Here is a 57671-nt window from a genome sequence, read left to right as displayed (position 1 = left end):
GCCGTCAGTACCGGTCTAAATGAAGAAGCGATGAACCAACCGCTTTCCCTGAAGACTTCATCACAGCCGATATGAACATCTTGCGAACTGTCATTTTTGGGTTGCTCTTTATTATGCCACCGGCGTTCAAGCCGATGATCTTACGCATTGCTTGCGGTGCCCGGATCGGGCGCGGGGTATCGATTGGCTGGTTCAGCACGGTGATGGGCCGTCACATCAGTATCGGTGATTACAGCGCCATTCGTCCGCTGACGGTTATTCATTGCGGTGGTGATCTCAGAATTGGACGCTACAGCATTATCAGCAGCTTCACCCTGGTCTACGGTGCGGCCGGGATATGGATTGGCGATCACTGCTACATCGGCCCGCAATCGCTCATTAACACCGAAGAAGAGGTGCGAATGGGTGATTGGAGTGCACTTGGGGCGCGTTGTACGGTCTACACGCACGGCTCATTCTTGCCCTACACGGAAGGTTACTGGGTACGGTTCGCACCGGTGGTCATTGGTCAGCGGGTTTGGTGTGCAGCCGGTGTCTTTCTCCATCCCGGCACAACGATTGGCGATAACAGTTTTGTAAACTCGCGTTCAGTCGTCAGTGGCGAAATCCCGGGCGACTCGATTGTCGAAGGCCATCCGGCGCGGGTTGTAAATACGATGAGTCGGATGCAGCGCACGATCACGCCACGCCGACTTGAGGCAATCGCTGCACAGATGCTGCGTCACTTTCTGACTATTGGTGTGCATCACGGCGACTTGCAACTGCTAACTGAGGAACCGCATCCACTGGTTCAAGTTGGTCGGCATACGTACCGCATTGTGCTAGTGCCGGCAAGTGGTGATATTCCCTATTCTGACCCTGATCAACCAACCCTCTGGATCATCTGTCGGCAGCATTGGCGTCCAGCGCAGTCAACCCTTTGGCTTGATTTAAAGACCAACCAACGTAGTGCTGATCGTAACGCAGTGCTCGACGCATTGTGCACGTTTTTGCAGCGCTATTACGGTGTTCAACTCGAATACGAAGAGAGGTAAACGATGGCTCGTGTTCTGACCGTTCTCGGCACTCGACCTGAGATTATTAAACTCTCACCACTTATTCCCCTGCTTGAAGAGCGTTTCGATCATATTCTGGTACATTCTGGCCAGCACTATTCGTATGAAGTTGATGCCATCTTTTTTGAAGAACTCAACCTCCCGCGTCCACGTTACATGCTCGGCGTCGGTTCAGCCCAACACGGAGAACAGACAGCCCGTATTCTTTCGCGCCTAGAGCCGATCTTGCTGCAAGAGCGGCCCGATCTTGTGCTTGTTCAGGGCGACACCAACACCACAATGGCCGGCGCGCTCTGTGCAGCGAAGCTAGGCTTTCCGGTGGTGCATCTGGAAGCGGGCGGGCGTTCGTTTAATCGGGCAATGCCCGAAGAACTGAACCGCGTGATTGTCGATCATATCGCTGAAATTCTGTTGGCTGCCGACGAAATAGCTGCGGCGAACTTGCGCGCTGAAGGGCTACCGGAAGAGCGGATCCACGTCATTGGCTCGACAGCAATCGATGCGGCACTCCGGCATCGCGAGCGCGCAGCGAAGAGCACAATTCTGCAACAACTGGAATTAACACCGGGTGAGTATCTGGTCTTAACGTTACATCGCGCCGAAAATACCGAGCCAAATACACTGCCGGGGATTGTTCGGGCCTTTAACGAGCTGGCTGAAACCTACCGGATAGTCTTTCCGGTGCATCCACGCACTGCGGCCGCCCTTGAACGACAGGGTTTGCAGCTCTCACCACGGATTCTGGCGATCCGTCCACTGGGTTATCTTGACACCCTCTGTCTGGTACAGTCGGCGCAGGCCCTGCTCACCGACTCAGGTGGTCTTCAGGAAGAGGCTGCCGTCTTAGGGACACCCATCCTGCTGGTACGCAACGAAACCGAATGGCGCTATTTGGTTGAGGCTGGTGTAGCTGTGCTCATCGGCAACACCTACGAGAGCATTCTCACCGGCACTGCAACCTGGCTCAGTCCTCCTGGTTTAAGTCGTCTTCGCACTGCTCGCTCCCCTATCGTTAGTGGGGCAGCCGAACGTGCCGTTGTGATTATGGAAGCATCTATTAGTAGATAATTATTTTTTTGTCACCAACATATCTACTAATCGTTAGTCAATATTCAGACCTATCAACTATTCTACAAACGCCCAGTGCTCGGATGAGCTTCAGGATACCTATGGAAGAGCGACTACGTCTCTACTTGAGTCGACAGGCAAGCTCACTAACCCGCTACATCAGCGAGCAGGTCGTGCAAAGTATTTGTGGTTGGATACCTGGCCTCGTTGGGATTGGCTTGCGAGCGTTAGTGTACCGGACGCTGATGCACATCGACGGGATCGTTGCTATCGAAGACGGCGTTCGGATCCGCTTTGCCGATAATGTTCGCTTAGGGAAAGGAGTGTACCTCGATCATGGGGTCTATCTGCACGCTTGCCCTGGCGGAATCACGATTGGCGACGAGAGTATGGTGATGAAAAACGCCATCCTGCATGTATACAACTTTCGCAATCTCCCGCACAGTCACATTACCATCGGCAGACGTTCGCTCATCGGTGAGAGCTGTATCTTGCGCGGGCAAGGCGGTATCACCATCGGCGATGATGTGTATCTGGGTACACTGGTGCAGATATTGGCCGTCAATCATGTTTTCTACGATACAACGCGCCCGATCAGTATGCAGGGGATCACGGCGCAAGGGATCAGCATTGGTGATGGATCGTGGATCGGGAGCGGCGCAATTATTCTCGATGGCGTGCGGATCGGTCGTAACGTCGTTGTGGGGGCTGGAGCTGTCGTAACCAGGGATGTTCCCGATTACTGCATTGCCGTGGGAAATCCCGCTCGGGTCATTCGTAATCTACGTACCCATCCATTTTCCCACGAACAACATCCCGTGCCGGTCTACTGAGGGGGTTATATCAGCAGGGGGAGGGGAACACATGACGACACTTTCCGTTGTGATACCGGCGTACAATGAAGAAGATGGCATTGCTGCTATTGTCGAGCGAGTCCTTGCTATCCGCCCGGCACTGAAAGAGGTTGGGATCGACGATCTGGAGTGCATTGTCGTTGACGATGGCTCGAAAGATCGAACTGCGGCAATTGTGCAAGGTTTCGGTGATCAGGTGCGGCTGATTCGGCAGCAGAATCGCGGTTACGGTGGCGCACTAAAGACCGGCTTCAGCCAAGCTCGCGGAGAGCTGATCGGATTTCTCGATGCCGATAGTACCTATCCTCCCGAATATTTTCCCGCTATGTGTAAAGTCGCTCTCGAGGGGGCAGATATTGTGATCGGTAGCCGGATGGCTGGCGAGCACAGCGAAATGCCATTGGTGCGTCGGATTGGTAATCTGATCTTTGCTACGATGCTCTCACTGGTAGCCGGTGTACGGATAAGCGACAGTGCAAGTGGTCAGCGCGTTTTACGACGATCGATTCTCCCTATTATCTACCCACTGCCAAACACCCTCGATTTTACACCGGCCATGAGTACCCGTGCCCTTCATGAAGGGCTGCGCATGGTCGAGATTCCCATTCCTTACAAAGAGCGTGCCGGACGGAGCAAACTGCATGTGATTCGCGACGGTCTCCGATTCACTAAATCGATTGTCTGGACGGCGCTAACATATAATCCGGTGCGCATCTTCGGCGGGATCGGTCTCTTGTTACTGCTGTTAGCCGGACTGATCATTGGGGGGCAGAGCCTTGGCATCGCCCTTGGCTTCCTGGGTGGTTGGTCATTCCCTCAGCTCTTTGGCGCACTGGTGTTGGCTGTCGCCGGAGTGACACTCTACACCACCGGTACTTCGTTTAGCTACCTGGTGACGCTATTCCATAAACGGGCCATTCGCCAGGGTTTGTTCGGTCGGCGCGGCAATGGACGACGGATCGAGCGCCACTACTGGTGGTTGGGATTACTGGCAATAGGTGGTGGATTCGCAACCTATGTGGCGGCGGTCGCTTTTGATCTGACCAACCCTACCTTAGCACACTCGTGGTTTGCACCGGTTGTCAGTGCCATGCTCGTCTTGACGGGCGTTCAACTGGTCAGTGCCTGGGGTCTGGTGCGAGTTTTGGCCGAGCTAAGCCGACGTGAGATCGAGCAGGAAGCCGATCTGAATTGGACTTACACACCACTCACGACACCGGTCGAAGCAGCAGCCCAGACAGCGTAATGAAGGAAGCATCCGTGGAACCATTCTTCAGATGGAGCGAACAACATCTTGGCCAGAGCCACTATGTTCTCGGTTATTTGATAGTCTTGGTTAGCCACAACTGGCCGATCATCTTCGCACTAGGGTCAGCATTATGGTTGAGTATTCGGCTCTACCGGACACCTACCCGTGCCAATGCTGTCTGGCTTTTTAGTGCATTGCTCTTTGGCTTAGGGTACGAATATGAGAAGCATATTGCCGGTGAATTTCATCAAGCGATCGATATGCTATTTGGCTACGAGATTGCCGGCTGGAATCGACCACTCCATATTCTGGTTGGACCAGTTGTAAATACCGGTTTTGTGATAATGACCTTCGCCATGATATGTCATGGCATACAACTTTCGTTTGGTGCAAGATTTATAGCGCAATTTCGCCGCTGGTATCCTGCCCGCATCACCAAGAGACGAAGCGGCGCGACACTATCAGAAAGGGAAAGACCATGAGCGAGCAGGAAACGAGTCCGGTTCAGCGCAAACAGGCACCCGGCGACAAACCAACAGGGATTAAGCTGGTTGCACCCGCCCGCCCAAACGAACGGGCCGGTGAAATCCGCTTTGTTGAGATGCCACGTGAAAAGACCCCACGGCTCGACGTGTTGGTGCTCAACCCACCATCACCTGACGGCGATCTCTTCTTACGAGACATTGCCCGTGTCGGTCGTCGCACTCGTGACGGCATTATCTGGCCACAAACCGCATTAGCTCAGATTGCCGCTGTAGTGAAAGAGGCTGGCTATACGGTCGAAGTTATCGATGCAATCGGGTTGATGATGGATTGGAAGTCGTTCGAGAAATATATGTGGGAAAAGAAGCCGCGCTATATGATTATCCACGCAACGGCTCCCACTTTAACGAACGACATGCGCACAACCTTCATCGGCAAAGCAGTGGGGACCATTACGATGGCGATCGGTACCCACGTCACGCCGATGACCCGTGAAACGCTTGAGTCGTACCCAACGCTCGACATTGTGGTACGTGGCGAGCCAGAGTTAACCATTGTTGACGTCATTCGCACGATTGATCGGGTGGTCGAACAAGAGCGCGCTGCTGAGACGGTAGCGGTTGGCAATCCCGATCTTACGCCGCCGTGGCGCAAATTGCCCTTTCCCGATGCTTCCTATCTGACAACGCGCGGTCGATTTTTAGGTGTGCATCCCAAAATTATTGCCAAAGCACTCCGCGAAACCCTAGGCGTTGGCTACCGCGACGAACACGGTGAAGTGCGGATCAACCCTGACCGACCATTTATCGAAGACCTCGACACGCTGCCCATTCCGCTTCACGATCAGTTGCCGTGGCAACGTTACAAAGTTCCTATTGTCGGTGGCCCTTACACGTTCGTTCTCACCAGTCGCGGTTGCCCGGCCGGTTGCCGTTACTGTATCAAGCATGTGACCTATCAGTCGAGTGTGCGTCATCGCAGCCCGCATCACGTCTTGCAAGAGATGGTGATGCTGAAAGAAATGGGGATGAAGCACATTCACTTTGAGGCCGACCTGTTTACCGTTAAAAAAGAGTTCGTCTACGATCTCTGTCATACGATCATCAAAGAGGGTTTAAAGCTGCGCTGGAGCTGCAATAGCCGGGTAGATTTTGTCGATGAAGACGAGCTGCGTTTGATGCGCAAGGCTGGTTGTTTTATGATCGCCTGGGGGCTAGAGAGCGGAAGCGAAGAGATTTTGAAGCGTGCCCGTAAAGGTACGACAGTAAAGCGGATCGAAGAAACGATTGCTGCCAGCCATCGTGCTGGAATTATGAACTGGGGGTACTTCATTATTGGTCTGCCCGGTGAGACGGTGGAAACGATTCAGCAGACCATTGCCCTCTCGAAGCGGCTGCCGCTCGATATTGCGCTTTTCCACATTGCCACACCCTACCCCGGTACGCCATTCTACTACGAAGCCGTCGCTAATGGCTGGATTCGAATGAATCAGTGGGAAGACTATGATATGTACTCCCACACCGTCTTGAACTATCCCCACCTCAGTTCGGCCGATCTTGAGTATTGGGCCAAACGTGCTGCGCGTGAGTGGTCGTTACGGCCACGACCGATTATGACCTTCCTTAAAGGCGCGGCAAATCCGGAAACCTGGGGACAACTCTGGCAAATTGGTATCAACCATCTGAAGTGGATCGGCGCCAGCCTGAGCGATGAAGGGCTACGGCGACTGAGCGGTAGCGGCACGATGTAAGGCATTAGTAGCGAATATCCAACACGCGGTGGCGCGGCAAAGTGATCGCCGCGCCACAGGATCGTTATTGACTTTGGGGAGCCTATGGACGGGCAACTTGCCACCAACCAGGTGAATCCTTTATCAGTACTGGCGCGTTCCGGTGAACGAGTCGCAGCACTGGTACTGATCGGTACGATTGTGTTGCTGGCATTCGTTAATCTTCCGTATGCGCCACGTACCTGGTTTGATGAAGGATCACATCTGCACGTCCCCGAGACGTTGATCCGCTATGGCGTCTATGCCGACATCAGCAGCGAGGGGTTCCGTTATTTTGGGCCGACAATTGGTGTAGGGCCGACGGTTATGATCCCGATTGCGCTGGTCTTTCGTCTTGTCGGTATTGATCTGCTGGCTGCGCGGCTGGTGATCGTGGTGTATTTGTTGGTTGCCCTCTGGATCTTTTACCGGCTCGCCCACCGCCTACACGGCAAGTCCCTCGCTTTATTGACTGTCTTGCTCTTAATCGCGTCACGTACCCGTGGATTTGAGGGCATGATCGAGTACGGACGTCAGGTATTAGGCGAGGTACCAGGACTGGCCTGGCTTGGAGTAGGGTTGCTGGCGTACACCAGTGCAGTGTTGCATCCAGATCATCGCCGTCGCAATGCACTACTTGCCGGAATCGGTTTTGGCCTGGCCTTGATCACGAAAAACCAGTTTGCCCTGATTGTTGCCCCATCGCTCTTGTTGTTAGCGTTTCTTGACTGGCGCTTCTTTCGGGTTGGAGACTGGTGGTTGCGTCTTGCGCCACCGGTCATAGCCAGCAGTATGTTTGCCGGTTGGTTGCTGATCATGCTGGCCTTTCTTGGCCCGGCTGATTTCAGTGCCAATCTGGCTAAAACGCGCCAGTCTGCGGGTGGGGCCATCTTTGTCTTTGACATTGACGCCAGTACACGAGCGATCCGCTATCTGGTGCAAGTGTACGGTGGTTTGCTCATGCCGGCACTATTGTACAGTCTCTGGCGTTGTCGTCAGCGCAATGCCAGGGCCTTCGCCGAACTAGTACCAACGTTGCTTGCCGTTCTCTGGCTGAGCTGGTACCTGGTTTCTCTTGGCTGGCCCCGTTATGCCTTTCCAGCCGTTGCGCTCGGTGCCCCAGCAGTAGCCCGCATGATTGGTGATCTGCTAAACTGGCTCTGGAATCGCCGTCAACCGCTGTTCGCTACGGCGATCGGCATGTATCTCATCCTGATCATTGGCTTCTCGCTCAGCTTAACCGCGCAGGTTGTCTTTCATCCAGATGATTCAGCCCAGCGCATGGCAGTTTTTCTCAATCAGCACGTGCCTACCACAGCCATTATTGAGACGTGGGAACCAGAGTTAGCTATCTTTACCGATCACAACTACCACTACGTTCCAACTGAACTGCTGGATGGAGCGGTTCGTCACGCCTGGTTAGGTGGGCCACCGGTTATCTACGACGGTTTAGCCAACAGGCCACCGTATGTTCTTACCGGCGCCTTTAGCACGTATACCGGAATCTACAATAACGAACACTTGCAACGTGATTATATCCCGCTTTACAGTGCCGGGCCTTACACTCTGTGGCAGCGAAGGGTGCCCTGAGCAGGAGAAGGAACGTCGATGTATCGGTTTTGGCTTATTGTAATGCTGCTCTTTTGTAGCTACGCTTACGTCTTACCACGTTGGTCTGACTGGAATCAAAATTCACGCTTGAATCTGGTGCTGGCCCTGGTTGACGATGGCAGCCCACGGATCGACCGTTATGTCGAAAATACGGGAGATTATGCGATCTACAACGGTCATGCCTACACTGATAAGCCTCCGGGTCTGTCATTTTTGGGTGTGCCGATCTACGTGATGATGCGGCCACTTCTCGATGCGCCACCGGTACGAACACAGTTAGAGCGAATCGGTGATCGGTTTGAGAAGACCCTGAATCCAGAGGGTAGTGGCTTACGGATTGATAAGATTCGTTTTGCCCTGATCCAGTATGCGCTAACGCTTGTTCTTGTCGCGTTACCAGCCGCTTTGTTTGGTGGTCTTTTCTTTCTCGTCTTGCGACGGCTCGGAGTTGCGCCAATTCCGGCCAGCATTGGCACTCTTGCCTATGGGTTGGCAACCAGTGCTGCCCCTTACGCCAGTAATTTCTACGCTCACCAACTGGTGGCAGTGCTACTCTTCACCGCCTTCGTCCTGTCCTGGTCGCCACACTCAGGTTGGTCCCCCGTTGTTAGCGGTGTCGTAGTGGGGTTGCTGCTGGGTTGGGCCGTGATCAGTGAATATCCGACTGCACTGGCAGCAGCAGTTATTGGGCTGTACGCAGTCTACCGACATGGATGGCACTGGCTGGTCTCGCTGACCCTGGGCGGATCGTTCCCTATTGCACTGCTGGTAATGTACGACCTTGCCGCTTTTGGCACACCGTGGCCAATAGGCTATGCCCACTCGGCGCTCTGGCAAGAGCAGCACCATACCGGCTTTATGAGTCTGGTCGGACCGCAGTGGGAAGCGATCTGGGGACTGACTTTCAGTGATTTTCGCGGTTTATTCTTTCGGGCACCGTGGCTATTACTGGCAATTCCAGCCTACTGGTTCGGATGGAAACAACGAACGCATCGCGCCGAATGGTGGGTGCTGGTCCTGGTACCGCTCAGCTTCCTGATCTTCTACGGTTCATCGATCATGTGGTGGGGGGGCTTTGCTGCCGGCCCGCGCTACATCGTCCCGATGATCCCGTTCCTTGCCCTACCGGCTATCCTTTTCAGCGCATCAGTCTGGTCTCGTCCTGGCTGGCGTAGTGGCGTTCTGTTCCTTATCGCTGGCTCGTTCGGATTAGTCTGGATGGAAGTAACCGCTACGCAGCTCTTTCCAACAGACGCAATTCGCTCGCCCTGGTCTGACTACATCGTTCCAGCATGGCGAAATGGCGAAATCGCCCGCAATCTGGGCATGGTTCTGCACCTGGAAGGGCCGCTGAGTCTGGTACCACTCCTGCTCCTGATCACAGTCGGCGTTATCTTCCTCTTCCGTTCGCTACCCGGCGATCAGCCTTCGGCAACGACGGTGCAACCAACGCTTGTATCGTTACCTGTCGTGCCGCCACAGGGGTGAATATATGCGCATTTTACTGTTAACCCTGATCGCACCCTATCCACCTGACAGTGGCCCCAAAATCAAGACCTACAACGTCTTACAATACCTTTGTGAACGACACGAGGTTACGCTGGTCTCGCTGGTACGTAGCGCTCAAGAACAGGCAAACGCCGAATCGCTACGTCGGATCTGTCGTGAGGTGTACACAGTTCCCTTCCGCCGCTCGCGCTGGAAAGATGCACGTTTTCTGGCGATCAGTGCGCTCACGGGCGCCTCGTTCATTCTCAGTCGTGATGCTTCACCTGCTCTACAACGGCTCCTCCAGAGGCTGACAACACGGGAACATTTCGACATTATCCACGCCGACCAGCTCAATATGGCTCCTTTCGCTGTCGATCTGTCCGGTGGTGCCCGCATCGTCGATCAACACAATGCCGTGTGGACTATCGTGGCCCGTATGGCTGCCCGCTCCCATCTGATCCAGCGAATTGGATTGCAAATCGAGGCACGTCGGTTGCGCCGTGCCGAGGCACGGCTATGTGCCCGTTTCGACGGGATGCTGACGGTGAGTGAACCAGATTACGCTTTTCTTAGATTGGCGGCGGACGAAGCTGGAGTGACTCTGCCACCAACAAGGATCGTTCCCATCGCAATTGATACTCGTGAAGAGGCATTCGTCCATCGTAATACGCAGCCGGACACCATTCTGAGCATGGCTACGATGTTCTGGCCGCCCAATGTCGATGGTGTGATCTGGTTTGTCCGCGAAGTGTGGCCGCTGGTCAAACAAGCGCTACCCAACGCCAGAGTAGCGCTGGTCGGCGCACGACCACCGGCAGCCGTGCAACGTCTAGCTGCCGATCCGGCCATTGAAGTACCGGGCTACGTTGCCGATCCGCGCCCGTACTTCGCCCGAACCGCAGCGTTGATCGTCCCTGTCCATGCTGGTGGTGGTATGCGGGTCAAAATCCTGGAGGCGCTGGCTCGTGGTTTACCGATTGTCTCGACCACCATTGGTTATGAGGGGATTGATGTCGTTCCCGGTCGGCACCTGCTGGTGGGTGATGACCCGGCCACATTTGCCGGCGCGTTGATCCAACTCTTCCGGAATCCCGAATTGGGCAGACAATTGGCCGACCAGGGACGACAACTGGCCGTCGAGCGTTACGACTGGCGGGTTGTGTGTCCGGCGATTGATCAGCTATACGCGACTGCATTGCAACGAGTGCATACGGTAACAAGTGGGTTATGACGATGAACATCCTTTTTATTGCCCCTTACACACCCTCACCCATTCGAGTACGACCGTACCAGTTTATTCGCCATCTGGCTCGACGTGGGCATACCATCACGCCGGTTTGTGTTGCCGATAATGGCCCGGCTATGAACGAGTTATGCTCACTCTGTCGGCGAGTAATTGCCGTGCCGATCCACGCCAGAGAGCACATGCTGGCATATATGCGGGCACTGCCCTCGTCATTACCGTTTCAGGCTGCCCATTGTTTAACCCCAGCGATGATTGCCGCAGTAGTTCACGAGCTACGGCGTACTGATTACGATCTGATCCACATCGAACATCTACGCGCCGCCGAAATTGGCTTAGCAGCGTTACGACAGTACGGTTTCGGCCCGCCTATCGTACTTGACGCCGTCGATAGTATCAGCCTGTTATTTGAACGCACATTTCGTCGGGGCAGCAGCCTGAGCGGTCGCTTGCGGGCACTGATTGATCTGGCCCGCACGCGCCATTACGAAGCGGCGTATCGCCATCGCTTTGCAGCAGTATTCGTCACCTCTCCAGAAGACGCCTGGGCGCTGAAAACGCTCAATCGGGTGTTAGCAGATACCGGACAGGCGCCGGTGATGGTCGTGCCGAACGGGGTCGATCTCAACTATTTTCAACCATATATCGGCCCACGTCAGCCGGCGAACCTGATTTTCACCGGTAAAATGAGCTATCACGCCAATGAAGCCGCTGCTCGCTATCTGGTTGAAGTGGTTATGCCGCGCGTCTGGGCGGTTCGGCCTGAGATTACCGTTACGCTGGCCGGTGCTGAACCAGGAGCGCGTATTCGCGCATATGCCACCGATCCACGGATCACCGTCACTGGGGCAGTGCCCGATTTACGGCCCTACCTGACTCAGGCTACCATCGCAGTGGCCCCCATTCGTTACGGTGTTGGTGTGCAGAACAAAGTGCTGGAAGCAATGGCAACCGCAACTCCGGTCATTGCGGCACGCCAGGCTACGGTGGCACTGCACGTGAAACCGGATCGTGACCTGATCGTAGCCGATGAAGCTGTCGACTTTGCCGACGCCATCTTAAACTTATTGGCCGATCCCGAACGAAGAGCCAGGCTTGGCTCCGCCGGAAGAGCGTATGTCGAACAATACCATGACTGGCAACAAAGTGTTGCTCAACTAGAAGCCAATTATTACGCAATGACAGTCGGCAGAAGCGCCATGAAGAAATTTTCATATAACGGTCACACATTTTTAGAGGAACTTTAGCTTGAACGTAGATAATCTAACCACCTAATCGTTCTCATCTTGCCATCACATCTCCAAAACGTTTACTCTTTTGTTTTGGTAGGAGCTACCTGTGGCACACTACGATATTTCCATTGTCATTCCCTGTTATAACGAAGCCGAAGGGTTATCTATCATGCGTGACCGGCTCGGGCAAGCACTGACAGGTTTGCGTGAGCGCGGAAACGTGCAGCTTGTACTGGTCAACGATGGTAGTCGCGACGGAACAGGCGAACTTCTCGAACAAACATTCGGTTCCTGGCCCGATACCGTGATCGTCCATCACGCGACAAACCGAGGTTTAGGTGCTGCCCTGCGTACCGGTTTCGCCCATGCCAGCGGTGAGATCATTGTCACCTGTGATAGCGATGGCACCTACCCGTTCAGCGAAATCCCTGCGCTCCTGGATCATCTCACACCTGATGTCGATCTGGTAACTGCTTCACCGTACCATCCTGGCGGCGGTATCGAGAATGTGCCTGCATACCGGATCTTCATCAGCAAATCGGCCTCGCTCTGTTATCGATTGCTGGTTGATGCGCGTATTCATACCTACACTGCCCTCTTCCGTGCCTGCCGCCGCCATGTCATCGATCACATTACCACCCACGCAGATGGCTTTCTGATGGTCACTGAGTGGCTGGTTGAAGCTCTGCTCAGCGGGTATCGTGTTGCTGAGTATCCAACTACGCTACGGGTTCGGCAATACGGACAATCGAAAGCGCGGGTCTGGCAAATTACGAAAACGCACATTCGTTATATGACCAGTATTCTTCAGCGTCGCTTAACGCAACCACGGACAAAGGCCATTTCACACGGTCGATAAACGTTGATGATGAACGAAGAGGGTTCAATGCAACAGACCGAAGAAAATGTTATCAGACACAGCCCGCCAACGGTTACCGCCGGTATCGAGCAGCCAACGCGACGAAAGGGTACACTGGCGATGAGCACAATTATGTTGATCTTGATCGCGACGGCCCTGGGTGTCATCGGTCAGATGATGCTCAAGCAGGGTATGGGCGCAATGGGGCCGCTGGCTCTAAGCTTAGAGACGACACCGGGTATTATTTGGCGCATTGTGACCTCGCCGATGGTCATCGGTGGCTTGTTGGTATACGGGATCGGTACCTTCTTCTGGCTGATTACACTCTCGCGAATCGATCTTAGCGTGGCGTACCCCTTTGTCAGCCTCAATCACATCATCATTTTTCTCCTGGCATGGCTGGTCCTTCACGAGCAGGTCAATCCATTACGAGCTGCGGGTGTCATCGTTATTTGTGCCGGTATGTTAATGGTTGCGCGTTCGTGAAACGCTGTTGAAGTTGAACGGGGGGAGGGGTTATGAACGATCTTCCATCGTATGTTGCACAGACATGCCAGACTCTCGAACAATTGCCACTCTTTGAATTGCAACAGGTAGCCGATGCTATCTGGGATGCTTATCAACGTGATTCAACCATTTTCATTTGCGGAAACGGTGGTAGTGCGGCAACTGCCTCGCATTTTGCCTGCGATCTGACCAAGTGGACGATAAAACCGCAAACGCGCCGGGTGCGAGCAATTGCGTTAACTGACAACATTCCCCTCATCACCGCCTGGTCCAACGATCAAAGCTATGCCGATGTGTTCGTTGAGCAATTGCAATCCCTCTACCGCGATGGCGACATCATCATCGCGATTTCCGGCAGCGGCAACTCGGCCAACGTCGTGCGGGCTATCGAATGGGGCAATAGCGTTGGCGCCATCACCATCGGTATTACCGGCTTTGATGGCGGCAAACTGTACCGCATTGCCCGCATTGGTCTGCACGTCAAAAATCACTTTATGCCTCTGGTTGAAGATATTCATAGCGTTATCTGTCACGCATTGGCAGTTAATCTGGGTCGCCAGATAGAAAACGCTCTACAATCAGCGACATTGCAGGCCAGAGAAGTAGGAGGTCGGCGATGATACCGGTTTCCCGACCACTCATCGGCCCCGAAGAAGAAGAAGCCGTCTTGGCAGTATTGCGATCAGGGATGATTGCACAAGGGCCGGAAGTTGAGCGTTTTGAAGCCGAATTCGCCGCTCTGTGCGGCACTCGTTACGCCGTGGCAGTGATGAATGGCACCACTGCGCTCTACCTGGCGCTGCTGGCACACAATATTGGTCCAGGCGACGAAGTGATTACGACGCCGTTTAGCTTTATTGCAACTGCTAACAGCATTCTCATGACGGGTGCGACACCGGTTTTTGTTGATATTGATCCCAAAACCTACAACATAAACCCCGATCTGATTGTAGCCGCGATTACTTCACGTACACGAGCGATTATGCCGGTACATCTATATGGACAACCGGCAGACATGGCGCCGATTGTCGAAATTGCCCGGCGTTATCACCTGGCAATTATCGAAGATGCTGCGCAGGCGGTTGGCGCAACCTACCGTCAGCAACCGGTCGGTAGTTTTGGGGTGGGGTGCTTCTCGCTCTACGCGACCAAGAATGTTACCAGTGGCGAGGGCGGTATGATTACGACGAATGATCCGACTATTGCCGACCGCTTGCGTCTCTTGCGCAGCCACGGTAGTCGCGTTCGCTACTATCACGAGATGCTCGGTTATAACTTCCGTATGACCGATCTGCAAGCGGCTATTGGCCGTGCCCAACTGGCGAAATGCGAACGGTTTACGGCGCAGCGGATTACCAACGCGACATTCCTCAATGAGCACATTCGCCATCCGGCGGTGATTACGCCGTATGTACGACCAGATGTGCGTCACGTCTTTCATCAATATACGATCCGGGTGATCGGCGACCGTGATGCTGCGATCAAACAGTTGAATGCAGCCGGTATCGGTACGGCAATCTTTTACCCTTTACCAATTCCGCAGCAACCCCTCTATCGGAAGTTGGGAATTGAGGCGGAAACACCCGTCGCAGACCGTATAGCTCGTGAAATTATCGCCTTGCCGGTACACCCGGCGCTCAATGCCGACGAGCTGCACCAGATCGCTGCCGCAGTGAATGTATTGAACGTGAATGATCCGGTGCTGGTTGCCTGAAATCCGATATTGGAGATGGGGGGAAAATGGTTGATATTATCGGCGGTGGCATTCTTGGCCTCAGCCTAGCCTACGAGTTGCTGAAACGCGACATACCGGTGCGAGTGTGGGAACGCGCATCAACGCTAGGTGGTCTGATGGGGCGTACCCGTTTCCCTGAACTTGGTGGGCTAGAGTGTGATCGCTACTATCACGCAATCTTGAGTAGCGATCGCACCTTGATGAGCCTGTTCGATGAATTAGGACTACGTCAGCGCCTGCACTACACAGCGACCAAGATGGGCTTCTACCACAACGGTCACATCTATCCAATGTCCACGCCGCTCGAATTTCTTCGTTTCCCGCCCCTGCGCTTCATCGACCGACTGCGACTCGCTTATACCATTCTTGTCTGCCGTCGTATCACAGACTGGCGGAGCCTCGAACAGATACCCGTTGCCGAATGGCTGACCCGTCTCAGCGGTGAGCGCACGGTACGCCAGGTCTGGGCGCCGCTCCTGCGGGCAAAATTTGATGGCGATTTCAGTCACGTACCGGCAACCTATATCTGGTCGCGATTAGTACGGACTACCGACACTCGCACCAAAGGCGGTAGTCGAGAGGTAATGTGTTACCTGCCTAACGGCTATCAGGAACTGATCGATGCCCTGGCAGTCGCCATTCGGCAGCGTGGCGGGCAGATCGAGTTAAACGCCGCCGTCGAAACGCTTCGAGTAGAAGACAATCGGATAACCGGCCTAGTTGTCAATGCTCAAGAGATTTCGGCCAGCAATATTGTGATCACCGCGCAAACCCCGATTGCCCGTCGCCTGTTGCCACCAGAAGCGGCGATGGTTTCTGAGCGTTGGGGTCAGCTCGATGGCTTTCTGGGTATTGTCTGCATGCTTCTGGTGATGCGGCGACGGTTGACGCCTTACTACACGCTCAATATCACCGACGAGCGCATTCCTTTTACAGGCGTCATCGAAACCACAAATCTGATCGATCCCCAGTATGTCGGCGGTTACCACCTTGTCTACCTGCCCAAATATGTCGCCGCAACCAGCCCGTTTGCCCGCATGCCCGATGATGAACTGCGCACGGTCTTTCTCAGCTACCTGCGCCACATGTTCCCCGACATTCGCGACGAAGACATTCTTGCCATCCGCATCGGTCGTGAACGGTACGTTGAACCAATCCATCCCATCGGTGCGACTGATCGTATTCCACCGATCACCAGTGACATTGAAGGTCTCTTACTGGCAAACACTGGTCAGATTTATCCGCAACTGACTAATGGCGAATCAGTATGTGCGTTTGCCCGTTCTGTGGCAACGCAAATACTTCCTCTGGTGAAGAATACGCCATCGGCAGCAATATCATTATGTTCTTGAGGTTGCTATGGGCATAACCGGCGTTGAACTAACTCCTGTCGCGTATGACCGTTCCCGTCATCAGACCATTGAGTATCAGAAGATAGCACTTCTCGCTGCGCTGATCCTGGGTGATGCCCTGGTGGTTGCGACAAGCTTTGTGCTCGCCTACATTGTTCGTTTCTTCACCAATCTCCCGATCTTTGTCGAAGGTGCTATGCAGCCAGAGTTCTACGCACCCTTCATCGCCATCCTCGTTCCGTCCTGGATTGCGCTGTTTGCTCTGCATGGTTTGTACCAACATACGGCCTTATTCAACGGAACCCAGGAATATCATCAAATCTTTGATGCGTCGAGTAAGGGGATGCTTCTAGTCGTTACTTTAACCTTCTTTATCCCCGACATTGTCATTGCCCGTGGCTGGCTAATCATGAGTTGGTTTCTGAGCTTCAGTCTGACCATGCTATGGCGGTTTAGCTTTCGGCGCATCGTGTATCGGTTTCGTGAACGTGGCTACCTGACTGAGCGTGTCTTGATTATTGGTGCAACCGAAGAAGGACAAGCCATTGCCGAGCAGTTGTGTACCGAACGACGGGCTGGGGCCCAGATCATCGGCTTTATTGACGATCGGCTACCGTTAGGTAGCGACGTAGGAGGAGCCGGGCTTCGCGTATTGGGCACAACCGGTGATTTTGTTCGCCTGGTCGAACAATGTGCTATTGAAGCAATCATTATCGCCGATACAAACCTGATTCGCGAGCGCCTGATCAATCTTGATGGTGCGATGGATGTGCTCAATCGCCTCGAAGTTCGGCTGGCCCCTGGGTTGTTCGACCTGCTCACCATTGGGGTTCAGGTTCGTGAACAGGGTGCAGTACCCCTGTTGAGTCTGAATAAAACGCGCATTACCGGTATTCACGCTGTTGGTAAATGGCTTATCGACAGATTGGGAGCATTGTGCGGTCTGATTCTGTTAGCCCCGCTCTTCCTGATTGTCGCGATAGCCATTCGGCTCGATAGTCCTGGCAGTATCTTTCACCGGCGGCGCGTGATGGGGGTTGGATACCGTCAGTTTGATGCGTTCAAATTCCGCACGATGTACGTTGATGGCGATCAGCGGTTAACTCCAGCCCAACGTGAAGAGCTGGCCCGCCATGGGAAGCTCAAAGATGATCCACGAGTGACCCGTGTTGGTAAGTTTCTGCGGCGCACCAGTATTGATGAATTACCGCAATTGATCAATGTTTTACTGGGGCAGATGAGTCTGGTTGGGCCGAGAATGATCACCGCCGCCGAAATGCACCATTTTGGCCGTTGGCAGCATAATCTCCTCACGGTACGGCCAGGCTTAACTGGATTGTGGCAAATCAGTGGGCGTAGCAACCTTGGCTATGCTGATCGCGTCCGACTTGACATGCACTATATCCGCAATTATTCGATCTGGCTTGATCTGTTGATTATCTATCGCACGATTCCGGCCCTCTTGAAGGGGGAAGGAGCATATTGAGACTGTTTTAACCATAGGGGGAGGGGAGCGATGTCACGCCACATTCTTCGTGCTGCGGTTATTGGCGTAGGCAGTATGGGCCGCAATCATGCCCGTGTCTATGCGAGCATGCCCGACGTTGAACTGGTTGCCGTCTGTGATACCGATTATGCTGCGGCCACCAGTCTGGCTAATATTTACCGTTGTCGCATCTATAGCGATTACCGTGATATGATGGCAAGCGAGGAGCTTGATCTGGTCTCGGTTGTAGTTCCCACCAAATATCACTTTGCCGTCGCCAGTGCTGCGATTGCGCACGGTATTCATGTGCTGGTGGAAAAACCCATTGCTGCTACCGTCGAACAGGGCTGGTTGCTGATTGAAGCGGCGCGTCGCCAGGGCGTGATTCTCACTGTCGGCCATATCGAACGCTTTAATCCGGCCATCATTGTCCTGAAAGAACAGCTCGATAAGCACGAGCTGGGGAACCTCTTCCAGATTATATCGCGTCGGGTCGGGCCATTTCCAGGAAGAATTAGAGATGTTGGCGTAGCTATGGATCTGGCAACGCATGAAGTAGACATTCTCAACTACCTGATCGGCTCGCCAATTGTTCGCATGCATGTTGAATTACACCGTCACCTTCACCAAAGCCACGAAGATATTATTTCCGTATTGCTCCGGTTTGAGAACGGTGTCATTGGCATCCTCGACATCAACTGGCTCACACCGACGAAGATTCGCGAGTTGAGTGTTATTGGTGAACGGGGCATGTTCGTTGCTAACTACTTAACTCAAGACCTGACCTTTTACGAGAACGATTCGTGTCAGGGGCAGGCCTGGCCGGAGCTGGCCCTGCTTGGTGTCAGTGAAGGGCGAAGCATTCGCTTGAAGATTGCACGCCGTGAACCTCTTTATGAAGAGCTACGTAGCTTTTGCGATGCAGTCCGTTACGGTATGGCGCCGGTTGTTAGTGGTGAAGCGGGTGTGGCAGCGCTTGAAATTGCGAATCAGATTGTCAAGGTTGGGTTGCGCGAACAACCGGCATCTGGACTGATCGAACGGGCACTGGCAGTCGGTGGGTGAAGGGGGCTTTTCAACGTTTTGCCCCTGCCCGGCCGTGCACGGTAGAGGCAGCTTCGGTCCTCTCACCTGCTCGCCAGGGCTTTTCAACGTTCGCACTCCACCCAACAGTGATAAGGAGGCGAGCGGAGAGGAAAGCGAAGTACGTCGCTCATAGCATGCGCGCAGCGCTGCTGCGCCCCGACCGATCTTCTCCTGGTGTCCCAGGTCCATCTGGCGGGCATTGCCGTCCGTCCAACCATTCTATCAGGCTTGCCATTGCACCGCGATGGTAACGATGAACCCAGTCCGGATCACTCCAATCAATTGGACCATCCCGGATGTCGAACAGCGTATGCTCGGCTCCTTCAGCGACGTAGAGACTGGCTCCGTATGACCAGTGAGCGTTATGGGCAGCCACTGCGCCTGGACCAATCCGCTGCAACTCCGGTTCACTGTCGGCAACGATCACATGCACGGGTGCTGCAATCGCAGGGATCTCTTCTGGTCCTAGCAAATTTGAAAGCAGGGCCACGCCGCAAGGTGGAGTTGCCGCAACATATTCGGCGAATAATTCAGCGACATACCGCGTACCGATACTCTGCGCAACGATGAATACTCGTTGGGGGTCAATGCCAGCCTGATCGACGGCAGTACGATAAGCGGCCAGCGCATCAGTCGCTTCACAACAACCATATGTACCGGTGCTAGCGCCGGTGCCACGTTTATCGAAACGGAAAACAGCATAGCCGTCGGCTACCAGCAATTCGGCCAGATAACCGTAGGCATCACGGTCGACCGGTCCTGAGTGATGAATGATCACAACCAGCGCCGGACGTTCCTGATTGCGCGGCAGGGTCAACTCACCGGCCAGGGTTGTACCATCATCAGCCGTAAAGCGCACTTCGCGTCGTTCGGCACTGATCGGATCGAGCGCCGGTGTAGGTCGTGCTTCCGGTTGGTGCGATACGGCACAACCCATAACCAGGAACATGATCAGGCTTATTGCCAGTCTATGGCAGGGTAGCCCGTTGCGGAGCAAGTGCAATAATTGCGCCATCAACACTCTTCCAATAGAGAACGCCGTTCTCATCAATCGCCGGTCCGAATACCGGTGGGGTGAAAAACAAGTCGTAAACTTGCGTCGTGTAGAAGTAGATGTAGAATCCTGGATCGAGCAGGTAGCCACGACCTGGGTCTTCGTGCCTTGTTCCACAATAATGTTGAGCGCTATTTAGTTGATCGCATGTGCCAGGCATAAGCGTATTGGTCACACCGACCAGTTTCGTGGTGAGAATTGGATTGCTCGCACTATCTCCACGACTCGGTGAACGATCGGTGATCTTCACTCCAGCCATAGCCATCCAGTGAGAGTAAAAAAGTGCATCACCTGCCATCGTCATTGAACCTAATTCGTCGACCGGCATCCGCCATTGCCAGCCATTTTTATCCACATCGATAAAGCGGATATTGCCCGTACTGAGGTCCATCTCGCCCACAGCGCCCTCTTCACGGCTGTCACAATTCGTTGGCGAGAGGCATGCCTGGCTACTCCGCCATGTTACATAGGCTACCTCGCTCCCGTCATCAAGCTGTCGAATGACGGCTTGCGGGGGTGTTGAGTAGTAATCATCATTGTTACCAATCCCGCCGCCAAGCACTGGCGCTACGTAGCGCGGTTGACCGGTTGCCAGATCGAGGACGAAAAACGATTGATATTCTGGTTGCTGGGTCAAGAAGGCGCGGATTTCTTCGAGCGTGTCAGTTTGATCGCGATCTGGCGCCCAGGTACGCTGCCACAGAAAGTACGAACGAATAATCACTACTCCCTGTGTCTCGGCAACTGCCGGGTACGTATCAGGAAATGCCGTCCATTGCCGTTGTGGGTCGCGTCCGGCATTGACTGATCTGCGCCAGACTTGGCTGCCATCACTGACACGAATAGCACGTACCGTCTTATCCTCGGTGGCAATGATGATCATTCCGCCATTCCGAGCCGTGTACGCTGGTGAGGCAAGAATGCCAGCGCCTGGGTTGAATGACCAGCGAAGACTTAGATCGGTTGCATTGAGGGAAACCAGCCGCCCACTGGTACCTTCGCCGTTATTGCGCCCCTTATCGATGATCGAGCCAACGTAGATGACATCATCGACCAGCAGGGGCGACATCTCGATCGGGCCGCCAATATCATACGAATTCATGATGGTACCGTCACTCGCCCTCAGACTGTAGATGCGACCATTGGTTGATCCAACAAAGATACGTCGTAAGCCGGGATGGTAGGCTACCGTTCCTAAAACCTTTCCCCCTACCGATCGACTCCAGGCCAGGGTGCCATTATCGACCCGAATAGCCCGAACAATACCATCGCTATGACCAACGAACACGAACCCTTCACCGATAACCGGTTGCACAGCTTTAGGTAAATCGAGGTGATCAACCGCGGGACCTGCATTACCACCACCCGCCGGACCATTCCAGATCCAACGAAACCGGAATGGTCCCTCAACCCGTATTGGTGTGTAACCAGTACGCTGCGGATTAGCGGCCAGTTGATACCAGCCAACTGTTCGTGGTGAGTTGACAATAAATGGTAAATAGACTTTCGATTGGTGTTGGACCGGTGAAATGGTCGAGGCTACGAGCGATGGTTGGGGTACGGAATGGCTCAGATTGAGCGGGTGAAGACTCGTTATGAACACTACTGTTAAAGTGAGCACACTAACGGTTGCAATGAAGACGACCATCGTTTTCATATTTGCTCCCTTCATTACAGAACCAGTCATCAGCGATCGCGGGGAGAACGGAGGGGTGGGAAGTGATCTTGCTCCTAATTATAGAGTGTCGTCGGTGTATAGTGGGATAGGACATTAGTACTTATTAGTCATAAGTGCTATCCCAAGAATATATTGAAAAGTATTATATATTACTATTGACAATCTATTATTTTGTGATATTTTCATGATCAATCGGTTGATTAAATAATAATAAATTAATTGTTCTAAATTATACAATTTATGGCTGTTAAATCTTTTTGTATCAATTTTTAAATATGAAACGATATTTTTATGCTCATATCTTCATAGAACTACTGCTCCTACTCCTGGGTGTTCTCCTGGTCGGATACAACATCGAGGGTTATCCGGCTTTTACCGCGCTTGATGAAGGGTTTCATCTCTATTTTGCGAAACAGGTTGCCGAACACGGCACGTGGGCGCTGGCAACGCAAGATGGCTACCGGGCATACTGGCGCGACTCGACCGGGTTACTTATCCTGGGACCAATCATTCTTGTGTTCAAGCTCTTTGGTCCTTCGCTAGGTTTGGCGCGCTGGGTGATTGGCATATTTCTCGTCCTGGGTATATTCATTATTTATCGAGCTATTAATGAGTGGTACGGAATGCTAGTAGCAATCCTAGCTGTCGCTTTATTTCTATTCTTTGGCCCGCCGTGGCTCAACAGTGTCACGATGGGGCGCTGGGTGTATGGTGAGCTGCCGGCGCTGGTGCTGTTCATTGCGGGATGTTGGCAGTGGGGGCACGCTGTGGAACAACGTTCGCAACGTTTGTCGGGTGCGAGTCTCATATTTGCCCTTGCGGTATTGGCCAAGGATCTCTTTGCACCGCTCATTATGACCACAATGATCGCCGTTTTCATATATGATCGTTGGCATGGCGGCGTTATTCGTGTGCGTCATATAGGATTGCCAGTTATAATGTGTCTGATAGCACTTGGTGGATGGTCATTATGGCAATATACGGTTAGTTTACCGTATGAATCTGGTCATCAGCATAATATTTTCCATTTGTCACTGAGCCGAATCGTTGTTCTTTCGCCAGATATTAGCGTAAACAATGTTAAGTTTCTCTATGATAGTGGTGTATTAATTGCAATTCCAGCCGCTTTATATGTCGCATTCCTTCGTCAACACGAGCCAAAACTAGCTCATTTAATGCTTCCCTTCTCCCTCTTCATCTGGTCAGTCTGGTATACGATATTTTCGATAGGATGGCCACGTTATGCGTATCCTATTTGGGCCATCGGTGGGGTGCTGTTGTCAGTTGTGCTCAGCGATATTGCGAAGCAATGGTATATCATGATCGATGCAAAGAGTGTATTTCAGCGTATTGTATACCTTATGTGCGTAGGAATGGTTCTATTTATTGTGGTGTTATGGCCGGCACAAAATACTGTTCGCCGGTTGGCCGAACAACTCAATAATGATGCGCCGAATATGGCTACTTATATCGATGACAATATTCCGCATCATACCAGAGTCGTATCCAGTCAATGGGAGGTATCGTTCTACAGCTCGCGAACATATATCCCGATTCCTGATGAGTATTATGAAGCGAAGATTGCTGAACAATCGAAGCGATTCTTGCCAATCACGCATTTTACAGATATGAATGACTTGAATGCTGCGTACTTTCTCGACGGCTCAGAAAATCGTAATGTTGAAATGATACCTGATCATGTCTTGCACCGTGACTATGAGCCTGTTTTTCAGAACGATTCATATTGTTTGTATCGCTTGAAAAATGTGAAATAGTGATTTAATCCTATGATGTTTCTTGTAATGCCTGAGAAATTGTTCGTAAAACGTCTTGCAGATGTCTTTCTCTCCACAACGATCCTCAACTTAACTCGTGCCATCCTCATCAGAGGTCAGAAAGCGAACCGATGTAGCCTATTTATCGTGACCTGAAACGGTAGATCGATACGGTTGCGTTTTCATATACCGGCTCTAAATCGCTAGCACTCTGCCTGCCAAACGCGACCCGATCACCATCGCGATCACGCATCACCACATACGAGACATGAAATTCTGCAAGCAATTGACGACGTTTATCAGCAGGGGTGCCCGGATCGAGCACAATTCGCGAGTTTTCGCGCTTGGTGAAGAAGTCAAGTGTCCCTGCCCAGTGGGCGACGTAAGCACGAGCATCACTCCAGACAGGTACAAACTGTCCAAACTCGATGTCGGCCAGTACTACGTCTTCGGCGGTTGCCTGCGATTGGAGCCATTGCAAAGCTGCTATTTCGTCATTGGTCAGGTACAGTGGTTGTTCGTAGCGTGACAGGTAGACGAAGCGCCATCCCTGGATGTAGATGCTGGTAATGATACTTAATCCGAAGACGGCAATGAGACCTGTGTACAGTGCCCAACGACCGCGTTGACGTAACGCCGGTATCAGACGTTCGTCAATGGCGATGGCTGCCAGGACCATCATCGGTACTTGCAGGCCGAGCAGCATGTGAATCTGAAATTTGAGTGGTAGATACATTAAGCCGAAGTGTATCACGAACCACGATACCAGAAAGATTTGTCGATCATCGGCACTACGAAACATCTCGCGCCGTAGCCCGGCTACCGCTAGCAAGAGGGGGACACCCAGCAAAATGAGGAGCAGGATCGGATTGGGTGTAAACACGCCGGCATTATCAAACTGTTCGAGCTTGCGCCCCCATGTTGGTTCATTTGTGACCAGAAAGGCCAGGTAGAGGGCACCGGGTGCTGAGAACAGTACCAGGATGACACCGTACCGAAACAGTAATGTCGGAAAACGCCGATCACGCCACCAGATGAGGAGTCCGAACAATCCTAGCGCACTATAGATGATGAGCAGATCGTAGGCGTGTTGAAGGGCCAGGATAGCGCCAACAAAGCCAGCAGCAACAGCGTACCGGGATTGTTTGTTCCGCCAGGCCATGAGCATCAAGCTGAAAATTGTGATGATCAATGCCAGTGCCATCGTAAAATGTGGAAAGGCTTGCATGATCATCAATGTGTTGGGTTCGGCAGTATAGATGCTGATCGGAAAGGGAGCCTCTGGTAAGCCGACCGCATATTTGACAAATATCCAGATCACGCCTAGCCCGCCACTCGTCACAATCAGCCAGAAGGCGATCTGACGTTGCCGAGGCCGATCATTGATCAGACTGAGGAAAAATAGCAGGCTGATGAGGAGAGTGAGGATGGCGATCATTCGGAGTATCGTATAAGCAGTAATGTATGATACGCCAGTTGTGACGCTAAAGCGCGCAGTTACCCACCAGAGCAGATTAAAGAAGGCCGGTTCGTTCGCTTCCGGTGTCAGTCGATTGGCGGCCAGGTTGCTGTGAGTGAAGCTCCGCATCCAGGCGAAATACTGATTGTGATCGGCTACTCCATCGACAACGCCCATAAATTGGCGGTCAGGTGGCGCGGTGACAAAAGCAAAGATGATGGGCGCCCAAATGATAAGCTGCAAGCCGAGGATGACCAGACCATAAAAGCGCCATTCAGCGGCTTGCAGACTCACCATTGGGTGCCGGATTGCAATCTGAGCAGTGCTGGTTGTATCTGCCGAGGGGATAGTTGCCATAGTATACTCCGTCATATCAATATTGTCGTGAGCGAATCCAGATGACCAATCCGCCAATGATGCCGATAAGACTGATGCTGACGGCAAGGGCAATACCGATGGTTGATAATCCACGTAATTCCCAGTTCATCGGTTCTTGCAGTACTGGTGAGTTCCGTATTTCTTCAGGTAACGCGACGGGTGTGGCCGTTGGTAATGGTGCCATCCCTGCTGCTACAGTTGGTATTGGGGGAAGCGGGGTTGGTGTAAAGAGTGGTATTCCTGGCCGTGCCGGCAGGTTGAGTCGGGCAGTGCTATACCAGATTTGATGAATTGGTCGGTCTTGTGGTCGATCACCTTCAAACAGCCGTGAACGGGTAAACCAGACTGCATGAAGCTGATTTCCGTTGTAGATTGCCAACCGAGGCAATTCGGGATAGAGTTGGTTTTGCATAATAATGCGTGGTGGTAGCCAGCGGGTGCCGTCAAATACGATGTGAATAAGCGCTGGTGGGGTGTCAGTCGTCGCTGTCGCCGTGAAGCCAACCATCAACAGGTGGATATTATTCGCGCCATCGGCAGCCAGGCTATAGTAGTCGAGATTGTTGTCGTTTATATCACGTGCCCGCACGTAAGGTAGCTCAACCGGTGGTGTCCAGGTATCACCACCATCGAGGGAGCGTTGGAAGTACAGCCGATTATTGTGCACACCACGATAGACTACAAACGGATTTCCCTCACTATCGACTGCCAATGCTGTTTGTTGGATCGCTTCGAGGGGTGGCACAGTTCCTTCGTTCGGGGTTCGTCGGCGTTGTTGCCGTAATACTTGCACAACGGCTGATGGTAAACTGAATCGAACCGGAGCTGTCCATGTTAGCCCTCCATCATCAGAACGTCGGTAGACACCGTAGTGCGGTTGACCCTGACCGATATACCAGTCTGCCCCTTCATCCCAGACGAGATGAATCCGATTGCGGTTATCCACCCATACTTGGGGGCGATTATCGCCTAAATCGCTTTGCGAAACAGCAACAACAGGTGACCATGTAACACCATTATCTGTTGAACGTCGGTAGAAAAGGTCTCCGCATTGGAAGCATTCCGGGTTGTTATTTTCCGTTACCCCGTCACTCCAGAACGCATGTAAGCCGCCGTTGAGATCGGCTGCTAACGCGACGTAATAGCCACTATCGCTGATAGTTCGTGGTTCTGACCATGTCGTTGGTTGTTGGGCCACGTTCCAGGGCGCATAAGCATAGACAATTCTGATCCCTGCCCGGTAAAGAAGATGGAGATTTCCATCACGTCCCAGGGTGATGCTGGTTCGCACCGTATACCCTCCGGTGCCTGGCGCCATTAATTCCCTGACCGGCTCCCAACTTCCATCCGCATTACGCCGTCGGTACATCAGCAGATCAATTGTGCCGCCTTCGCGCTGGTCAACAATGAGACCACCATACCAGACGACATGGACACTCCCGTCTGGGCCGAGGGTCATATCGGGCAACCATGACCAGCCATACCGACGGTCAAGCTGATCGAGTGGTACCTGGCCGTACTGTGGCGGGGAGAGTTCGATAGGTTGTGTCCAGAATCCTTGCCCACGTGCAGTATGATCAGCGCTAAAACTGCATGCAATTGCAATTACAACTGCAACGAGGGCGAATCGCGCCTTCATGTCTCTGTCTGCCTCTTTATCATTTGTCGGATACTGATTAGCAAACCAACAAAGATCCAACTGTACATGGTGTATCTATAGCCAGGCACCCCCTGGTTGTAGAGAAAAGGTAATACCCAGTCACCCAGCATCATCGAGAACTGTGCGGCTGCCCAGCCACTCGTTGCGACAATCGCCGTTGTGCGTAGGATACCGACCGGTGCCATCCAAATGGTTTGCCAGCCGTAATACAGACTTACTATCGCAAACCACAGCCAGATTCCCGAACCGACTACCCCAAATTGAGCCAGGATATCGAAGTAGTTGTTATGTGTCGAACGAGCATCATAGCGGAAGTAGGTCATGTTGTAGATTGCATACCCACCGACTCCTGTGCCAAAGAGCCAGTGATGGCGTACCACCCAAAGATTACGCGCCCAGATTTCGAGACGATCTAAACCACCTTCTTCTACATTATCGTTAATAACCTGTTCCACGTAATATCTACCCGGACCTACCGCTAGATTGAGAGCAAATGCGAGTAACAGGATGAAAAAGATACGACGTGAGGTAAGAAAAGCCATGATGAACAAGCCAACAATTGTTGGCAGCCAGCCCGAGATCCAGAGCGAGTTCCGCAAAGCTGCCAACCAGAGATGCCAGCAGAGGATTATGGTACCGATCAATTTCCAACGCCAGTGTATTCCTGGTTGCAAATAGGTGATTCCAGCCAGTGGCAGCGCAAACCAGAGACCCCATAACCCCATATCGACCAGGATAACGTGATCAATCCCAAAGGTTTGCGCTGCTGTCATGAGCAAGCCGCATACAATAAACATGCCCAGGTAGGCCTTGATCTGCCATTCATGCTGAATGAAACGCCCAACGAGCAAGGGGATGCTTAACAATCCCAAAAATGAGAGAAGTGAAGCAATCTGGGCAAGGCGAAAATTGCCCATAATCCACCAGTCAACAATCGGATCGGCCCAGAGCAGACCCCATGGCACGGAGAAAATACAGATCGCCATCATCGCCAATAGCGGCTTGTTGAGTGGAGATGGAGCCAGTTGCCATGTCCGTCGTGTGATCATGCTCAAAATCCAGCCCCCACTCAGGGCCAGCGTTAAGAGCATACTGATCGGTAATTCACTCCCATTACCGGCTGGAACTGCCAGTGGACGCATTGCCAGCCCGGTGAGGGGCAAGATCAGCACAAACCACTCAAACCGATACAGGAGGAGGGTGAACCCGACGATTAACACTGGCAAGGCAAGGAGTGCCAATCCGATCAGTTGGCGATTGGTGCCAAACATGATCCCGATCAGCGTGCTGTAGACGAGCAATCCGCTAAGGAAGCCCCCTAACACAAGTGGTCGTGGCAGGCGCTCGATCCAATGAGGTGTCTCGATATGGCGCAAGAACGATTGCATCGCCGTATCCTAAAATGTTTCGGCTAACACTGGCTGTTTCAGTTTGCGGCCAATGGCCGCCCAGAGCAAGCCGCCATCACGCACAAATTGTTCCCCAACCGGATGGTGTCCACCGTTCCAGGCAATCACGATACTCCCGATGGCCGCTTTAATCAGAAAAATCGTCTGGAGTCCGTATCCGAGCAAGCGTGCAGTTCCCTGGCCGTAGTGTTTGGCGAAGAAACGCAATTTACTAAAGTAAAGCTCTGCCTTCATACGGGTTGCAGCCTGTTTACTGCTTTGCCCGCCAAAGTGGATAATGCTGGCAGCAGGCAGATAGCAGATCGGCCAGCCGGCGCGCTTGATCCGGTAGCACCAGTCAACTTCTTCAGTATACATAAAATATGCTTCGTCAAGTAGTCCAACGTGCGTCAATACTTCACGCCGCAAGAGTAGCGCTGCGCCATCTAACCAGTCGGTTTCATAAGCCGGTGAACCGTCAAGGGTTGGATACCGACGCCGCCAGCGTATCTTTTTCCCGGTTAGTTCGGTCAGCAGGTTTGGGAAACAGGCCCACGATGGTTGCAATGAGCCATCGGCGTTGAGGAGTTTTGGCCCAACAACACCAACTATGGGGTGGGTGTCGAGGAAATGAACCAGACGACTGATCGATTCGGGTTGGGCAATCGTATCACTGTTTAGCAACATAACGTAGCGTCCACTACTGGCCCGGATAGCCTGGTTGTTGGCAGTGGCAAAGCCTCGATTATCAGGGTTGGCAATGATGAATACATCCGGGAAGTATCGTTGGACAGCATCCACGCTGCCATCGCGTGAACCGTTATCGACAACCCAGATTTCGGTTTCCAGACCTTTGGTCGCTGCCGGTAGCGCTGCGAGGCAGTTAAGCAGCAGTTGACGTGTGTTCCAATTGACAATAATGATACTAACGTCAGGCTTCGGCCAGGTCATAGCGTCTCGTCCTTTGTTTGGTAACCTCTGTCAAAACTTCCTCTAAACGAGGGATGATCACCCGCCAGTCGTAACGGGCCAGCACGGCTTGTCGTCCAGCTTCGCCAAGGCGGCGAGCGAGAGGTGGATCACTGAGCAGGCGGCTGGTAGCAAGGGCAAAATCCATCGGAGTGTTCGCCAGCAGTAAATGCTCACCGTTGTTGAGGATAAGGCCTTCCGCACCCTTGCTCGTACTGACGACCGGTACGCCCAGAGCCAGGGCCTCCAGAATCTTGAGCCGGGTTCCTCCGCCTTCCCGAATGGGGCAAACCTCAACGGCATGGCGTGAGATCACAGCTCGAATATCATCAACATAACCGGTAAATTCAACACCATTTGCTGCTGGAAGTAATGCCTGCTGTTCGGCAGTTACCTTACCGGTGATTCGGAAACGTGCCATTGGATGGTGTGCGCGGATCAGGGGCCAGATACGATAGAGAAAGTAGCTAACCGCATCAAGATTGGCGCTATACGAGAGTGCACCAGGGTAGATGAGGGTGTCGGGTTCGGGATGATAGCTGTAGGCAGCACAGGCCTTGCCATCGATCCCGTTGGGAATAACGACCAGGGGTGGAGTACGTGTACCGGTAATCTGTTGCACCAGGTCTGCTTCTTTTTCGGAGACGGTGGAAATGGCGGCAAAAGACGGGAGGATTGTCGCGATGTAGCGCCGATGCTGTATCGCAGTCAAGAGGCTGCGTAATCGGTGGAACCCGTGCTTGTTGCGGTAATCCTCTAAGATAGCAGCCAGTTCTAGCTCTTCAAGTACTCGTGGTATCTGGGGAACAAGACAGGCATAAGGGGCGACATCAATCTGTAGGGCCAGGACAACATCGGGTTGCCATCGGTTTGCAGCATCCAGCACGGCCTGGGCAAAGGCGGTACTCCACCGCACCCGTACCGAAGCCGGTTTGCTGCTCGTCAGGCTGCCGAGTCGATCACGGAGGGAGAGCGGTCGATCAGGCCGCTCAAATACCTGCCACGAACGACACAGACGACTGATCTCGGTTGTTCGTATGGTTGTGGTCGGCTCCTGGCTAAATGCGATGAGATGGAGCTGATGTCGTTCGGCTAATCCACGGAGAATCGCCATCGCCCGTAATCGTGAACCGTTGTCGTCAGGTTCAGGCCACCAGGTTGAAAGAACGAGGATGCGCATAGGTCTTGCTTTTCCAGGTACACATTTGCCAATCATAGACTCATCTGATCAACCTGCATCACCCCTCGGCGCTCGCGCACGTTAATCTGCCAGTACCGGCGCTGATCCAAATCGACCACGCCAGAAGTCAATCCATGCTAGCCGCATACCGACACGTCCTTTGCGGGTACGCCACTTTGGACGTAGACAGAGACTCAGGTAGGTACGCAGGTCTTGCACAATAAGCACATGCAACCAGGTACGCCAACTGGCCCCAGTCACCCGCAGAAAGAGGAGTCGGTTGCGGGTCATGTAGTAAGCGAGATATTCCCGGTCAAAGCGGGCATTGAGCGGAATTTTGTGCCAGACTTTGGCTAATGGCGTGAAGTAGCACGTATAGCCTGCCCGGCTGGCTCTGACACACCATTCCGTCTCTTCAAAGTACATAAAAAATCGCTCATCGAATAGACCAATTCGTTGCAGCACATCGACACGTATCAGCATAGCGCAGCCGGTGATGAAATCGACCGTGCGGGCTTCGTATTGCCCGCAGTCCTCTTCTTCACCCGCCATTCGACAAATTCCATGCCGCCAGTCAATGTTACCCCCCGCCGACCAGACCCGCCTGGGTGCAGCGTGATAGTAGATGATCGGTCCGACCGCCGCGATTCGCCGGTCTGTTTCAGCAGCACTCACCAGATGGTCGAGCATATCAGGGGCCACTTCAGTGTCATTGTTGAGCAAGAGCACGTAGTTATAACCGTGTGCCTGAGCGTAGCGCAAGCCTACATTGTTGCCTGCGGCAAAGCCCAGATTCGTATTATTTTCAATCACAATTGTGCGTGGAAATGCTGTCCGTACTTTTGCCGGTGTCTCATCCTGTGAGGCATTATCAACAACGACTACATCGTAGCGCTCGACCGGATAGACCAATCGGTCAAGTGATTGCAAACATGCGAGGGTGTCATGAATACCGTTGTAGGTCAGGACAACAATCGCAACCCGTGGTTTCATCCAATTCCTCGTGATGCGGTACGACGCTCGACCAGGGCAGTGTAGTGTTGGAAGATGATCTGCATTTCCTCATCAAGCAATGGTGGTGGTTGAATACCATCACGCAGTCGTTCCAATAAACCGGCTTCAGTCCGCAGTCGTTGTAATTGGCGCGCCAGATCACGGCTGTCGCCTGTGGTGAACAGTAGCCCGTCTACCTCATCCTGCACGAGTTCGACCAATCCACCTGATCGTGAGGCAATCACCGGACGACCGGCAGCACGTGCTTCAAGAACGACGATTGGGCTGTTCTCGTACCAGATCGATGGCACCACTAAGACATCTATCTGTTCTAACACATTGGGCAACTGATCGTGACTAAACTTGCCGGCCAGATGGATACGGGGATCCCCGCCGATCAGATGGTGCAAGCTGCGGGTATATGCCGGATGCTGATCGAGATTCCCGAATATTCTCAATTCGATGGGTTTCCCATTGGGTGGCAAACGTTTGAGTGCCCTGATCAGAAGATGGATACCTTTATGAGGCGCAATTTGGCCAATATACCCCAACCGTATCGTTGATCCTGCCTGCACTGGTGGGATGCTGGCGAATGATTCGTGCGGTAGGCCCAGGCGAATGGTCTGAACCGGTATATGCCATTCCTTAAACAGATTGGCTAAAAACTGTGAGGGTGAAATAACGAGATCGGCCTGGGCCAATGCTGCGCGTAATGTGTCGCGTCGTGCCTGTTGCCTAGTACGCTCTGTCTGCCCCGCAAGAGCGATCCAGACCTTTCCTGCCAGACCGGCGCTGAACCGGGCCGGCCAACGGTAACGCCGTTGATCTAAGTGGAGACACCAGGCACATTCTGCGGGATCAGCAGGTGGCTGCGGGCATAGTGAACCATCTCCGCGCAGCAAGGTAATCCGTGGGCAGAGAAACCAGTAGTCGTGGAGGGTAACAACCGTAGGGATGCCCTGAGCGTAAGCTGCCCTGAGTGCACCAATCCCGATCAAATAACCGCTATGCAAATGCACAATGTCGGGTTGAAAGATCTGTACCCGCTGTGCGAACCAGGCGGCAATAGCCAGATTATCGTAACTCCACTGCGCTGGTGCATCTTGCAAGCCGAGATGTAAGCGCCAGACTGGTATCCCTGCATATTGATCAGACTCGACATCAACACGAAATGGTTCCGTTGCCTCGATTGTCTCAACACAAACAACTTCGGCTTGATGACCGTGCCGCAAGAGTGCACGTGCCAGCCGCATCACATACAATTCAGCACCAGCGCTATATCGCGGCGGAAAATGATGAACTGCCAGCAGGATTCTCATTACAAGCTCTCCTTAGCGCCGCGTCAAGATCAGATTGCGCACAAACGATACTTCTTCTGCCCCAATGATTCGCAGACCAACCAATAGCCCGCCGTAGAGGATACCGCCACTCCCAATGACTAGCCATACCGGCCATTCACGTACCAAATACACAACGCTCGCCATCACACCCACAGCGATGGCGGTACGATACAGCGCCTGCCAGCGCATACGACGCAATTGATCACGCAAGAGCCAGATATATTGCACCGCCAGGACTGCTTCGGTGATAACGGTAATGATTGCTGCGGCGACTGCGCCATAACGCGAAGTAAAGATAAGGTTTGCGATAACATTAACTCCGCTGCTGATCATGACCGAACGTGCCACCAGTGCTTCGCGGTCGGCGATCACTACCACGTAGCCGAGAAATTCGGTCAGAAACATCAGCGGTAATGTCCAGATCAATAGTGCCAGTAAGGGTATGCTTGCCGTATACTGCTCACCAAAAAGAAAGAGCGTTAGTGGCTTGGCCAGAATAAATCCCCCGACGGTGACAGGCAGTGCCACCATCAGGAGGTAGCTCATAATCCGTTCGTAGATGCGCGGGAGGTGTGCCGGATCTATTTTGGCCTGACGCGACAATGAGGGATAGAGGGCAGTATTCAAGACATTCGAGAGGGTAACCAGCGAGAAGATCAGGTTGTATGCTGCGTTGTAATAACCGGTGGCACTATCACCGAAGCTGATGTTGAGAACGACCGTATCGAATCGGTACGAAAGCCCTAACGTCAGGCCAATCACCCCAAACGGAAAAGCTGCTCGCAACAGATGCAGCCAGCGCTCGCGTCGCCAGCGTCCTGGTGTCGCACCCAGTTGCCACAAGGCCCGCACCACCAGCCCGGTCATTACTGCCACACCGATCATGGTAGCGAAGATCAAACCGTAGTAACCCAGTCCCAGCCACAGCGCCAGTCCGCCTAGCGTCACGAAGATTAGTTGATTCACCACCTGCATTCCGGCGGTCACATCGAGCCGTTCGTAGCCGGCCAGCACAGCTTCACTACTGCCGTGTACAGCATAGACAAGCAACGTCAGTCCATTGAGGGCAATGGCGCCGATCATCAGCAGCGGTCGTGCGGTGATGATTGCTGCGCTGACAACCAACACACCAGCAATGAGTGCAAGCACGAGACGTAGGCCAAGCACATCAGCATAGAGGTCGCGGATTTTTTCCAGATTATGCGGCTCGCTACGCAAACGGGCCACTTCGCGCACTGTATATGGTGCCAGCCCAAGATCGGCGATAAAGAGAAAGACGCTCCCGAAGCCAATGACGGCTGCATACTGACCGAAGTCACTGGCGCCAAGTTGTCGCACAATGAAGATCGAAAAACAAAACGAGAGGAGTTTGATCGCTACCTGAGCAATCATTCCGACGACTGAGTTGCGCAGAATTGTTCCAGCAAGTTGATTCATGTTCTCTCACTTCAGCGTGCGATTGGATGGTCAACCATCCAGTGCGTAAGCTCTTCGACCCGATCAAGCCAACGGTCAATCGTGAATCGCTCTTCCATCAAGCGGCGTCCCGCCTTTCCCATCTGTTCTGCCCGATCTGGATCGTCCCACAAGCTGGCAATTGCTGTTGCCATCTCCTCAACATTTCCCGGTTCGACCAACAGTGCAGTTTCGCCCTCGATCACGTATTCAGCTAACCCTGGTCGGCGGGTGGCAATCACCGGTCGGCCCATCGCCTGTGCGATTTGCACTGATGTACATCCGGCGCTCCATTGCGTACTGGCACGAATGGGTACCACCACGATGCGGCTCTGAAGATAGCAGATGCGCAGGTGATCTGGAGGGACAAACGGTTGTAAGCTAACGTTAGCCGGCAATACATCATGTTTGAGCATACCAGCGCCACTCACCCAACTACTGCCGATCCGGAGATGACACGGAATATGCGGTAGGTGACTCATGGCTCGAATGAACGTTTCATAATCGCGGTGCGATGCGCCTAAGCTCTGAACGACGGTAGCTTTCTGAGTGCTCTGGATCGGGCGAAAGAATTCGGTATCGACCGGTGTGTGGAGGGCGACCACCCGATCTTTCGCTAAGCCGAGTTCGCTGCACATCCCTTGCGCTTCCGCCTGACTGATCGCTGCCACGATGTCCCACCGTTGTTGTAATCGTAATGCCCGTATTAATCGGAGTTTCTGCTTCGACATCCCGTGATGAAAGATCACCAGATGACGCACGTTGGTTGGTAGCACGAGAGCCAGTGGAATGCCTGCTCGCTCTGAGAGACTAATGACAACCTGATAATCTCTGTATCGTACTAGCTGCGCTACCTGCAATGCTAACCGTAGATCCAACCGTATCAACGATTCAAGATAGCATAAGGGCCGATGAGGTCGTACCAGGCCATGATCGACATAACAACTCTTGAATCTACTGGTCAGTTCAAGATAATCGATCCGCTGATGAGTACCGGCCTGAACCGCTGCTTCCAGTCCCGGCACTGATGCACTGGTTGCCACTACCAGGGTACGTGGTACAGGTGTTTGCATAAGCCACTCTATCACGAAAGGCTGACGGTATCTTAAACAGCGTGTCGTTATCAGATGACACCATCTTCATTCTTGCCAGATGTAGTGCTGAGAACGGGTCTGAACATTCCTGGGTAACGATGAGCTGAGTTGTCTTCAAGGACACGTTTAGAGATAACGCAATACCTGCGGATACCGCTTGCGCTGCTGTCGATACCAGAAACCGAGCGGGATCAGTATGATCAAGCCACTCACCCAGGCGAGATACCCCCAAAGGATACGTGGTCCGGCCAGTGGCAACTGACTCATGACCAGAGCGATGAGGTGATAGATGATAATATGCGTCACATAAAAGAAGAGCGAGACCTGCCCGACCATTGGGAGCCAGCGCAAAGAGCCGCTGGAAAAGATGTTTGATCTGGCATAGGCTGCTGCCAGGATGAATGCTGCGATTCCAAGATTGAAGGCAAAGTAGCTCAGACTGGGTGGTGCTTTGCTCATCACCAGGATGTGAGCCGGTGTATTGCCAATAGTACCAAATGATCCCAGATCACCGAAGCCGCCAATGATGCGCAAGATGCACCAACCAATCAGGAGACCTGCTCCAATCTGTAGCCAATGTTGTGGTTGCTGTAGAGAGGTTTGGTGATGGTGGTGACCAACGGCGTACCCCAGCCAGAGCAGTGGCCCCCAGCCCAGCACGGCAAAGCCAATTGCTGGTTGTGTCTCGTAGCTATAGGTTAGCCAGAATGCTTGCCAGAAGGGTTGTGGCGTATTGTTCATCAATTCAGGGGCAAGCACTCCGATCCAAAGTTGATGAAGCAAAAGGGTGATCACTGCCACGATTCCGATCTGTTGCGACGTTAGGAAATGGCGCAGACCGGCGAGCACGATCATTGCTGCGGCTATGCTGGTGAGGACGTGCACATAAGGCGTGGCGCCCCGCCAAAACCAGGCGCAGATCGTGAGATCAAGGATCAGAATGACCAATGCCCGAATCAGGATAAAGCGGGTTGTATCCTGTGCTGGTCGACCACGACGGTGCTGAGCGGCTGCATACAATGCTAGGCTATACCCGCCCAGGAAGAAGAAGATGGGTGAAGCCAGATTGGTTAGTAGTCCACTCAGCCAGTAAGCAGGACTTTGCAATGTCACCATCTGACCACCGTATGACTCGGCCTGCAAACCGACACCGATGAAGAACGCACTGTGATCAAGCGCCATCAAGATCAGCGCAACGCCTCGTAATGTGTCAATCGCAACGATCCGCTCGCTGCTGGCGTGCTGGTCAACCACAGTGGAGCGGGCTTCAGTCGTTATACTTACAGTGCGCATATGCGCTCTCCTTCAGCATAGGTGCTGCTGCAATAATGCGCTGGTTCTGTCGTAGACGTAATCTGTTGGCCGCAAAGGACTATGATGATGACGTCTGGATCGATGTTTTGCTGAGCTTGATCGGTGTAACAACCGTCTCACCTTGAACAGCTACATGCCAAAGTGCCTTTCCAACTAGAGCTGCTCCGCTGTATCCAGCCGCTCCCCAAAGCATCGCAACAGTGAAAGTACTGCTCATACTAATGATGATGACCAAAACAGACCCCAATACCGAAAAGACGCCATTCATACCCCATGCCCAGACCACCAACCCTGGTGCTCGGCTGCTAAGCTGGCGCAGGCCAACAGGGAAGGGAATACCCATCAGGGTGGCGAGTGGCGCGATGATCAGCATACTGACGACAATCCGTGCCAGGTCTGGCCAGTACATCCAGGCACTAAATAGTCGTGGAAGCGCAACGATGTAGATTACCGTCAGGAAGGCGATACTGATAAGTATCAGTCGTAAGGCGCCTACACTCCGGATGTGCTTGCTGATAACCAGACTGCCAATTGCAGCAAAGGCTAACATGCTGGCAATGGTTGTGGTCGTCGCATGGATTGGGTAGCCGATGAAGAGGGTAAAACGCTGAATCAGCACAATCTGAATGAACATATATGCTGCACCTAACAGGCTAAAATAGGTCAGGGTCGGCAAGGCGCCGGGTATGTGTATCCCATCGCGCTGATAGCGAACTAAGGGGACGATGATGAAGACGATTGCAGCACCGATAGCCAGCAGCGCCATAGTCAGTAAGATTAGATTGCCGATCGGGAAGCGATTCAGCCGTCCTTCATACGTCTTGTCAAAGTGCAGATTGTCCCAACGGAAATAGTTGTAAAAGAAGGGATTATCGTCAGTTACCGGGAAAATCTGGAACATGTACGTTTGTTCAAAAGCCCGTGGATTGCTTGCATAGAGATAATCGGCAAAAGGTGTGTTCAGTCGCTCGAAGGGATCGTGTAGCATGGTGAAGTTGTTCGCTACTCCCCACTGGCGCAATCGTTGGATCTGTTCTGGTTGGAATGGTGTGCGACTCACCAGCAGCGTTGCATTGACGCCGTGTTCATTAGCAATGATGGCAATGTGAGCTGCCGGATTATGCACTCCCATGCGACGGAGTGCTTCGGCGGCCAATCCCGTCAGGCGTAGCATTTCGCGGGGTGGATTGTTGACATCGCGCGTCCACGAGAAGATACCGTTTGGAGTAAGGGCGCTAATCGCCTGTTCGAGGGCTTCAACCGTGTAGAGGTATGACTCAGCCAACACATATGCTCCACCTGACAGAGCCGCCAGGTTGTCAAGTCCAATGCCTTGAATAATGTCATACTGCTCAGTGGTGCGACTGAGGAAACTACGGCCTTCGGCAATGATGAGTTCTGTTGAAGGATGTTCGGCCAGTCTTCCGGTGTAATCGGCGTAGCGTCCTTTTAAGAGCTGAACAATGGTTGGGTTTAGTTCAATGGCCGTGATCTGCGAGGCTTTGTAGAAACGGGCCAGGAGAATGTCAAGGCCACCGCCAACCCCAATCAGCAGTGTTCGTGGATGCGCCGTGCTGACATGGTAGGCCGCACTGATGATCGCATGATCGAAAAAGCGAAATCGTTCAAGATCGGTATCGCTTCCGTCAAACCGGTACATCCCGGTCATCGAAGTGCCGTCAATCGTCACCAGTTTGAGCGGTAGCGCCGGACGAGTTTCCATACCGTAGTTTGAACTGACTGCTCCTACAATCATCGGCTCGGTGACAATAATTTCCGGCATGACATTAACCCGACCTACAGCATCCCACCGGGTAAATTCAGGTCCGGTTTGTTGGGCTTGCATAGCCCAACCCAGTTCCTTTGAGCCTGGTACTGCTAACATTGGTGGAAAGGCAATCATCACACCGAGCAGAGTGGTTTCACCAACGATGGTTATTGCTATCAGCCAGCGTTGCCAGCCTCGCGCTTCATAGCCGAGTAAGAGTGCTGATCCTGCGCCGATAAGCCCGATCAGGACAATAACTGCCGGTCCACCGATAAGTTGTATGACTTGTAATACGGTGATTGTGGCGAGGCCTGCTCCCAGCATATCGGCAAAGTAGAGCCGGTGTGAGGTGCCTGCCCAGCGCCCAAAGATTGCCGCGATCACCAGGCCACCGCTGAAGAACGTACTGAATAGACAAATAAAATAGATGCTGAGTCCCACAATTGCCCAGCCAATTTGGGCAGCGCGCAGTGGGTCAATCGCAATTGTGTTGATTGCGACCAGGTTACTCAGGCTGGTTAGGCTAAATGCGAGCGCTAGCAGCCCCAACCGTTGTTGGAGTCTGGCTGGCCCCCAGCGTCGCACGGCAAGGAATGTACCCGCAGCGCCGCCACCGAGCAGGGCAATACCGATCACCATGTAGGTGAAGTGATGCCAGATCATTAGCGAGAAGATTCGGGTGAAGGTGATCTGAAGGGCGAGTATACTACCGCTGATAGCGGCTAGGCCGAGATACTTACCGATCGACCGCTGTAGTGGAATGGTCATAACTACTCTCTGGGTGCAATCCTATAACGAGGCGTAATCAGCGATCATCTGCTGTTGACCGCTACGGAGCCTGATCATCCGGTAGGTTTTGCCAGCGATCTGTCGTTTCTGGCCGGGAATGCTCTCACGACCAAGGCTGATCGTTCGTAGCCGCGTTTGGCGGTGCGTTTCAGGGACAAGCAGCGTCAGCGAGAATGGTGATGGCGGGATGCTGATCGTTGCGGAGAGGCGTTGTTCGTTCCAACTTATCTCAAGCCAGTCACTGGTGTTGCGGACATCGATAAATGATAGCCAGCGCTCGGCGGTCATAATCGGTAGTCCCATCCCGGCTGCATAGCCAAGTATTTGATCAAGCCAGCGTGCCACCTCGTGAGCAATTTGGCCGCCGATCAGAAAGGGATCAACATGACATTGGAGACCTAGCGCAGCTGGATAGCGATCAATACTGGTCGCAATCTGAGCTATGCTCTGGATAGCTGCACGTGCTCCGTCGAGACCAACGTCAAAACCGGTTTGAAACACCGGCATCAGGTGTTCATCAACCAGATGCGTTGCCTGCTGATACACATCGATGACCGTCCCATCTTCGCTCACAAAACGGAGCGGCAGGCCGCTGCCATTGAGATAGCCCATTGTCCACGTTCCATCAGGTTTGCGCACTGCCGGGCCGCTATGGTAGTGATCGAGGTTCATTCGGATACCGTATGCAGCTTGAACGATGGCATTGTCTACCCAGCCGCGCCAGAGGACGCGATGGGTGCGTACCGTTGGCGGAAGTGGGCCATAGCCGAGTTTGATAAACTCACACCAATGCCGGTAATAACCGTCTTCCAACCCGTCTTCAACATAAGGATGTATCCCGAATTCATGACCACGATCCCGCCATTCACGCACGTGATGTGGTCCTGGCAATGGATCATCGCCAGCGATAGCTGCCCCGATCAGCGGTGTTCGGCTTAGTGTCCAGCGTAGTTTGCGCGTTAGCCGACCGGCAGTATTTGCCGGTGGCGGTGTGTAATAGATCGATGCTAGGCCAGCATGGCGTTCGATAATGCTCAACCACTGCTCAATATGGCTCACTCGACTGCCGTGGGCATCGCCGGTAGCAATAATCGCACTGGCGGCGTTATCGGGGAAGTACCATAGCCGGGGTATGGGAATAGGACTCACCTCATCGATCATACGGCTTAGCAGACGTTGGTGTTCATCGGCCTGCGGAATAGCAATTCGTTCCAGATCGATCCAGTCCACAAAGAGATCACTTGTGCGCAACCCTTCCATCAGGTCGCGTTCCTGGTTTATCCATGCCGGATTGCCTTGTCGGATGAGCGCAATCGTTTGCGCCAGATCAAATGTCCACAAGGCAGCTCTGCCGGCGCCGATCTGGTGAATTGTCACTAATGGATCGCCATCGCTACTGCTTGCCACAAGCTCTGCGCCGCGCAGACGTACCCGGTCGTATACGGTGTGTAGTTGGAGGGGGCCAGCGATCCCGGTTGAGGGTAAAGGATAGAGCGAGTCGTCGCGTTGCACCACTCCCAAATAAGCGACACCAAACATCTCGGCCAGTGCTGGATCGGGGCGGATACCAATCAGACCACCACCGCTACGAACGAATTGGGATAACCATTCCACACTCTCTTTCGGCAGTGGAGCCGAACCAACGATGATCACCGCACCATTGATGTCGCTGTTAATCTGCCGCAGACTGATTTGACGGAGACCAACAAAGCCTTCCGTCCGTAAGATTTCAGCGAGGTAGGCAGTAAAATCCGGCTGTGGCGCCCGATCTTGTGCCAGCAACAATGGTGCAAAACCACGCGCTTGAGGTAGTGGAGGAGCTTTTATGTTGGTCGTAGGCGCCGACAACGGCCACTGTTCAATGCCAAAAGCCACCATTCCCCCTAACCCGGTAGCGGCCAGCATACCGGATAGAAATGCTCGTCGTGTTATCGGTCGCTGTACGTAGTGCATGGAATGACACTCATCCTCGTCGCCGACGGCTCATCATCGAACGACGTCGTGGCGGTCGTCTGAACGGTGCTGATCGGCGTTCGCCTTGCTGATAATCGATTATGAATGGTGGTTCACCAACCGCCCGTTCATAACCCGCTTCGGTGGCAATAGGTGGTGCGGTAACAATTGGTTGGCTGCTATCGGCTGGCGGGGTGATAATGACTCTGGGTGTTCTTATCTCTGCTTCAGGCGGAGAATATCGTTTATCAGTATCATCACGATGAGGGCCGGGCGTAGTCGCCGATCGCGCTGGCCGAGGTTCATTATCCGTTCGTGTAGCGTCTCTTGCCTTATTGCCCTTTCCAGGATTCAGCAACCGTAACGGCCCTACGCTAAGGAGGTGGTGTAAACTGTTGAGCGGCAAGCGCGGTCGTTCGGGTTTTCCTGATAGGGTAGATGTATCAGCCAGCATAACTGCCCCTAGCACACTGTCGGATCGCTTCAACTTCAACCGCTTCAAGCTTTGTTGAATATCCCGACTGCTGTCTTCGATGGGTTTTAGGGCCAGGACAACGCCGTCAACCATTGGGGCCAGCAAGGCGGCCTCTACTCCACTGAGCGTTGATGGGCCATCAAAGATCAAAATATCGGCGGCTCGTTGCAGACCATCGACTAGAGCTGGCCATGGCTGCGAAGGGGGTAGGGGATGGCCATCTTCGTCAGTATTACGGGCCAGCAGTAACACGTTTTTCAAGGGTGTGATGCGTAAACTTGACCAGACCTGCGCTTCACCATCAATCGTAATCGGTTGGAGGGCTGCACTGGGATCGGAAAACAGTTCACTGAGGATCGCCCGTTCGGTTTCCGCGTCGATCAACAGTACTCGATACCCCGACAGGGTGTAGCAATGAGCCAGATCAACGACCAGCGCACTCCGTTCGTCTGAAGGACGTGGCCCGCTGACCATCAGAATCCGCGCGTTACGGGGAAGTCCGGCCAGAACGATCTGGGTGTACGCCTCTTTGACGGCTTGCCGACGCTGTCTGGCTTCTTCTTCGTTGAGTTCGATCAGTGGCCGCTTCCCCGGTACAGTACCGAGAAAGTTCAGCCCAAAGCGGCTCCGCAGGTCATTATGATTACGCCAGCGGGTATCGATAATTTCCAGGCCAAAAGCAGCTATTATTCCTAGCAATAATCCACTCAGGGCGGCAATAGCGACGGTCAGATTTCGTTTGTTTGGTAATGGTGACGTTGGTACTTTCGCTGCCTCGAAGATTGCCAGACTACTAATCAGGCTGGTATTCTGTAACCGTAGCAACTGCGCGTAGGTATTTTGTGCTGTATCACGCGCCAGCTCCAACTCTTGGAGACGATTACGCGCTTCGCGGAGATCGGTAGCACTGGTTGCCTGAGCTAACATTGCCCGTGCCTGTTCAATCTGGCGATCAAGGTGATCTATTTCAGCCTGTGATCGGGCAATCTGTTCGTTAAGCAGGTTACGCTGTTCTGCCACTTTTTCCGGCGAGTTTGGGCTAAAACGAATTAATTCCTCGGCAACCGCGTTAGCAATTGCTGCTGCCCGCTGGGGATTGGTGTCGGTGATCGTGATGTCAAGGAGACTGGCTTGCCGATTGACGCTGGTCGTCAGCATGTACGTGCTAATCACTTGCCACGGGAAGGGTAGCTTGAGTTGTTCGACAACCGGCGCCAGAATGACCTCACGGCGCGCCATTTCAGCATAAAAACCGGCAACAGTAATGCTTAAGCCAAACGTCTGGGGATCAGGTATGGCAGCGAGGGACTCGCCCACCCGCAATGTCACCCGACTCACATAGTAGTCAGGTTGACGAAGAGTAAAGATCAGTGCCGCTCCGCCAGCCGTGGCTGCCGCCAAGCAAACTACCCACCACCAGCGCAACACGATGCGGAGGTAAGACCATATGTCGCTCCAGGTGAGCATTATGAAAGCTCCTTAACTACTAGGCAAAATCACCAGATCACCTGCTTCCAGGCCGCTTATGATTTCAACCTTACCATCCACCATCAAACCGGTCTGGACCTCTACCCGCTGCGGGCCGTTGTCACCTGGCACTAAGACATAGGTCCCGCCATCACGACGAATTGCCTCGACGGGCAACCAGCGCACGTTTTCGCGTTGGCCGAAATCAATGGTAACTAATGCCGGATCACCAACTGCTAATGGGATGTCACGGGCATTATAGACAATATGGAGTTCTGGTGTTTGAAGGGTGGACATGCCGGTAGGTTTGCGTACCACGCCCTGAAATGTGCGACCAGGATAACGGACAAAAGAGATTTCAACTGGCGTTCTATCAGGAATGCGTTCGAGATCGGAGCTATTTATCGAGCTGACGGTGATCTGTAAGCCTGAATCGTCCATCAACCGAATGACCGGCATTTCAGCTTGCACGGGCAGGCCGACCAGAGCATCAATGGCCGTCACTGAACCATCGAAGGGCGCATAAATCCGACGGGCTTCGATCTGCTGCTCGATCTCTTTGATCCTGAGTTCTGAAGCTGCCAGACTCTTCACCAGCGCAGGATCGGGCGTTGTGCGCTGCCGGGCAGCATCGAGTTGAATCTGCGCCTGTTCCACTGCACGCTGTGCAGCAATGACGTCAAACTGATTTGGCCCGCTGAGAAGCCGCTCAAGACGGGCACGGGCCAGTTCGACATCGGCTTCCGCAGCCTGCACTGCTGCAATTTCATTCCCCCGTGCCGTATCTAGTTCGATTTGGGCCAGCGCCACTGCACTTTCTGCGGCTTGCAGCTCAACCGCAAGCCGGTCAACGAGTGCACGTACTTCTGGCGTATCTTCCACCTCAAGGCGGGCACGGGCTTCGCCGAATGCGGCCTGGACGCGCTGTAATGCTGCTACGCGGTCGGCAAGTGCCCGTTCAGCGCGGGTCTTTACGGCTGAAGCGTCATTGCGCGTGCGGGCCAGCGCCGCTTCAGCGCGCTGTAATGCAGCTCGCGCCTCGGCAATGTCGCTTGCCGAAGCAGGAGTCGTGAGTTGTGCCAGTCGGTCACGAGCCGCAGCCAGGGCTACTTCGGCTGCCCGAACGTCAATCTGAGCACGGGCGATAACCTGATCAATCATTCGCCGATCTTGATCGGCATTGATCTGCGCCTGACGTAGCTGATTTTTAAGTGTGCCCAGATCGATTTCGGCTAAGAGTTGCCCGGCCTTTACCTGCGCCCCTACTTCGACGTACAGGTTGCGCAAAACACCACTCTCGCGAAACGCCAGACCACGTTCAAGAATTGGCGTGACCTGACCACTAAACTCACGCCGGTCGTGCAAGGTTCCCAGCGCAACGGCAACGGTCTTTTGTACCGGTACTGTCGTTGTTGCTGTTGGTTCGATTGCAACCGCGGTTGGTTCCGGTGTTGGTGGTGGTGTCCAGGGTTCAGGTGTCGGTGCGCCAACCAGCGTACTGATACTACAACTACTCAGCCCGAATGCAACACCTAAGATCAGGATTATGGGCCAGACAAGTCTTCGGTATCCCATACATTCTCCGGCCTAATGTGTCACTGCCAACGCACCGGTCAATGGTACGCCGACAGCCGGTACTTGCACTGCCTCTTGCCTCAGTATCCATCTACTGGCGGCCAGCAGATCATCGGCGATGTACGTTGGCTGAAACCGCCGCAGTTCAGTCTTCTGCGATTCAGCAGCACCACGGCCACTCTTGACCAGAATCGTCTGACATCCCATCTGTTGACCGGCAGCAATGTCGGTGAGGGCATCCCCGATTAGGAAGGTCTTTCGGCAGTCGATCTGGTATTGCCTGGCCAGCTCCTCGATCATCCCCGGTTGCGGTTTTCGGCAATGGCAACGCTCTTCGGGGGTATGGGGACAATAGCGGATGTCCTCGATGTTGGCACCGTGGTGATCGGCAATAGCTCGCAGCCGGGTATGAATGTCTTCCAATGCTTCCAGGCTCATCAGCCCTCGCCCGACTGCGGCCTGGTTCGTGATGATGAAGATGCGAAACCCGGCGTTTGTCAACAGACGCAACGCTGTCAATGCGCCAGGCAAAAATTGAAATTCCGCCCAGCTCTTAACGTGGTCTGCCCGGTTATAATTGATCACTCCATCGCGGTCGAGAAATACAGCGCGCATAAGCCCCTCCCCCTGGCGCTGCCCTGATGGCATAAGCAGACGATGACAATAGTGACATAAGTACAGTACACGTTGTTGCTGACGATATGCTAACAAAAATGAAGGGGATTTATAAAAATCCTGTCAGCTTCATCTGCTAATGTGCGTGCATGCAAAGGATGACGTTGATAGGGGGGAAGGTATGATCATCTCACGCACGCCGTTGCGCGTCAGTTTCGTTGGCGGTGGTAGTGATTTACCGGCGTACTACCGTCATGAACCAGGCGCAGTTGTCAGCACTGCGATTAACAAGTATATCTACATCACGGTAAACGAGAAGTTTGATCGGCAGATTCGGGCCAGTTATTCGGTAACCGAAATTGTTGAGCAGGTTGATGAACTCAAACACCAACTGATTCGTGAGGCATTACGGTTGGTTGGTCGCACTCACTCCATCGAGATTACTTCAATCTCCGATATTCCCTCCCAAGGCACTGGTCTTGGTTCATCGAGTACCTATACCGTTGGCCTGTTGAATGCGCTCTACGCCTTTGTTGGCCGTTTCGCCGGTGCCGAACGGTTGGCACGAGAGGCATGTTACATTGAAATCGAGCGCTGCGGTGCTCCTATCGGTAAGCAGGATCAATACATTGCAGCATTTGGCGGTTTTCAGTTTATTCAATTTAATCCTGATGAGACGGTGTTTGTCGATCCGATCATCTGTCAGAGCGAGACGAAGCGCTTGTTGCAGCAGCGCTTACTGATGTTGTATACCGGTGCCACCCGTAAAGCCGATGATGTGTTGCGTGAACAGCGGGAAAACACTGAACGCGACGTGTCGCGACGGCGCCATTTGCGCCGTATGGTAGAGCTGGCGCACGATCTCCGCATTGCCCTGCATCACGATAATCTTGATGCGTTCGGCGAGATTTTACACGAGGGCTGGATGCGCAAACGCGAATTGGCCAGCAGCATCTCTAATTCCCAGATTGATGATTGGTACGAGCGTGCCCGTGCTGCTGGCGCTATTGGCGGTAAAATCTTGGGCGCTGGTGGTGGTGGCTTCTTACTCCTCTATGCGCCCGAAGAACGCCACCCGGCGATTCGCGCCGCCTTGCCAGAATTGCGCCCCGTGCCAATCCAGTTTGAGTCACAGGGTAGTAAAATTATCTATGTTGAAGAGCGGTAGCGCTTCCTGGTAGTACGTGCAGGGTTGATCCAATGATGGGGGAACTACATTGGAGGTATTGTTGTCTAAGAGCATGATCAAAAACTTGGATGGTTGATGCGGTTCTGCAATGGCATTCCAAACGATAGGTACCGGATCGTTGCTGATGAGAACCGTTGGCAGGTAGGGTATGCGTCGCCCTTCCGCGATGGGAGGGGGGGGGCAACGTATTCCGTCCCGGTACTGCGGCGCACGGCTGGCGGCCCTCACCTTCCCCCCAGCCCCCTTCCTCTCCCCCGCTGGGGGCGAGGAAGGGGGAGGGCGCTCCCTCACCTTCCCCCCAGCCCCCTTCCTCTCCCACACGGGGAGCGGAAGGGGGGACGTGGGGGGGCTGGCGCGAAAGCATGGTGGCCCGCGCACGCAATGGTTGCGTGCTGGGAGCGCGGGCCTCTGGCCCGCATCTTGATGGATGGAACAGGGGTGCACTGGTTGCAGCGCTGGTACTGCGGCGCACGGCTGGCGTGCCCTCACCTTCCCCCCAGCCCCCTTCCTCTCCCCCGCTGGGGGCGAGGAAGGGGGAGGGCGCTGCCTTCCCTTCCCCCTCGCCCCTTCACCGCTTCGCTCGTCGCTCGGCGTGCTCGTTCCCGCACCGGTAGGGGCAGGTTTCCAACCTGCCCGCTGGGCGGCTGGACGCGAGGGCATATGAGGGGTGTCGGCGTCGCTCCCTCACCTTCCCCCCAGCCCCCTTCCGCTCCCCCGCTGGGGGCGAGGAAGGGGAGGGCGCTGCCTCCCCTTCCCCCGGCCCCTTCACCGCTTCACTCGTCGCCTGGCGTGCTCGTTCCCGCACCGGTAGGGGCAGGTTTCCAACCTGCCCGCTGGGCGGCTGGACGCGAGGGCATATGAGGGGTGTCGGCGTCGCTCCCTCACCTTCCCCCAGCCCCCTTCCGCTCCCCCGCTGGGGGCGAGGAAGGGGGAGGGCGCGCCCTCACCTTCCCCCAGCCCCTTCACCGCTTCACTCGTCGCCTGGCGTGCTCGTTCCCGCACCGGTAGGGGCAGGTTTCCAACCTGCCCGCTGGGCGGCTGGACGCGAGGGCATATGAGGGGTGTCGGCGTCGCTCCCTCCCCTTCCCCCAGCCCCCTTCCGCTCCCCCGCTGGGGGCGAGGAAGGGGAGGGCGCTCCCTCACCTTCCCCCAGCCCCTTCACCGCTTCACTCGTCGCCTGGCGTGCTCGTTCCCGCACCGGTAGGGGCAGGTTTCCAACCTGCCCGCTGGGCGGCTGGACGCGAGGGCATATGAGGGGTGTCGGCGTCGCTCCCTCCCCTTCCCCCAGCCCCTTCCGCTCCCCCGCTGGGGCGAGGAAGGGGAGGGCGCTCCCTCACCTTCCCCCAGCCCCTTCACCGCTTCACTCGTCGCCTGGCGTGCTCGTTCCCGCACCGGTAGGGGCAGGTTTCCAACCTGCCCGCTGGGCGGCTGGACGCGAGGGCATATGAGGGGTGTCGGCGTCGCTCCCTCCCCTTCCCCCAGCCCCCTTCCTCTCCCCCGCTGGGGGCGAGGAAGGGGGAGGGCGCTCCCTCACCTTCCCCCTAGCCCCCTTCCTCTCCCCCGCTGGGGGCGAGGCAGGGGGAGGGCGCTGCCTTCCCTTCCCCCTCGCCCCTTCACCGCTTCGCTCGTCGCTCGGCGTGCTCGTTCCCGCCCCTACCATACACTGACGACCTGATCGACGAGCGAAGCGTGGCGTGGGGAGACCGCTGACGGAACAGGAAATGTCACACCGCTGCCCGTGCTACGGAATAGGCGAGTAACCCGCATCTTCTTCACGCTTCTATTTCCTTTCCCTTCTCTACGCACCTCTGCCAGGCATGATGAAACCTTTGAAAAGTCCCACTCTCGAATTAGGAATGTTGACACTCTCATTGACGATACCGGTATAATTGAGGTAGATGCGCTGTCGTTGATATACCATTTGGTGTATTCCTCGTAAGGAGAAATCCGCGTGCTCCACCGCTCCTCATATAAGCAAATTGTCATCCTCGTTATCCTGTGGTGTGTTCTTCCATTCACGATTACAATCGCCGGTAATCCACCTTTTCGGCAGTGGGTGCCAATTGTTTTTGGGCCTTCACCTGAGCCGCAATATCTGATCAACGTCCCCTACTTTTCGGTAGCCAGTGTAACCGGTGAACGTTTCGATCAGATGGCGATCTTCTGGTTTGGCCAACTGAGCCGTGATACGAACTACACTGATGTTCGGATTGGTTATAACGACACGGATCTCTACCTATACCTTGCCAGTTTTGATCGTCAGCTCTGGTACGATACAACCCCTTCACCTGCCGATCTGACGGCCTGGGATGCGGCTACACTGTTGATTGATACTGCTAATAGCACCCGGCTGAGCGCTACCAGTTTCCGCTTCGTAGCCCAATTCCGAGGTGATGCTGTCGTTGATCCAGCTTACCAGTTAAGCCAGAGTGCGAGCGGTGGAAGTTGGTCAACGACGACGGTTGCCTTCCATTCAATTCCCGGCTGGCGTGGTGATCGATTGAACGATAACAATGATAGCGAAGATCGGGGCTGGGCAATGACCTTTCGGATACCGTTTGCCAGCCTTGGGCTGAGTGGACGACCAGCCGATGGGACGCGCTGGCGAATAGCGCTGATCGTCCACGACCGCGACAATGCCGCCGGGAATCCGGCAATCCCAGACCAGTCGTGGCCGCCAGGACTGAATGCTGATGTGCCATCTACATGGGGCGGTATCAGGTTTGGTCTCCCGACGTATACGCCTCCGGCCACCGGTTCAGTTCAGGAGTTTCAGATTCGCCATCGCTTGAATGGAGTCACTGTGGTTGATGCCGGGATTGGTGGGGTTAATTCCTATATGTGCGACGATAGCGGCGATTACTGGAATACCTGGGGGAATCGCCCGCCACCTTCAGAACAGGGTGACGTTAGTATTCAGAATCAATCGGATATTGCCGACTGGCCCTGCTTCGCGAAGTACTATATCACCTTTCCGCTCAACACCTTACCAGCAGGTCGTACCGTTATTTCAGCCAGGTTGATTCTGAGCCAGATGGGGAATGCCGAACCCAGTCAGGCCCAACGTTCTCTGATCCAGGCTTTACTGGTTGGTGAAGATTGGAACCCGACTACCATCACCTGGAACAATGCGCCCTTGGTACGTGAAAATGTTGGTTCAGGCTGGGTTGATCCAATTCCGCAATTTCCAGGCTGGAACAACCTTCCCAAGCGTGAGATTGATGTGACGTGGGGATTCGTTCAGGCTTATACTCGTGGTCAACCGATCCGGCTGGCCCTCTATTCTGCCGATAGTGCGTATCACAGCGGAAAATACTTCGTTTCCAGCAACACCGGTGATTGGAACGCCGAGAATCGTCCGACATTAGTTGTGCGACTGTCTCCGTAGCTAGTAGGAACGGAGGGGGCTGGGGGGAACTGCAGAACGGGCACAGCATCGCTGTGGCCCTACCTTCCACGCCCCTGGTGGGAGAAGAGGGTGCCGAGGGGAAAGGGAAGGGCCGTTCTCCCCCTTACTCTCCCCCTGGTGGGAGAGGAAGGGGGCTGGGGGGAAGGAGAGGGGGAACCACCCACCGTATCACCGAGAACAGCTACTGTTCCCCTCCGCCCATCTCCACCCAGCGCCGGAACAGTTCGACGGTGTAGCGCCACTGCCCATCGTGATGGTGCACCACGTCGTGGCGGCATAGAGTCTGGAGCGCCTGATCGACCGTGCGATCCGGCAACCCACTGATCTCGCACAGCCGGGCAAACGGCAGCCCATCGGGGTGCGGCGCCAGGCAGCGCAGAATGGTCTGCTGCTCCGGCGCGCCATGCTGCGCCTGCCCCCATACACCGGTGAAGTAGTAGCGCGCCTGGTGATAGAAATCGGTGGTGATCACTGCTTCGACATCGGCGCGCCGGAAGCGTGGCTCCTGCGCCTTGCCCTGCTCGAAGGAGAGTGTGTTGAACCGGCTGACCAGCCGATGCCCGATCAGTTGCACCAGGTACGGCTGCCCGCCGGTCAGTTCCCAGATATGGTCAAGCGCCTCACGCTCGTAATCCAGCGCAAACTCCGGGTCGGGCGGGTTCGCCAGCACCTGATCGACCGCGCCACGACTCAGGAAGCTGACCTTGACCGGAATGACACTGGCGAAGAACGGCTGAAAATAGTCGCTGCTCATCTCTTCAAGGGTGTGCAGCCCGGCAAAGGCGAACGCAATCCGTTCGTCCATCTGGATGTAGCCGCGCAACGTCTTCAGGATGTCGGTCGGCAGTCTGTCGTTGGTGATCCACTCTTCCAGTTGCTCAAACTCGTCGAGTGCGATGATCAGGCGCTGCTCGTTTAGTATTGCGCTGACCTGCTTCAGGTAGCGTTCAAACGCCAGTTCGGGCCGCCGATCAAACGCCGCGTCGTCAATCGGGGGCGCAGGCAACTGCCTGTGCTGGAGGGTATCGGCGATGCTGTCAGCCAGTTTCACAAACAGATCAACGGCACCGTTGCGCAGATCGCCGAGCAACAGAAGATTGACATACGCAACATGCACCCGGCTCCCCAACCGCCCATCCAGGTTGCGCAGGATCGAGGTTTTCCCCATGCGCCGGTGCCCGAAGATCACCACCGACGGCGGGTTGGCGCTGCCGTACCAGAGTTCTTCAAGCCGGCGCAACACATCGTCGCGCCCTACCAGTCTATTTCCGGGCACCGGATCACCGATGATATAGGGGTTGCGCACCGGCTGCGTCGGCGTCGCCTGCCCAACCTCGGCCGTCGTATTGAGCAACAGATCGCGCCAGGTCGTGGCAATCGTGCGCACCAGTTCCCGTTCCGCCCGTGGTATCTGCTCGATTCCGGTCAGAACCTCGTTCACCTCAGCCAGCGCCCGGTTCAGCGCCTGCGAACGCACCACCCGCGACACGCTCATCTGCACCGTGTGCGCCTCCTGCGCCGCCCGCCGCAGCCGCGCCAGCGCGGGCCACGATGCGCGCTGCGCCAGTGGATCGCCGTCCGGCGGTTGGGTGGCGGTCAGAAACGATTCATCTCCGCCCAGGGCTGCCAGATCGTCGAACCTGTGGCATTGCTGCGCCAGCGCCAGCGTGCTGGCCAGCCGATAACACGCTTCACCGCCCGCCAGATCGCGCACCACGGCAAACGCCTGCGCCGCCTGCGCCGCGTCGTTCTGCGAAAGGAACCAGAACCCGGCGCAGGCTGCTCGCGCCGACGTGTCCAGCACCGGTGTCAGCGGGAAACGATCCATCCAGCGCTGTTTGAAAGGCAGGAGAAGAAAGTCATGAATTGCTTCACGCCAGAGCGCACGACGCAGTGGAACGGCGCCGAATCGCACCAGATCCCAATCAAATGGATCGCGGGCCAGTTCGGCGGCTGCCGGGATGATCTGCGCTGCTGGCAGGCGGGCCAGCGCCCAATTGACCGCCGCTACCGCCGGGATGAATTGAAGGCTGTACGCCAGAATCTGATTGACATTGTGGACGCCGGCGCTCCAGTCGCGCATCAACCAGCGCTCCAATCGCGCCCGCAGACCGGGGATCGGGATGACCGTCATCCGCGGCAGCCACGGTCGCTGTAATAGAGTGCGACGTGACCAGATGAGCCACGTTGGCAGCGCCAGCAGCAGGTAATCGGGCAGGCGCAGTACCGCTACGCCGACCGCCACGCCGAATGCCACGCCGACCGCCACGCCGAATACCACGCCGCCCGCCACGCCGACCACCACGCCGACCACCACGCCGAATACCACGCCGACCGCCACGCCGACCGCCACGCCGAATGCCACGCCGAATGCCACGTCGAACGCCACGCCGCCCGCCACGCCGCCCGCCACGCCGCCCGCCACGCCGACCACCACGCCGAATACCACGTTGACCGCCACGGTGCCCGCCACGCCGCCCGCCACGTCGAATACCACGCCGAATGCCACGCCGAATGTCACGCCGCCCGCCACGCCGAACGCCACGCCGCCCGCCACGCCGCCCGCCACGCCGCCCGCCACGCCGCCCGCCACGTCGAATACCACGCCGAACGCCACGCCGAACGCCACGCCGCCCGCCACGCCGCCCGCCACGCCGACCGCCACGCCGAACCAGTCTATCGACACGCCCACCCCTTGCAGGGCAGTCGCAACCCCGAATGGCTGATGCCACACATCCCACACATCCACATCCCACACATCGCCCGTATCATCAACTATCGACACGCCCACCCCTTGCAGGGCAGTCGCAACTGCTGGTGGGATGAACAGTATCAGAAACAGCCCCATCAGCGCCAGATCGCGCCGTACCGGATCACGTTGGATGACCATCCATACCTCAAGTCCGGTTACGTCGCGGTACTGCGGATCGGCGAAAGTCTGCTCATACCAGCGCAGCGCCTGCGGGAAGAAGAAGACCCAATACAACAGGCGCAAGTAGTCGAGCGGGTTCCAGGGTTGTAGTCGGCGCCGGAGGCGGGGCGCCAGGTCGAGACGGGGCACAGGTTCGCTCATACGTCACCACTTGTTTTCGTCCGGTACAGGTTGAAGGCGGACTGCATCAGGCGCAACGGCAGGCCATTGCTGCTGCGCACCAGAAGCTCGATCTCACCATCGCTGAAGTGCACCGGCGTGCCACTCAGCCGCTGCTGAATGAACGTCCGCGCAGTAGCATTATTCCAGGGTTTCACATTGATCTGCTGGCAGATACCGGCCAGCGGCGAGGTGTTCAGTTCGCTGTCGGGAAAGAGCCGGTCGAGCGGCGAGCGAGCCACCAGCGCCAGTTTGAAGGGCGCATGCTCGCCTTCAGCCAGCCCGCGCAGTTCGGCGCGCAGATTGTGACTGAAGCCGTCCCAGGTCATCTTTTCGATTTCGTCGAGTAAGAGCAACAAGCGTCGCCCGCGCAGCGCACGTTCTAACTTCCAGCCACCTTGCACCGTAGCGATCCCTGCCTCTTCGCAGAGCGCCTCGTAATAGTCATCTTCGCTGTGCAATTTCTGCATATCGAGCAGGATCGGCGTTCGCCCCAGTTCGGTTTCGGCGCGCTCTTTCAGCAGCGTCAACAGCGACGACTTACCGACGCCGCTGTCGCCGATGAAGGCGACGCTGCTCCCCGATCTGAGATAGTCGAGCGCCTGCTGCACCTCGCGCTGGCGGTCGAAGATGTGTGTGGGGTTGGTGATCCGCCCGCTGAGCGGCGTAAAGGGGTTGGGCGGGCAGACTGCCGGTGGTTTGGGCGACGGTTCGGTCAGTTCACGGGCGACGGTTGCGGCATTCCCCTGGAGGATGATGATCTGATTGTGGTCGCCGGTCACGATCACCGCGCCATCGGCGCTGCCGCCCAGGCTCACCGCCCGCTCGCCGGTTACAATGGCGATCTGACCGGTGCGCAACGCTTCACGCAGCAGGTCGAGATCGGCAGGGGTAACGATGCCGGACGTCAGGCGCTCGATGAGGTCCGTCAGGTGTGGGTCAGGCATACATCTTCTGGGCTATGATGTCACGAATGAGAAACGTGTTACTTCCATTATAGCACAGCGCCTGTCGCTCTCGCAGACATACGCTTCTCCCACAGCGACGTTCCGTGTTTTCATTCCGATTGACAGCGGCACGTCGCGGTTTTCGCCAGGACACCTGCACTCGATTCGGGTATAATACATCTGTCTACAACACATCAGTCGGTATTATCTCTCTTTGCCAACGAGGTGAGCGTATGGTTGAACGGATCTGTCCGGCTTGTCGCCATGGCAACCCGCTTGAAAATCGGTACTGCGGCGCGTGCGGTGCGGCGCTCACCGAACAAGATGCGCTAGCGCCACGTGAGCAATCGGCTCTGGCTCCGCGAAACTTTCCCCTCGCGCTTTCGCCAATGCAGATGCGTCAGATCGGTGCAGCATTGGCCCTCGGTGTCGCAACGCTGGCTGTAGAAGCCGGACGGGCATGGCTGCGTCACCGTATGGGTGCTTCATCGGCGGCATCGGCAATCACAACCGTGCCTGTACCGGTCGTTTCTCCGCCGACGGTGACAACACCGGTGAGCGTCACCACAACGATTATTAGCCAGCGTGTGGTTGAAATTTGGGAGCGCGGCGAGCTGGTGCGTCAGGTGGTTGAGCGTCATGTCTGGCGACGGGAAGAGTAATCTGGGAACCGATGCGGGTGCTGCGGCGTCATAGGTGTGGTACGATACTGATAACCGCTACGTCGTAGCAGGAAGGACAGGCAATGACGCAGGTAATGAACCCTTCGCCCTATCAGATAGTGCGCCGATACGTGCGCCCGCTAAGCATAAAATTGCGCATCAACGACGGTTTAGTGCTGGCCAGCCGCACGCTTTGGTTGGCACTGACAGTCTGTGTGCTGGTGGCGGCTGTTGGCTGGCTAACACCCATCCCCAATCTGATCTGGTGGGCTTTGATGCCGATCGTGCTCTGGCTGATGGTCATCATCGGCTTTATCGTATTCAGGCCACTTCCTCTGCGTCGAGCCGCACAGCGTATTGACCTGTTGCTCAATCTGCGCGAACGCCTCTCGACCGCAATTGAACTGTACGAGACCGGTGCCACGACACCGCTGACATCGTATCAGCAGGCCGACGCCTGCACGGTGGCGGCACAGCTTCATCCGCGGCAGCTCCCGATCAGCGTGCCACGCCGACCACTGTTGTGGGCGTTGTTGCCGCTTGCGGCGCTGATTGCCTTACTGACCCTTCCCAATCCAATGGAGCGCGTTCTGGCCGAACGGGCGGCGGTAGCCGAGATGATTGAAGAGGTGAACCAGCAGCTTGCCCGGTTGGAAGAGGAGCTGGCGAACCGCGAAGACTTGACGCCAGCACAGCGTGAGGAATTGCAGCAGATTCTGCGTCAATTGCAAGAGGAACTGTCACGCAATCCCGGTGATCGACAGGAGGCGCTGGCCGACATTGCCCGCGCCGAAATGCAGCTTCGGCAGCGGCTCGATCCGCAAACCGATCTCCGTCAGGCGGCGCTCGAACAATTGGCACGGCGGCTTGAACAACTCTCTAACAATCAGACCTCGCCTCGGCCAACGCTTGACCAGTTACGGCAGCAACTCGAAAATCTGGCAAACAGCCTCAATCAAATGAGCGCCGCCGAACGGCAGGCACTTGCCGATGAGCTGGCGCAGCAGGCGGCTCAACTGGCCGCAGCCGATCCGGCGACGGCGCAGGCGCTGCAAGATGCAGCTCAGGCCCTAGAACGAGGTGATAGCCAGGCAGCAGCCCAGGCGCTTCAACAAGCCGCGCAGCAGGTGAGGAATACCCAGGCTGCGGCGGCAAATCAGCAGGCCGTGCAACAGGCACTGGCCAACACTCAGATCGCTCGTCAGCAGATCGCGCAAGCCGGGCAAACCGGTCAGGGTCAGCAGGCTCAGCAGGGCCAGGGCCAGCAGGGCCAGCAAGCTCAGGGGCAATCGGGGCAGGGCCAGGGCCAGCAAGGTCAAACCGGTCAGCCTGGTCAAGGCCAGCAAGGTCAACCTGGTCAGGAGCAGCAGGGTCAGCCCGGTCAGGGTGGCGGTTCAACGGCTGATCATCTCGGTCAACAGCAGAGCAATGCTTCAGGAGATGTTGATCCTAACCGTCCCGCATCACAGCAGGGCCAGAGTGGGAATCAAGATCTGGTCTATCGACCGTTCCGTCCCTCTGGTCAACAGGGTGAACCTGACTTCATTCCGGGTCAGCAGAACAGTGGTGGAAGCAGCGAAGTGCGTCCTGGTCAGGGTCAACAAAGCGGGTTAAACAATCCTTCAGTTGTTCCTTACGAACAAATCTTTCCCGAATACCAGCGGACTGCCACTGAAGCGCTCGACCGCGGCAGTGTACCGATCTATTTGCAAGACCTCGTGCGCGAATACTTCTCGCGCCTTGAACCATAACAAAGGAGAACCGCATGACTGCTGTTCCCCAAACTGGGGTGATGATGTCGCCGGAAGAGTTTCGGCAGCGTGCGCAACAGATTGAAGCCGAAGTTTCGCAGGTCATTGTCGGTCAGCACGAACTGATTCGGCAAGTCATTATTACCCTGCTGGCCGGTGGTAACGCGCTGTTGGAAGGCGTTCCCGGTCTCGCCAAAACCACGCTGGTGCGCACACTGGCCGATGTCATCGATTGCAAGTTCTCGCGCATTCAGTTTACGCCCGACTTGATGCCGGCTGATATTATCGGTACCACGCTGATCAGCGAAGATGCCCACGGCCACAAGTCATTTCGTTTCGAGCCTGGCCCCATCTTCGCAAACCTGGTGCTGGCCGATGAGATCAACCGTGCTACTCCCAAGACCCAATCGGCCCTGCTGGAAGCAATGCAGGAGCGCACGGTAACGGTTGCCAAAACGATCCATAAATTGCCTCAACCGTTCTTTGTGCTGGCGACCCAGAACCCACTAGAGATGGAGGGAACCTATCCGTTACCAGAAGCGCAACTCGACCGCTTCTTCTTCAAGATTAACGTCGCCTTCCCTTCTGCTGCCGAATTGGTCGAAATTGCGCAACGAACAACCGGTGCGCGCCAGCCAACAGCGCGCCATGTTGCCGATGGGCCGATGATCTTGCAAATGCAAGAACTGGCGCGCACGGTGCCGATTGCCAGCCATGTCTTGAGTTACGCGGCCCGCCTGATTACTGCTACCCATCCAGAGAGCAAAGATGCCCCGGCAATCACCAAACAGTACGTGCGTTATGGCGCATCACCCCGTGGGATGCAAACCCTGATCCTGGCCGGTAAGATTTTAGCGCTGCTCGATGGACGTTACAACGTCTCGTTTGGTGACCTGCGCCTGGCCGCGTTGCCGGCATTACGCCATCGGGTGGTGCTCAATTTTGAGGCTCAGGCCGAGGGCATCAGTGCTGATGATGTGGTGAAAGGCGTTTTGGAAGCGGTCAAGGAGGAGTGATGGCTGAGCCATTGCTCACCGCTACGTTTCTGCGCAAGCTTGATCGTCTGGCTTTGCAAACCCGACGTGCAATGGCGGGCGATCTGCAAGGTGAACGACGAAGCCCGAAACGTGGCTCGTCGGTTGAGTTTGCCGATTTTCGGCCATA

General features: G+C 54.9%; 44 protein-coding genes (2 of these 44 running past the window's edge). 25 read left to right on the top strand and 19 right to left on the bottom strand.

Translation table 11 applies throughout. The annotated features are described in order from the left end of the window. From QTO31_RS12225 to QTO31_RS12140, 18 genes are all read left to right on the top strand, one after another. Positions 1-75, top strand: partial view of a polysaccharide deacetylase family protein gene (locus QTO31_RS12225; protein WP_301429274.1) — the 3' portion only. The gene continues 1431 nt to the left of window position 1, outside the view; only the last 75 of its 1506 coding nucleotides appear in the window; its start codon lies beyond the left edge, outside the window; the stop codon is at positions 73-75. Next, the gene (locus QTO31_RS12220; protein ID WP_301429273.1) at positions 72-1034 is read left to right on the top strand and encodes a transferase; all 963 of its coding nucleotides are present in this window, start codon (positions 72-74) and stop codon (positions 1032-1034) included. The genes QTO31_RS12225 and QTO31_RS12220 overlap by 4 nt, the downstream gene beginning before the upstream one ends. 3 nt (positions 1035-1037) lie before the next feature. Then, a complete protein-coding gene (gene wecB, locus QTO31_RS12215) occupies positions 1038-2123 on the top strand; it encodes a non-hydrolyzing UDP-N-acetylglucosamine 2-epimerase (protein ID WP_031459507.1) in 1086 nt (361 codons plus the stop codon). A gap of 101 nt (positions 2124-2224) precedes the next feature. Next, entirely contained in the window at positions 2225-2956 is a 732-nt protein-coding gene (locus QTO31_RS12210) for an acyltransferase (protein WP_301429272.1), read from the top strand. Positions 2957-2987: 31 nt separating this feature from the next. Then, the gene (locus tag QTO31_RS12205) at positions 2988-4223 is read left to right on the top strand and encodes a glycosyltransferase family 2 protein (protein ID WP_031459505.1); all 1236 of its coding nucleotides are present in this window, start codon (positions 2988-2990) and stop codon (positions 4221-4223) included. A 14-nt stretch (positions 4224-4237) separates the two neighbouring features. Continuing rightward, entirely contained in the window at positions 4238-4708 is a 471-nt protein-coding gene (locus tag QTO31_RS12200; RefSeq protein ID WP_236631185.1) for a hypothetical protein, read from the top strand. Beyond that, on the top strand, positions 4705-6459 hold the full coding sequence (locus QTO31_RS12195; RefSeq protein ID WP_301429271.1) for a B12-binding domain-containing radical SAM protein: 1755 nt from the start codon (positions 4705-4707) through the stop codon (positions 6457-6459). Before QTO31_RS12200 ends, QTO31_RS12195 begins: the two co-directional genes overlap by 4 nt. A gap of 84 nt (positions 6460-6543) precedes the next feature. Further along, the gene (locus QTO31_RS12190; protein WP_301429270.1) at positions 6544-8067 is read left to right on the top strand and encodes an ArnT family glycosyltransferase; all 1524 of its coding nucleotides are present in this window, start codon (positions 6544-6546) and stop codon (positions 8065-8067) included. Between the two features lie 18 nt (positions 8068-8085). After that, a complete protein-coding gene (locus QTO31_RS12185; protein ID WP_301429269.1) occupies positions 8086-9576 on the top strand; it encodes a hypothetical protein in 1491 nt (496 codons plus the stop codon). A 4-nt stretch (positions 9577-9580) separates the two neighbouring features. Continuing rightward, entirely contained in the window at positions 9581-10810 is a 1230-nt protein-coding gene (locus QTO31_RS12180; protein ID WP_301429268.1) for a glycosyltransferase family 4 protein, read from the top strand. After that, positions 10807-12069 (top strand): glycosyltransferase, encoded by a 1263-nt coding sequence (locus QTO31_RS12175; protein ID WP_301429267.1) that lies wholly within the window; start codon positions 10807-10809, stop codon positions 12067-12069. The genes QTO31_RS12180 and QTO31_RS12175 overlap by 4 nt, the downstream gene beginning before the upstream one ends. 91 nt (positions 12070-12160) lie before the next feature. Further along, positions 12161-12913: a glycosyltransferase family 2 protein gene (locus QTO31_RS12170; protein ID WP_301429266.1), complete on the top strand. Its 753-nt coding sequence runs from the start codon at positions 12161-12163 to the stop codon at positions 12911-12913. A 27-nt stretch (positions 12914-12940) separates the two neighbouring features. Beyond that, the gene (locus QTO31_RS12165) at positions 12941-13399 is read left to right on the top strand and encodes an EamA family transporter (protein ID WP_031459498.1); all 459 of its coding nucleotides are present in this window, start codon (positions 12941-12943) and stop codon (positions 13397-13399) included. Between the two features lie 32 nt (positions 13400-13431). Then, the gene (locus QTO31_RS12160) at positions 13432-14040 is read left to right on the top strand and encodes an SIS domain-containing protein (protein WP_031459497.1); all 609 of its coding nucleotides are present in this window, start codon (positions 13432-13434) and stop codon (positions 14038-14040) included. Next, the gene (locus tag QTO31_RS12155; protein WP_301429265.1) at positions 14037-15134 is read left to right on the top strand and encodes a DegT/DnrJ/EryC1/StrS family aminotransferase; all 1098 of its coding nucleotides are present in this window, start codon (positions 14037-14039) and stop codon (positions 15132-15134) included. The genes QTO31_RS12160 and QTO31_RS12155 overlap by 4 nt, the downstream gene beginning before the upstream one ends. 26 nt (positions 15135-15160) lie before the next feature. Beyond that, positions 15161-16507 (top strand): NAD(P)/FAD-dependent oxidoreductase, encoded by a 1347-nt coding sequence (locus QTO31_RS12150; RefSeq protein WP_301429264.1) that lies wholly within the window; start codon positions 15161-15163, stop codon positions 16505-16507. Between the two features lie 7 nt (positions 16508-16514). Then, positions 16515-17993 (top strand): sugar transferase, encoded by a 1479-nt coding sequence (locus QTO31_RS12145; RefSeq protein ID WP_031459494.1) that lies wholly within the window; start codon positions 16515-16517, stop codon positions 17991-17993. 30 nt (positions 17994-18023) lie between these two features. Beyond that, positions 18024-19058 carry a Gfo/Idh/MocA family protein gene (locus QTO31_RS12140; RefSeq protein WP_031459493.1) on the top strand — a complete coding sequence of 345 codons (1035 nt, stop codon included), beginning with the start codon at positions 18024-18026 and terminating at the stop codon, positions 19056-19058. A gap of 148 nt (positions 19059-19206) precedes the next feature. Here the strand turns inward: QTO31_RS12140 and QTO31_RS12135 are convergent, their stop codons facing one another. Beyond that, positions 19207-20094 (bottom strand): alpha/beta fold hydrolase, encoded by an 888-nt coding sequence (locus QTO31_RS12135; RefSeq protein WP_152556031.1) that lies wholly within the window; start codon positions 20092-20094, stop codon positions 19207-19209. Beyond that, positions 20048-21790 (bottom strand): PQQ-binding-like beta-propeller repeat protein, encoded by a 1743-nt coding sequence (locus QTO31_RS12130; RefSeq protein ID WP_301429263.1) that lies wholly within the window; start codon positions 21788-21790, stop codon positions 20048-20050. Before QTO31_RS12130 ends, QTO31_RS12135 begins: the two co-directional genes overlap by 47 nt. Before the next feature lie 296 nt (positions 21791-22086). Here QTO31_RS12130 and QTO31_RS12125 point away from each other — a divergent pair, with 296 nt between their 5' ends. Then, positions 22087-23586, top strand: a complete 1500-nt coding sequence (locus QTO31_RS12125) for an ArnT family glycosyltransferase (protein WP_301429262.1) — start codon at positions 22087-22089, stop codon at positions 23584-23586. Positions 23587-23728: 142 nt separating this feature from the next. Here the strand turns inward: QTO31_RS12125 and QTO31_RS12120 are convergent, their stop codons facing one another. The 15 genes from QTO31_RS12120 to gmhB form a co-directional block, all read right to left on the bottom strand. Further along, the gene (locus QTO31_RS12120) at positions 23729-25402 is read right to left on the bottom strand and encodes a hypothetical protein (protein ID WP_301429261.1); all 1674 of its coding nucleotides are present in this window, start codon (positions 25400-25402) and stop codon (positions 23729-23731) included. Between the two features lie 16 nt (positions 25403-25418). Further along, positions 25419-27062 (bottom strand): sialidase family protein, encoded by a 1644-nt coding sequence (locus QTO31_RS12115; protein WP_031459488.1) that lies wholly within the window; start codon positions 27060-27062, stop codon positions 25419-25421. Further along, positions 27059-28471: an O-antigen ligase family protein gene (locus QTO31_RS12110; RefSeq protein WP_301429260.1), complete on the bottom strand. Its 1413-nt coding sequence runs from the start codon at positions 28469-28471 to the stop codon at positions 27059-27061. The genes QTO31_RS12115 and QTO31_RS12110 overlap by 4 nt, the downstream gene beginning before the upstream one ends. 9 nt (positions 28472-28480) lie before the next feature. Next, positions 28481-29422 carry a glycosyltransferase family 2 protein gene (locus QTO31_RS12105; protein WP_031459486.1) on the bottom strand — a complete coding sequence of 314 codons (942 nt, stop codon included), beginning with the start codon at positions 29420-29422 and terminating at the stop codon, positions 28481-28483. Then, on the bottom strand, positions 29403-30620 hold the full coding sequence (locus QTO31_RS12100) for a glycosyltransferase family 4 protein (RefSeq protein WP_301429259.1): 1218 nt from the start codon (positions 30618-30620) through the stop codon (positions 29403-29405). Before QTO31_RS12100 ends, QTO31_RS12105 begins: the two co-directional genes overlap by 20 nt. Positions 30621-30701: 81 nt before the next feature. Further along, the gene (locus QTO31_RS12095) at positions 30702-31613 is read right to left on the bottom strand and encodes a glycosyltransferase family 2 protein (RefSeq protein ID WP_301429258.1); all 912 of its coding nucleotides are present in this window, start codon (positions 31611-31613) and stop codon (positions 30702-30704) included. After that, positions 31610-32932 (bottom strand): glycosyltransferase family 4 protein, encoded by a 1323-nt coding sequence (locus tag QTO31_RS12090; RefSeq protein ID WP_301429257.1) that lies wholly within the window; start codon positions 32930-32932, stop codon positions 31610-31612. The genes QTO31_RS12095 and QTO31_RS12090 overlap by 4 nt, the downstream gene beginning before the upstream one ends. A 12-nt stretch (positions 32933-32944) precedes the next feature. Continuing rightward, entirely contained in the window at positions 32945-34390 is a 1446-nt protein-coding gene (locus tag QTO31_RS12085) for a flippase (protein WP_301429256.1), read from the bottom strand. Positions 34391-34401: 11 nt separating this feature from the next. Beyond that, positions 34402-35481 (bottom strand): glycosyltransferase family 4 protein, encoded by a 1080-nt coding sequence (locus tag QTO31_RS12080; protein WP_301429255.1) that lies wholly within the window; start codon positions 35479-35481, stop codon positions 34402-34404. Positions 35482-35628: 147 nt separating this feature from the next. Beyond that, entirely contained in the window at positions 35629-36795 is a 1167-nt protein-coding gene (locus QTO31_RS12075) for a DUF1624 domain-containing protein (RefSeq protein WP_301429254.1), read from the bottom strand. Positions 36796-36874: 79 nt separating this feature from the next. Continuing rightward, positions 36875-39352, bottom strand: coding sequence for a hypothetical protein (locus QTO31_RS12070; RefSeq protein WP_301429253.1), 2478 nt, complete (start codon positions 39350-39352; stop codon positions 36875-36877). A 21-nt stretch (positions 39353-39373) separates the two neighbouring features. Next, the gene (locus tag QTO31_RS12065; RefSeq protein WP_301429252.1) at positions 39374-41326 is read right to left on the bottom strand and encodes a hypothetical protein; all 1953 of its coding nucleotides are present in this window, start codon (positions 41324-41326) and stop codon (positions 39374-39376) included. A 10-nt stretch (positions 41327-41336) separates the two neighbouring features. After that, entirely contained in the window at positions 41337-43268 is a 1932-nt protein-coding gene (locus QTO31_RS12060) for a polysaccharide biosynthesis tyrosine autokinase (protein WP_301429251.1), read from the bottom strand. A 12-nt stretch (positions 43269-43280) separates the two neighbouring features. Further along, positions 43281-44843 carry an efflux RND transporter periplasmic adaptor subunit gene (locus QTO31_RS12055; RefSeq protein ID WP_301429250.1) on the bottom strand — a complete coding sequence of 521 codons (1563 nt, stop codon included), beginning with the start codon at positions 44841-44843 and terminating at the stop codon, positions 43281-43283. A gap of 12 nt (positions 44844-44855) precedes the next feature. After that, on the bottom strand, positions 44856-45458 hold the full coding sequence (gmhB, locus tag QTO31_RS12050) for a D-glycero-beta-D-manno-heptose 1,7-bisphosphate 7-phosphatase (RefSeq protein ID WP_301429249.1): 603 nt from the start codon (positions 45456-45458) through the stop codon (positions 44856-44858). A gap of 181 nt (positions 45459-45639) precedes the next feature. Between gmhB and QTO31_RS12045 the strand changes: the two genes are divergently transcribed. Then, positions 45640-46626, top strand: a complete 987-nt coding sequence (locus tag QTO31_RS12045) for a GHMP kinase (protein ID WP_301429248.1) — start codon at positions 45640-45642, stop codon at positions 46624-46626. Between the two features lie 1972 nt (positions 46627-48598). Beyond that, positions 48599-50035 carry a DNRLRE domain-containing protein gene (locus tag QTO31_RS12040; RefSeq protein WP_301429247.1) on the top strand — a complete coding sequence of 479 codons (1437 nt, stop codon included), beginning with the start codon at positions 48599-48601 and terminating at the stop codon, positions 50033-50035. Between the two features lie 202 nt (positions 50036-50237). On the opposite strand, the gene QTO31_RS12035 is transcribed toward QTO31_RS12040, so the two are convergent. Then, positions 50238-53129, bottom strand: a complete 2892-nt coding sequence (locus QTO31_RS12035; protein ID WP_301429246.1) for an AAA family ATPase — start codon at positions 53127-53129, stop codon at positions 50238-50240. After that, positions 53126-54094 (bottom strand): AAA family ATPase, encoded by a 969-nt coding sequence (locus QTO31_RS12030; RefSeq protein ID WP_301429245.1) that lies wholly within the window; start codon positions 54092-54094, stop codon positions 53126-53128. Before QTO31_RS12030 ends, QTO31_RS12035 begins: the two co-directional genes overlap by 4 nt. 233 nt (positions 54095-54327) lie before the next feature. Between QTO31_RS12030 and QTO31_RS12025 the strand changes: the two genes are divergently transcribed. From QTO31_RS12025 to QTO31_RS12010, 4 genes are all read left to right on the top strand, one after another. Beyond that, entirely contained in the window at positions 54328-54756 is a 429-nt protein-coding gene (locus tag QTO31_RS12025; protein WP_031461294.1) for a zinc ribbon domain-containing protein, read from the top strand. 83 nt (positions 54757-54839) lie between these two features. Further along, on the top strand, positions 54840-56507 hold the full coding sequence (locus QTO31_RS12020) for a hypothetical protein (protein WP_301429244.1): 1668 nt from the start codon (positions 54840-54842) through the stop codon (positions 56505-56507). A gap of 14 nt (positions 56508-56521) precedes the next feature. Then, a complete protein-coding gene (locus QTO31_RS12015; protein ID WP_031461292.1) occupies positions 56522-57523 on the top strand; it encodes an AAA family ATPase in 1002 nt (333 codons plus the stop codon). Next, on the top strand, positions 57523-57671 hold the start of the coding sequence (locus QTO31_RS12010; protein WP_031461291.1) for a DUF58 domain-containing protein. It continues 727 nt past the right edge of the window; 149 of the gene's 876 nt are visible here — the first part of the coding sequence; the start codon lies at positions 57523-57525; the stop codon falls past the right edge of the window. Before QTO31_RS12015 ends, QTO31_RS12010 begins: the two co-directional genes overlap by 1 nt.

Origin of the sequence: Chloroflexus sp. MS-CIW-1 (assembly GCF_030444705.1) — a bacterium.
Lineage (GTDB): Bacteria > Chloroflexota > Chloroflexia > Chloroflexales > Chloroflexaceae > Chloroflexus.
The sequence above is the reverse complement of the archived record's forward strand: the minus strand, read 5'-3'. Positions and strand labels throughout refer to the sequence as shown.

What these genes read in the sequence shown, in the direction of transcription:
- QTO31_RS12220 (WP_301429273.1), top strand. Translation starts at nt 72, where the DNA reads ATGAACATCTTGCGAACTGTCATTTTTGGGTTGCTCTTTATTATGCCA.
- wecB (WP_031459507.1), top strand. Translation starts at nt 1,038, where the DNA reads ATGGCTCGTGTTCTGACCGTTCTCGGCACTCGACCTGAGATTATTAAA.
- QTO31_RS12210 (WP_301429272.1), top strand. Translation starts at nt 2,225, where the DNA reads ATGGAAGAGCGACTACGTCTCTACTTGAGTCGACAGGCAAGCTCACTA.
- QTO31_RS12205 (WP_031459505.1), top strand. Translation starts at nt 2,988, where the DNA reads ATGACGACACTTTCCGTTGTGATACCGGCGTACAATGAAGAAGATGGC.
- QTO31_RS12195 (WP_301429271.1), top strand. Translation starts at nt 4,705, where the DNA reads ATGAGCGAGCAGGAAACGAGTCCGGTTCAGCGCAAACAGGCACCCGGC.
- QTO31_RS12190 (WP_301429270.1), top strand. Translation starts at nt 6,544, where the DNA reads ATGGACGGGCAACTTGCCACCAACCAGGTGAATCCTTTATCAGTACTG.
- QTO31_RS12185 (WP_301429269.1), top strand. Translation starts at nt 8,086, where the DNA reads ATGTATCGGTTTTGGCTTATTGTAATGCTGCTCTTTTGTAGCTACGCT.
- QTO31_RS12180 (WP_301429268.1), top strand. Translation starts at nt 9,581, where the DNA reads ATGCGCATTTTACTGTTAACCCTGATCGCACCCTATCCACCTGACAGT.
- QTO31_RS12175 (WP_301429267.1), top strand. Translation starts at nt 10,807, where the DNA reads ATGACGATGAACATCCTTTTTATTGCCCCTTACACACCCTCACCCATT.
- QTO31_RS12165 (WP_031459498.1), top strand. Translation starts at nt 12,941, where the DNA reads ATGCAACAGACCGAAGAAAATGTTATCAGACACAGCCCGCCAACGGTT.
- QTO31_RS12160 (WP_031459497.1), top strand. Translation starts at nt 13,432, where the DNA reads ATGAACGATCTTCCATCGTATGTTGCACAGACATGCCAGACTCTCGAA.
- QTO31_RS12155 (WP_301429265.1), top strand. Translation starts at nt 14,037, where the DNA reads ATGATACCGGTTTCCCGACCACTCATCGGCCCCGAAGAAGAAGAAGCC.
- QTO31_RS12150 (WP_301429264.1), top strand. Translation starts at nt 15,161, where the DNA reads ATGGTTGATATTATCGGCGGTGGCATTCTTGGCCTCAGCCTAGCCTAC.
- QTO31_RS12145 (WP_031459494.1), top strand. Translation starts at nt 16,515, where the DNA reads ATGGGCATAACCGGCGTTGAACTAACTCCTGTCGCGTATGACCGTTCC.
- QTO31_RS12140 (WP_031459493.1), top strand. Translation starts at nt 18,024, where the DNA reads ATGTCACGCCACATTCTTCGTGCTGCGGTTATTGGCGTAGGCAGTATG.
- QTO31_RS12135 (WP_152556031.1), bottom strand. Translation starts at nt 20,094, where the DNA reads ATGGCGCAATTATTGCACTTGCTCCGCAACGGGCTACCCTGCCATAGA.
- QTO31_RS12130 (WP_301429263.1), bottom strand. Translation starts at nt 21,790, where the DNA reads ATGAAAACGATGGTCGTCTTCATTGCAACCGTTAGTGTGCTCACTTTA.
- QTO31_RS12125 (WP_301429262.1), top strand. Translation starts at nt 22,087, where the DNA reads ATGAAACGATATTTTTATGCTCATATCTTCATAGAACTACTGCTCCTA.
- QTO31_RS12120 (WP_301429261.1), bottom strand. Translation starts at nt 25,402, where the DNA reads ATGGCAACTATCCCCTCGGCAGATACAACCAGCACTGCTCAGATTGCA.
- QTO31_RS12115 (WP_031459488.1), bottom strand. Translation starts at nt 27,062, where the DNA reads ATGAAGGCGCGATTCGCCCTCGTTGCAGTTGTAATTGCAATTGCATGC.
- QTO31_RS12110 (WP_301429260.1), bottom strand. Translation starts at nt 28,471, where the DNA reads ATGCAATCGTTCTTGCGCCATATCGAGACACCTCATTGGATCGAGCGC.
- QTO31_RS12105 (WP_031459486.1), bottom strand. Translation starts at nt 29,422, where the DNA reads ATGACCTGGCCGAAGCCTGACGTTAGTATCATTATTGTCAATTGGAAC.
- QTO31_RS12100 (WP_301429259.1), bottom strand. Translation starts at nt 30,620, where the DNA reads ATGCGCATCCTCGTTCTTTCAACCTGGTGGCCTGAACCTGACGACAAC.
- QTO31_RS12095 (WP_301429258.1), bottom strand. Translation starts at nt 31,613, where the DNA reads ATGAAACCACGGGTTGCGATTGTTGTCCTGACCTACAACGGTATTCAT.
- QTO31_RS12090 (WP_301429257.1), bottom strand. Translation starts at nt 32,932, where the DNA reads ATGAGAATCCTGCTGGCAGTTCATCATTTTCCGCCGCGATATAGCGCT.
- QTO31_RS12085 (WP_301429256.1), bottom strand. Translation starts at nt 34,390, where the DNA reads ATGAATCAACTTGCTGGAACAATTCTGCGCAACTCAGTCGTCGGAATG.
- QTO31_RS12080 (WP_301429255.1), bottom strand. Translation starts at nt 35,481, where the DNA reads ATGCAAACACCTGTACCACGTACCCTGGTAGTGGCAACCAGTGCATCA.
- QTO31_RS12075 (WP_301429254.1), bottom strand. Translation starts at nt 36,795, where the DNA reads ATGCGCACTGTAAGTATAACGACTGAAGCCCGCTCCACTGTGGTTGAC.
- QTO31_RS12070 (WP_301429253.1), bottom strand. Translation starts at nt 39,352, where the DNA reads ATGACCATTCCACTACAGCGGTCGATCGGTAAGTATCTCGGCCTAGCC.
- QTO31_RS12065 (WP_301429252.1), bottom strand. Translation starts at nt 41,326, where the DNA reads ATGCACTACGTACAGCGACCGATAACACGACGAGCATTTCTATCCGGT.
- QTO31_RS12060 (WP_301429251.1), bottom strand. Translation starts at nt 43,268, where the DNA reads ATGCTCACCTGGAGCGACATATGGTCTTACCTCCGCATCGTGTTGCGC.
- QTO31_RS12055 (WP_301429250.1), bottom strand. Translation starts at nt 44,843, where the DNA reads ATGGGATACCGAAGACTTGTCTGGCCCATAATCCTGATCTTAGGTGTT.
- gmhB (WP_301429249.1), bottom strand. Translation starts at nt 45,458, where the DNA reads ATGCGCGCTGTATTTCTCGACCGCGATGGAGTGATCAATTATAACCGG.
- QTO31_RS12045 (WP_301429248.1), top strand. Translation starts at nt 45,640, where the DNA reads ATGATCATCTCACGCACGCCGTTGCGCGTCAGTTTCGTTGGCGGTGGT.
- QTO31_RS12035 (WP_301429246.1), bottom strand. Translation starts at nt 53,129, where the DNA reads ATGAGCGAACCTGTGCCCCGTCTCGACCTGGCGCCCCGCCTCCGGCGC.
- QTO31_RS12030 (WP_301429245.1), bottom strand. Translation starts at nt 54,094, where the DNA reads ATGCCTGACCCACACCTGACGGACCTCATCGAGCGCCTGACGTCCGGC.
- QTO31_RS12025 (WP_031461294.1), top strand. Translation starts at nt 54,328, where the DNA reads ATGGTTGAACGGATCTGTCCGGCTTGTCGCCATGGCAACCCGCTTGAA.
- QTO31_RS12020 (WP_301429244.1), top strand. Translation starts at nt 54,840, where the DNA reads ATGACGCAGGTAATGAACCCTTCGCCCTATCAGATAGTGCGCCGATAC.
- QTO31_RS12015 (WP_031461292.1), top strand. Translation starts at nt 56,522, where the DNA reads ATGACTGCTGTTCCCCAAACTGGGGTGATGATGTCGCCGGAAGAGTTT.